This window comes from Pseudomonas sp. TWI923, assembly GCF_039673365.1.
Taxonomy (GTDB): domain Bacteria; phylum Pseudomonadota; class Gammaproteobacteria; order Pseudomonadales; family Pseudomonadaceae; genus Aquipseudomonas; species Aquipseudomonas sichuanensis.
The window spans coordinates 1-56,387 of the sequence record NZ_JBDJLM010000013.1 but is presented as its reverse complement, the minus strand read 5'-3'; the positions used below and the strand labels follow the sequence as shown (position 1 = coordinate 56,387).

At 62.4% G+C, this 56,387-nt stretch carries 50 protein-coding genes, 1 tRNA gene and 3 pseudogenes (1 of these 54 running past the window's edge); 29 read left to right on the top strand and 25 right to left on the bottom strand.

Annotated features, from left to right (window positions below):
* Both ABE459_RS08415 and mdtI read left to right on the top strand, forming a co-directional pair.
* Window positions 1–14 carry the end of an SMR family transporter gene (locus tag ABE459_RS08415; protein ID WP_323830100.1) on the top strand. Its footprint begins 346 nt before the window's first position, so 14 of the gene's 360 nt are visible here — the last part of the coding sequence; its start codon lies off the left edge, out of view; the stop codon is at window positions 12–14.
* Window positions 8–325, top strand: coding sequence for a multidrug/spermidine efflux SMR transporter subunit MdtI (gene mdtI / locus ABE459_RS08410; RefSeq protein ID WP_125462245.1), 318 nt, complete (start codon window positions 8–10; stop codon window positions 323–325). Before ABE459_RS08415 ends, mdtI begins: the two co-directional genes overlap by 7 nt.
* Before the next feature lie 234 nt (window positions 326–559).
* Here the strand turns inward: mdtI and ABE459_RS08405 are convergent, their stop codons facing one another.
* From ABE459_RS08405 to ABE459_RS08385, 5 genes are read right to left on the bottom strand one after another with little or no spacing between them, the layout of a single operon-like run.
* Window positions 560–1,795, bottom strand: coding sequence for a methyltransferase (locus ABE459_RS08405; RefSeq protein WP_323830103.1), 1,236 nt, complete (start codon window positions 1,793–1,795; stop codon window positions 560–562).
* A gap of 57 nt (window positions 1,796–1,852) precedes the next feature.
* Entirely contained in the window at window positions 1,853–2,542 is a 690-nt protein-coding gene (locus ABE459_RS08400) for an ABC transporter permease (protein WP_125462247.1), read from the bottom strand.
* Window positions 2,543–3,235: an ABC transporter permease gene (locus tag ABE459_RS08395; RefSeq protein WP_125462248.1), complete on the bottom strand. Its 693-nt coding sequence runs from the start codon at window positions 3,233–3,235 to the stop codon at window positions 2,543–2,545.
* A 56-nt stretch (window positions 3,236–3,291) separates the two neighbouring features.
* Window positions 3,292–4,047: an ABC transporter substrate-binding protein gene (locus ABE459_RS08390; protein WP_125462249.1), complete on the bottom strand. Its 756-nt coding sequence runs from the start codon at window positions 4,045–4,047 to the stop codon at window positions 3,292–3,294.
* An 11-nt stretch (window positions 4,048–4,058) separates the two neighbouring features.
* Window positions 4,059–4,832, bottom strand: coding sequence for an ABC transporter ATP-binding protein (locus ABE459_RS08385; RefSeq protein WP_046853793.1), 774 nt, complete (start codon window positions 4,830–4,832; stop codon window positions 4,059–4,061).
* A 736-nt stretch (window positions 4,833–5,568) separates the two neighbouring features.
* Here ABE459_RS08385 and gabP point away from each other — a divergent pair.
* Window positions 5,569–6,954 carry a GABA permease gene (gene gabP, locus ABE459_RS08380; protein ID WP_125462250.1) on the top strand — a complete coding sequence of 462 codons (1,386 nt, stop codon included), beginning with the start codon at window positions 5,569–5,571 and terminating at the stop codon, window positions 6,952–6,954.
* A 163-nt stretch (window positions 6,955–7,117) separates the two neighbouring features.
* Here gabP and ABE459_RS08375 read toward each other — a convergent pair whose 3' ends face one another.
* From ABE459_RS08375 to ABE459_RS08350, 6 genes are all read right to left on the bottom strand, one after another.
* A complete protein-coding gene (locus ABE459_RS08375; protein WP_125462251.1) occupies window positions 7,118–7,561 on the bottom strand; it encodes a hypothetical protein in 444 nt (147 codons plus the stop codon).
* 214 nt (window positions 7,562–7,775) lie between these two features.
* Window positions 7,776–8,786, bottom strand: a complete 1,011-nt coding sequence (ppk2, locus tag ABE459_RS08370; protein ID WP_323830109.1) for a polyphosphate kinase 2 — start codon at window positions 8,784–8,786, stop codon at window positions 7,776–7,778.
* A gap of 177 nt (window positions 8,787–8,963) precedes the next feature.
* A tRNA-Phe gene (locus ABE459_RS08365) sits at window positions 8,964–9,039 on the bottom strand.
* 90 nt (window positions 9,040–9,129) lie between these two features.
* Entirely contained in the window at window positions 9,130–9,402 is a 273-nt protein-coding gene (locus tag ABE459_RS08360; protein ID WP_110992242.1) for an oxidative damage protection protein, read from the bottom strand.
* Window positions 9,399–10,466 (bottom strand): A/G-specific adenine glycosylase, encoded by a 1,068-nt coding sequence (mutY, locus tag ABE459_RS08355; RefSeq protein WP_323830111.1) that lies wholly within the window; start codon window positions 10,464–10,466, stop codon window positions 9,399–9,401. The genes ABE459_RS08360 and mutY overlap by 4 nt, the downstream gene beginning before the upstream one ends.
* Window positions 10,463–12,712 (bottom strand): AsmA family protein, encoded by a 2,250-nt coding sequence (locus ABE459_RS08350; protein ID WP_323830113.1) that lies wholly within the window; start codon window positions 12,710–12,712, stop codon window positions 10,463–10,465. The genes mutY and ABE459_RS08350 overlap by 4 nt, the downstream gene beginning before the upstream one ends.
* A 427-nt stretch (window positions 12,713–13,139) precedes the next feature.
* On the opposite strand from ABE459_RS08350, the gene ABE459_RS08345 reads away from it, so the two are divergent.
* The 6 genes from ABE459_RS08345 to hisF all read left to right on the top strand — a co-directional run bounded on the left by ABE459_RS08345 (window position 13,140) and on the right by hisF (window position 18,091).
* The gene (locus ABE459_RS08345) at window positions 13,140–14,798 is read left to right on the top strand and encodes an OFA family MFS transporter (protein ID WP_125462255.1); all 1,659 of its coding nucleotides are present in this window, start codon (window positions 13,140–13,142) and stop codon (window positions 14,796–14,798) included.
* A gap of 254 nt (window positions 14,799–15,052) precedes the next feature.
* Window positions 15,053–15,646, top strand: coding sequence for an imidazoleglycerol-phosphate dehydratase HisB (hisB, locus tag ABE459_RS08340; protein WP_110992314.1), 594 nt, complete (start codon window positions 15,053–15,055; stop codon window positions 15,644–15,646).
* The gene (gene hisH / locus ABE459_RS08335; RefSeq protein ID WP_125462256.1) at window positions 15,647–16,285 is read left to right on the top strand and encodes an imidazole glycerol phosphate synthase subunit HisH; all 639 of its coding nucleotides are present in this window, start codon (window positions 15,647–15,649) and stop codon (window positions 16,283–16,285) included.
* Window positions 16,286–16,546: a DUF2164 domain-containing protein gene (locus tag ABE459_RS08330; RefSeq protein WP_110992247.1), complete on the top strand. Its 261-nt coding sequence runs from the start codon at window positions 16,286–16,288 to the stop codon at window positions 16,544–16,546.
* 27 nt (window positions 16,547–16,573) lie between these two features.
* Window positions 16,574–17,311: a 1-(5-phosphoribosyl)-5-[(5-phosphoribosylamino)methylideneamino]imidazole-4-carboxamide isomerase gene (gene hisA, locus ABE459_RS08325; RefSeq protein ID WP_323830115.1), complete on the top strand. Its 738-nt coding sequence runs from the start codon at window positions 16,574–16,576 to the stop codon at window positions 17,309–17,311.
* Between the two features lie 9 nt (window positions 17,312–17,320).
* Window positions 17,321–18,091 (top strand): imidazole glycerol phosphate synthase subunit HisF, encoded by a 771-nt coding sequence (gene hisF, locus ABE459_RS08320; protein ID WP_023629858.1) that lies wholly within the window; start codon window positions 17,321–17,323, stop codon window positions 18,089–18,091.
* A 46-nt stretch (window positions 18,092–18,137) separates the two neighbouring features.
* Here hisF and choV read toward each other — a convergent pair.
* From choV to ABE459_RS08305, 3 genes and pseudogenes are all read right to left on the bottom strand, one after another.
* Window positions 18,138–19,124: pseudogene (gene choV / locus ABE459_RS08315) on the bottom strand (choline ABC transporter ATP-binding protein); the annotation flags it as partial.
* Window positions 19,121–19,969 (bottom strand): choline ABC transporter permease subunit, encoded by an 849-nt coding sequence (gene choW, locus ABE459_RS08310; protein WP_178125776.1) that lies wholly within the window; start codon window positions 19,967–19,969, stop codon window positions 19,121–19,123. The gene choW and the pseudogene choV, both read right to left, overlap by 4 nt.
* Window positions 19,970–20,050: 81 nt before the next feature.
* On the bottom strand, window positions 20,051–20,998 hold the full coding sequence (locus ABE459_RS08305) for a choline ABC transporter substrate-binding protein (RefSeq protein WP_323830118.1): 948 nt from the start codon (window positions 20,996–20,998) through the stop codon (window positions 20,051–20,053).
* Window positions 20,999–21,441: 443 nt separating this feature from the next.
* Between ABE459_RS08305 and ABE459_RS08300 the strand changes: the two genes are divergently transcribed.
* Window positions 21,442–22,818 carry an L-serine ammonia-lyase gene (locus ABE459_RS08300; protein WP_125462260.1) on the top strand — a complete coding sequence of 459 codons (1,377 nt, stop codon included), beginning with the start codon at window positions 21,442–21,444 and terminating at the stop codon, window positions 22,816–22,818.
* Between the two features lie 389 nt (window positions 22,819–23,207).
* Complete coding sequence (locus ABE459_RS08295) at window positions 23,208–24,314, top strand: GlxA family transcriptional regulator (RefSeq protein WP_110992254.1); 1,107 nt, start codon at window positions 23,208–23,210, stop codon at window positions 24,312–24,314.
* A 118-nt stretch (window positions 24,315–24,432) separates the two neighbouring features.
* Here ABE459_RS08295 and ABE459_RS08290 read toward each other — a convergent pair whose 3' ends face one another.
* Window positions 24,433–24,690 carry a hypothetical protein gene (locus ABE459_RS08290; RefSeq protein ID WP_346648010.1) on the bottom strand — a complete coding sequence of 86 codons (258 nt, stop codon included), beginning with the start codon at window positions 24,688–24,690 and terminating at the stop codon, window positions 24,433–24,435.
* A 327-nt stretch (window positions 24,691–25,017) separates the two neighbouring features.
* Between ABE459_RS08290 and ABE459_RS08285 the strand changes: the two genes are divergently transcribed.
* Together ABE459_RS08285 and ABE459_RS08280 are read left to right on the top strand one after the other, a co-directional pair.
* The gene (locus tag ABE459_RS08285; protein WP_323830120.1) at window positions 25,018–26,346 is read left to right on the top strand and encodes a hypothetical protein; all 1,329 of its coding nucleotides are present in this window, start codon (window positions 25,018–25,020) and stop codon (window positions 26,344–26,346) included.
* 78 nt (window positions 26,347–26,424) lie between these two features.
* The gene (locus ABE459_RS08280; RefSeq protein ID WP_323830122.1) at window positions 26,425–27,186 is read left to right on the top strand and encodes a hypothetical protein; all 762 of its coding nucleotides are present in this window, start codon (window positions 26,425–26,427) and stop codon (window positions 27,184–27,186) included.
* Window positions 27,187–27,388: 202 nt separating this feature from the next.
* Here the strand turns inward: ABE459_RS08280 and ABE459_RS08275 are convergent, their stop codons facing one another.
* The 4 genes from ABE459_RS08275 to choX form a co-directional block, all read right to left on the bottom strand.
* A complete protein-coding gene (locus ABE459_RS08275) occupies window positions 27,389–27,862 on the bottom strand; it encodes a thioesterase family protein (protein ID WP_258705538.1) in 474 nt (157 codons plus the stop codon).
* A 10-nt stretch (window positions 27,863–27,872) separates the two neighbouring features.
* On the bottom strand, window positions 27,873–28,838 hold the full coding sequence (locus tag ABE459_RS08270) for an L-carnitine dehydrogenase (protein WP_258705539.1): 966 nt from the start codon (window positions 28,836–28,838) through the stop codon (window positions 27,873–27,875).
* A gap of 161 nt (window positions 28,839–28,999) precedes the next feature.
* On the bottom strand, window positions 29,000–29,887 hold the full coding sequence (locus ABE459_RS08265; RefSeq protein WP_323830124.1) for a 3-keto-5-aminohexanoate cleavage protein: 888 nt from the start codon (window positions 29,885–29,887) through the stop codon (window positions 29,000–29,002).
* A 168-nt stretch (window positions 29,888–30,055) separates the two neighbouring features.
* Entirely contained in the window at window positions 30,056–31,000 is a 945-nt protein-coding gene (choX, locus tag ABE459_RS08260; RefSeq protein ID WP_258705540.1) for a choline ABC transporter substrate-binding protein, read from the bottom strand.
* 146 nt (window positions 31,001–31,146) lie between these two features.
* Here choX and ABE459_RS08255 point away from each other — a divergent pair, with 146 nt between their 5' ends.
* A complete protein-coding gene (locus ABE459_RS08255; RefSeq protein ID WP_323830126.1) occupies window positions 31,147–32,112 on the top strand; it encodes a GlxA family transcriptional regulator in 966 nt (321 codons plus the stop codon).
* A 76-nt stretch (window positions 32,113–32,188) separates the two neighbouring features.
* Window positions 32,189–33,277, top strand: a complete 1,089-nt coding sequence (locus ABE459_RS08250) for a metallophosphoesterase (protein WP_323830128.1) — start codon at window positions 32,189–32,191, stop codon at window positions 33,275–33,277.
* A 91-nt stretch (window positions 33,278–33,368) separates the two neighbouring features.
* On the opposite strand, the gene ABE459_RS08245 is transcribed toward ABE459_RS08250, so the two are convergent.
* Window positions 33,369–33,770 carry a lysozyme inhibitor LprI family protein gene (locus ABE459_RS08245; RefSeq protein WP_125462268.1) on the bottom strand — a complete coding sequence of 134 codons (402 nt, stop codon included), beginning with the start codon at window positions 33,768–33,770 and terminating at the stop codon, window positions 33,369–33,371.
* A gap of 285 nt (window positions 33,771–34,055) precedes the next feature.
* Here ABE459_RS08245 and ABE459_RS08240 point away from each other — a divergent pair, with 285 nt between their 5' ends.
* The 6 genes from ABE459_RS08240 (at window position 34,056) to ABE459_RS08215 (ending at window position 41,879) form a co-directional block, all read left to right on the top strand.
* Window positions 34,056–35,033: a dipeptidase gene (locus ABE459_RS08240; protein WP_016392223.1), complete on the top strand. Its 978-nt coding sequence runs from the start codon at window positions 34,056–34,058 to the stop codon at window positions 35,031–35,033.
* Window positions 35,034–35,109: 76 nt separating this feature from the next.
* The gene (locus tag ABE459_RS08235; RefSeq protein ID WP_110992263.1) at window positions 35,110–35,640 is read left to right on the top strand and encodes a DUF5943 domain-containing protein; all 531 of its coding nucleotides are present in this window, start codon (window positions 35,110–35,112) and stop codon (window positions 35,638–35,640) included.
* Window positions 35,641–35,655: 15 nt separating this feature from the next.
* On the top strand, window positions 35,656–37,716 hold the full coding sequence (gene dgcA, locus ABE459_RS08230) for a dimethylglycine demethylation protein DgcA (RefSeq protein WP_125462269.1): 2,061 nt from the start codon (window positions 35,656–35,658) through the stop codon (window positions 37,714–37,716).
* 197 nt (window positions 37,717–37,913) lie between these two features.
* Window positions 37,914–39,866 (top strand): dimethylglycine demethylation protein DgcB, encoded by a 1,953-nt coding sequence (gene dgcB / locus ABE459_RS08225; RefSeq protein WP_125857145.1) that lies wholly within the window; start codon window positions 37,914–37,916, stop codon window positions 39,864–39,866.
* A complete protein-coding gene (locus tag ABE459_RS08220; protein ID WP_125857146.1) occupies window positions 39,866–41,098 on the top strand; it encodes an electron transfer flavoprotein subunit alpha/FixB family protein in 1,233 nt (410 codons plus the stop codon). The genes dgcB and ABE459_RS08220 overlap by 1 nt, the downstream gene beginning before the upstream one ends.
* 10 nt (window positions 41,099–41,108) lie before the next feature.
* Entirely contained in the window at window positions 41,109–41,879 is a 771-nt protein-coding gene (locus ABE459_RS08215; RefSeq protein WP_323830133.1) for an electron transfer flavoprotein subunit beta, read from the top strand.
* Window positions 41,880–42,881: 1,002 nt separating this feature from the next.
* Here ABE459_RS08215 and ABE459_RS08210 read toward each other — a convergent pair.
* Window positions 42,882–43,466 (bottom strand): annotated as a pseudogene (locus ABE459_RS08210) (SRPBCC family protein); the annotation flags it as partial.
* Between the two features lie 21 nt (window positions 43,467–43,487).
* Between ABE459_RS08210 and ABE459_RS08205 the strand changes: the two are divergent.
* The 3 genes and pseudogenes from ABE459_RS08205 to ABE459_RS08195 form a co-directional block, all read left to right on the top strand.
* Window positions 43,488–43,769, top strand: a pseudogene (locus ABE459_RS08205) (FAD-binding oxidoreductase); the annotation flags it as partial.
* A gap of 96 nt (window positions 43,770–43,865) precedes the next feature.
* Entirely contained in the window at window positions 43,866–44,639 is a 774-nt protein-coding gene (locus tag ABE459_RS08200; RefSeq protein WP_323830135.1) for an RHS repeat-associated core domain-containing protein, read from the top strand.
* Between the two features lie 134 nt (window positions 44,640–44,773).
* On the top strand, window positions 44,774–45,691 hold the full coding sequence (locus ABE459_RS08195) for an RHS repeat-associated core domain-containing protein (protein ID WP_346648009.1): 918 nt from the start codon (window positions 44,774–44,776) through the stop codon (window positions 45,689–45,691).
* Window positions 45,692–45,854: 163 nt separating this feature from the next.
* Here ABE459_RS08195 and gbcA read toward each other — a convergent pair whose 3' ends face one another.
* Window positions 45,855–47,147 carry a glycine-betaine demethylase subunit GbcA gene (gene gbcA, locus ABE459_RS08190; RefSeq protein ID WP_323830137.1) on the bottom strand — a complete coding sequence of 431 codons (1,293 nt, stop codon included), beginning with the start codon at window positions 47,145–47,147 and terminating at the stop codon, window positions 45,855–45,857.
* Between the two features lie 296 nt (window positions 47,148–47,443).
* On the opposite strand from gbcA, the gene gbcB reads away from it, so the two are divergent.
* Window positions 47,444–48,544, top strand: a complete 1,101-nt coding sequence (gbcB, locus tag ABE459_RS08185) for a glycine-betaine demethylase subunit GbcB (protein ID WP_031314933.1) — start codon at window positions 47,444–47,446, stop codon at window positions 48,542–48,544.
* Between the two features lie 201 nt (window positions 48,545–48,745).
* The gene (locus ABE459_RS08180) at window positions 48,746–49,516 is read left to right on the top strand and encodes an RHS repeat-associated core domain-containing protein (protein ID WP_323830139.1); all 771 of its coding nucleotides are present in this window, start codon (window positions 48,746–48,748) and stop codon (window positions 49,514–49,516) included.
* A 52-nt stretch (window positions 49,517–49,568) separates the two neighbouring features.
* Here ABE459_RS08180 and ABE459_RS08175 read toward each other — a convergent pair whose 3' ends face one another.
* Entirely contained in the window at window positions 49,569–51,194 is a 1,626-nt protein-coding gene (locus ABE459_RS08175) for a methyl-accepting chemotaxis protein (RefSeq protein WP_323830141.1), read from the bottom strand.
* Window positions 51,195–51,470: 276 nt separating this feature from the next.
* Between ABE459_RS08175 and ABE459_RS08170 the strand changes: the two genes are divergently transcribed.
* From ABE459_RS08170 to ABE459_RS08160, 3 genes are all read left to right on the top strand, one after another.
* Window positions 51,471–51,701 (top strand): hypothetical protein, encoded by a 231-nt coding sequence (locus tag ABE459_RS08170; RefSeq protein ID WP_110992272.1) that lies wholly within the window; start codon window positions 51,471–51,473, stop codon window positions 51,699–51,701.
* On the top strand, window positions 51,698–52,000 hold the full coding sequence (locus ABE459_RS08165) for a cell division protein ZapA (protein ID WP_110992273.1): 303 nt from the start codon (window positions 51,698–51,700) through the stop codon (window positions 51,998–52,000). Before ABE459_RS08170 ends, ABE459_RS08165 begins: the two co-directional genes overlap by 4 nt.
* 180 nt (window positions 52,001–52,180) lie before the next feature.
* Window positions 52,181–54,118, top strand: a complete 1,938-nt coding sequence (locus ABE459_RS08160; protein WP_125462276.1) for a methyl-accepting chemotaxis protein — start codon at window positions 52,181–52,183, stop codon at window positions 54,116–54,118.
* Between the two features lie 273 nt (window positions 54,119–54,391).
* Here ABE459_RS08160 and ABE459_RS08155 read toward each other — a convergent pair whose 3' ends face one another.
* Both ABE459_RS08155 and ABE459_RS08150 read right to left on the bottom strand, forming a co-directional pair.
* On the bottom strand, window positions 54,392–54,838 hold the full coding sequence (locus tag ABE459_RS08155; protein WP_323830143.1) for a hypothetical protein: 447 nt from the start codon (window positions 54,836–54,838) through the stop codon (window positions 54,392–54,394).
* A 360-nt stretch (window positions 54,839–55,198) separates the two neighbouring features.
* On the bottom strand, window positions 55,199–56,239 hold the full coding sequence (locus ABE459_RS08150; RefSeq protein WP_323830145.1) for a low specificity L-threonine aldolase: 1,041 nt from the start codon (window positions 56,237–56,239) through the stop codon (window positions 55,199–55,201).
* Window positions 56,240–56,387 lie beyond the last annotated feature (148 nt).

Genomic DNA, 56,387 nt, shown 5'->3' with positions numbered 1-56,387 from the left:
CATTGCCATGCTGATTCCCTTTGCCTGGCTGGGCCTGGCCATCGTGCTGGAAGTGCTGGCCAACCTGCTGCTCAAGTATTCCGACGGTTTTCGTCGCAAGGGCCTGGGCGTGGCCTCGATCTTCTGCGTGCTGGCGGCCTTCACCGCTTTGGCTCAGGCGGTGCAGGACATCGAGTTGTCGCTGGCCTATGCCATCTGGGGCGGCTTCGGCATCCTGGCCACTGTCGCCATGGGTTGGGCGCTGTTCGGTCAACGTCTGGCCGGCCGTGGCTGGCTGGGGTTGGCGCTGCTTCTGGTCGGCATGGGCCTGTTGAAACTGGCTTGAAATGCCCTGTTTCAGGCGGTTTCCAGCTTGCCGCCGAAATGCTTATGCACAAGCGGCATTTTTTGCTTGCGCGAAAGGCATGCCGACTGGCAGTGCCACCGGTCTTTGCGCAAAGCCCTGTTTTTGCTGGTTTTCAGCTGGTAAGCGGAATAAGCAAAGCGGCGCAAATAGCGCTTGGATCCAAGCCTTGGACATTTTCATCACAAGCTTGTGCACAGACTTATCCACAGGTTGTCAGCTGCGCTGCGGCGATCCGTCGCGTTCGGCCAGTAGCAACAGGTTGCGTGGCGTCAGCGGGTATTCGCAGAACAGTCCTACGCGCACGGCATAACCTTGCTCTTGGAGGTACAAGGCTCGGTCGAGCACCAGCCACAGTTCCAGTGGGCGGCGGAACAGGTTGCGCACCAGCTCCAGGTTGCGCACCTGAGCCAGCCGTTGCCAGCCCTGCGACTCAAGGGCGGCCCAGTCCGTCGTGCCGCTCAGTTTGACCTGGCGCAGCGCGGAAAGGTCGCGGCAGTACTGCTCGAAGGGCTTCTTCAGCCAATCGACCGGCAATGAAGGTGTTGGCAGGTAAGCATCGATACCCCGCTGTTGGCGCTGCAGCAGGTCGAAACCCAGGCGCCTGGCCATCGAGCTGTCGCGTTGGCGGCGTACCCGGGCGCTGGAGGTGACGGCCTCGCTCAGCGGCAGGCCCAGATCGCCGATCGACAACTGCAGGGCCGACGCCTGTGCGGCTGTGGATATCGCCTTGTACTGGTCGCCCTGGATGCGGTTGTAGCAGCACGGCGCCACGGCCATTTGTGGGCAGCCTTGCTGGCTGGCCAGGTGCAGCAGGCGCACATGCAGATCGCCACAGGCATGCAGGGCAATCACGCTTTTGTCGCCATCCAGCTGCTGCATGCTGTCTGCGGCCATTACATCCTGCTGCACATGGTGGGCGGGCAGTTGATGGTGATCGCTCAGCGCCTGGCCGGCGTTGACCAGCTCGGCGTCGTACTCCAGGCAGGTCAATTGCTGGCCGGCTTGCAGCAGGCGGCGGCCCAGGTGGCCCTTGCCCGAACACCAGTCCAGCCAGTGCCGGGTGGGCTGGCTGAAGCTCAGGCGGCGGCTGAAGGCCTCGATCTGCTGCCATTTGCGCCCAGGGACGTTAGCGTCAAGGCGATGGCCGGCCTGGTGTAGGCCCGCGTCGGGCAATTCACCGACGGCAGACAACTGCCGGGCCAGGCTGGCCAGTTGCGGGAAGGGGGCCGGGGCCGGGAGCTGTTCCGGGTGTTGCTGGACGGCTTCGGCTTGTTCCAGGGTGCGATTGCGCAGCCATGCGGACAGCTCTGGGTACTGGCTTTCCCAGCCCAGCTGCAGCTCGGTGAACGGCCGTGGCCGCCACAGCGGCTGGTGCTGAAGCAGAAAATGGTCAAGGGCCTGGAAGCGCTCGAGGAGCTGGCTACCTTGAAGGGGGAGTGTTGTGTTCATTCAAGCACCGCGGCGCAATTGAAAGGGGCCGCAAAGCGGCCCCGAGCGTGTTGCAGGTTAGCGCCCCTGGCAGGCGTCCACACGCAACCAGCGTTCCAGCAGCTTGAAGCCCTGCACCAGGAAGAACGAAATCACCAGGTAGAACACCCCGGCGGCGAAGAAGATCTCCACCGGCAGGTAGGTGCGGGCGATGATGGTCCGCGCCATGCCGGTCAGCTCCAGCAGCGTCACGGTGCTGGCCAGGGCGCTGGCCTTGAGCATCAGGATCACTTCGTTGCTGTAGGCCGGCAGGCCGATGCGTGTGGCACGCGGCAGCATGATGTAGAACAGCGCCTTGCCCCGCGACATGCCCAGTGCCCGGGCGGCTTCGATCTCGCCCTTGGGGATCGCCTGCAGTGCGCCGCGCAGGATCTCGGCGATGTAGGCGGCGGTGTGCAGGGTCATGGTCAGTACCGTGCACCAGAACGGATCGCGCAGGTACGGCCACAGCGCGCTGTCACGCACCGCGTCGAACTGAGCCAGGCCGTAATAGACCAGGAACAGTTGCACCAGCAGTGGCGTGCCGCGGAAGAAGAAGATGTAGCCGTAGGGCAGGGCGCGCACGTACCAGTGCCGCGAGGAACGGGCGATGCCCAGCGGGATGGCCAGGATCAGCCCGGCGATGACCGCGATGGCCACCAGCTCCAGGGTCAGGACCGCGCCTTCGGCCAGTCGTGGCAGCCACTTGATGATGACTTCCCAGTTCATTTATTCGGCCCTCATGAAGCCGCGGGCGGCGCGTTTTTCCAGGAAGTACATGCCGATCATGGCGACGATGGTCAGGCTCAGGTAGATGCAGGCGGCCACCGCGTAGAAGGTGAACGGTGCCTTGGTCACGGTCACGCCGATCTGCGCGTGGCGCATGATTTCTTCCAGGCCGATCACCGACACCAGCGCGGTGTCCTTCATCAGGATCATGAACAGGTTGCCAAGGCCCGGCAGCGCGATGCGCCACATCTGCGGCAGGATGATCCGCGACAGGATGCGGCCTTTCGACAGGCCCAGGGCCAGGCCCGCTTCACGGTGGCCCTTGGGGATGGCCAGGATCGCGCCGCGGAATACTTCCGTGGCGTAGGCACCAAAACACAGGCCCAGGGCAATGACACCGGCGGCGAATGCACTGAGTTCGAGCCCGGGCATGTTGAGCGCGTCGCCGAGGCTGTTCATCAGGCCGACGGTGCCGAAATAGATGAGCAAGACCCACAGCAGCTCGGGCACGCCGCGCACCAGGGTCGAGTAGAAGCCGCCAAGCCATTGCAATGACTTGATCGAGGAAGTCTTGGCCAGGGCGCCAAGCAGGCCCAGGGCCAGCCCCAGCAGCAAGGCGCAAAGCGCCAGTTTTACGGTCATCAGGGTGCCGGCCATCATGGCCGGACCGAATCCGTGCAGGTCGATATTCATGGGCAGCTTTGTTCAAGGGACCCGCACCGCGCAGGGCGGTACGGGTCGGGAGGGCATCACTCGATGCTGAACGGGAAGTACTTGTCGTTGATCTTCTTGTACGTGCCGTCAGCTTTGATCTCGGCCAGGGCCTTGTTCAGCTTCTCGCGCAGCGGGTCACCCTTGCGCACGGCGATGCCGATCTTGTCGCTGTCTACTACAGGTTCGCCTTTGAACTCGTAGTCTTTGCCCGCGTCGGACTTCAGCCACTCGTACTGCACGTACTTGTCGGCCAGGATGCCGTCAACGCGACCGGAGGTCAGGTCGAGGTAGGCGTTTTCCTGGGTGTCGTACAGCTGAATGGACTTCAGCACGTCCTTGTAGTTGTCTTCAAGCCAAGTGCCGGCCAGGGTGGCGCGCTGGGTGCCGATGGTCTTGCCCTTGAGGTATTCCTTGTCGGTCTTGAAGTCGACTTTCTTCGGCGCGATGAACTGCAGCTTGTTGGAGTAGTAGGGGTCGGTGAAATCCACTGCCTGCTTGCGCTCGTCGGTGATCGACAGCGACGACACCAGGAAGTCGAACTTCTTGGCGTTCAGGGCCGGGATGATGCCGTCCCAGTCGGAGGTCACGACGGTGCATTCGACTTTCATCTTGGCGCACAGGGCGTCGCCGATGTCCTTGTCGAAGCCGACGACCTGGCCGCTGGCGTCCTTGTTGTTGAACGGTGGGTAGGCTGCCTCGATACCCATGCGCAGTTTTTCTGCGGCCATGGCGTTGGCCGACATCACCAGGGTGGCAGCAGCGGCCAGGAGGAACTTCTTGTAAGTCTGCATGTATTGCTCCGTTAGCGGTGGCTGGACATGAATTGCTTGCAACGCGCCGAGGTCGGGTTTTCGAAGACCTGCTGTGGCGATCCCTGCTCTTCGACCAGGCCCTGGTGCAGGAAGACCACTTCACTGGACACCTGGCGGGCAAAGTTCATCTCGTGCGTCACCAGCAGCATGGTACGGCCTTCTTCGGCCAGGGCGCGGATGACGTTAAGCACTTCCTGGACCATTTCCGGATCGAGCGCCGAAGTCGGCTCGTCGAACAGGATGACCTTGGGCTTCATGGCCAGGGTACGGGCGATGGCGGCACGCTGTTGCTGGCCACCGGAAAGCTGGGCGGGGTAGCTGTGGCGCTTGTCGAAGATGCCGACCTTGTTCAGCAGCGCCTCGGCGTGCTCGATGGCCTCGGCCTTGCTCTGGCCAAGTACGCGGCGCGGCGCCTCGATGATGTTGTCGAGGATCGACATGTGCGGCCACAGGTTGAAGTTCTGGAAGACAAAGCCGATCTCGCTGCGCAGGCGGTTGATCTGGCGATTGTCGGCGGCGATCAGGTCGCCGTTTTTCTGCGCCTTGAGCTTGAGGGCTTCGCCGGCGACCAGGATTTCGCCCTGGTGCGGGTTCTCGAGCAGATTGATGCAGCGCAGCAGGGTGGACTTGCCGGAGCCGGACGAGCCGAGGATGGAGATCACGTCACCGTCGCGCGCGGTCAGCGAAATGCCCTTGAGAATTTCCTGCTCGCCGTAGCGTTTGTGCAGGTTACGGATTTCCAGCGCGGGCGTGGCCTGGGCCATGTGCGGTCCTCATGTGTTCGGGTGCGTTCCCAGCTGTTGGCGGCCTTCCTGGCGAGCGCCACGCTAGCATAGCGGCGCAACAGCGGCCAACCGGGTCGCAAGGGGCTTCGGTCATTGATGGGGCAGTTTGTCGCATCGTTGCAGTGGACTGTCGCGAGGATGTCCGCAATGGCGTTTTGCCCAGCACCGGAGCCTTGATGAAAAAAGGCGCGATGGTGCCAGCTTTGGCCAAAGCATGGAAGCGGTTTTGGACCTTTTGCCGCGAAAGCAGGTGCAACCGCCCATGTGACCGGCACAGGGTGGCGTGGGAGCGGGCTTGCCCCTCGATGGCTTCGGCAGGACTGAAGGTGTTGGGGCGACAATCGCTATCGCGGGGCAAGCCCGCTCCCACGCAGATCGCATCATGGCTGAAACAATGGTTGTACCTTTGGTTGCACTTTTTTGCCTTGCCCTGGTGCGTGGGTGTTACCGGGGAGCACCTTTGGTGCGTTTGTAAGTGGGTATTTCAGTAATCCGGACTTGGCATGGAGATTTGGCGGGCTTTCGGTCAAAGCCTGGCAGAAAGGCCGCAAAGCTAGAGAATTTGCGGGCGTCAGCCCTTCCGGATAAATGGCATTTAAAAATGGCGCGCTTATTGCCGGTGGGAAAAGACCGAATGCGGCGACGCCTAAATCACCCCTTGGTGCGCTTCGTATTCCCTTCATTCGGGTGGTCCACTCCTTACAAAGGTAGTTTTATGAGCGGTAACAATTCCAATGACCTCGCTCAGGGGCTCAAACAACGGCATGTGACCATGCTGTCCATCGCAGGCGTGATCGGCGCCGGCTTGTTCGTCGGCTCCGGCCATGCCATCGCCGCCGCCGGCCCTGCCGTGCTGCTGGCTTACGCCGCTGCCGGCACCCTGGTTGTACTGGTGATGCGCATGCTCGGTGAAATGGCGGTTGCCTCGCCTGACACCGGTTCTTTCTCGACCTACGCCGACCGCGCCATCGGGCGCTGGGCCGGTTTCACCATCGGCTGGCTGTACTGGTGGTTCTGGGTGCTGGTGATCCCGCTGGAAGCCAACGCCGCCGCAGCCATCCTGCATGCCTGGTTCCCGGCCGTGGACCTGTGGGCGTTCTCGCTGGTCATTACCCTGGTGCTGACCGTCACCAACCTGTTCAGCGTGAAGAACTACGGTGAGTTCGAGTTCTGGTTCGCCCTGCTCAAGGTGCTGGCGATCATCGGCTTCATCGTCGTCGGTTGCGCTGCCATGTTCGGCATGGTCCCGAGCAGCCAGATCAGCGGCGTCAGCCACCTGTTCGATACCCAAGGCTTCATGCCCAATGGCCTGGGCGCCGTGCTGGCCGCCATGCTGACCACCATGTTCTCCTTCATGGGGACCGAGATCGTCACCATCGCCGCCGCCGAGTCGAAAGACCCGGGCAAGCAGATCAGCCGTGCCACCAACTCGGTGATCTGGCGTATCTGCCTGTTCTACCTGGTATCGATCTTCCTGGTCGTGGCCATGGTGCCGTGGAACGATCCGACCTTGGCCGAGAAAGGCTCCTACCAGACCGTCCTCAGCCTGATCGGCGTGCCGAATGCCAAGCTGATCGTCGACATCGTCGTGCTGATTGCCGTGACCAGCTGCCTGAACTCGGCGCTGTACACCTCCTCGCGCATGCTCTTCTCCCTGAGCAAGCGTGGCGATGCCCCGGCAGTCGCCCAGCGCACCACCAAGGCGGGCACCCCGCACTGGGCCGTGCTGCTGTCCACCGCTGCGGCTTTCCTGTGCGTGTTCGCCAACTTCCTGGCCCCGGCCGCAGTGTTCGAGTTCCTGCTGGCCAGCTCTGGCGCAATCGCCCTGCTGGTGTACCTGGTGATCGCCGTATCGCAACTGCGCATGCGTGCCCAGCGTGAAGCCAGCGGCGAGAAGATCTCGTTCAAGATGTGGATGTTCCCGGGCCTGACCTGGGCGACCATCGCTTTCATCGTCGCCATTCTGGTGGTGATGGGGCTGCGTGAGGATCACCGCGTCGAGATCATCGCTACCGCGCTGCTGAGCATCGCAGTTGTGGCGGCAGGCTTGCTGGTGCACCGCAAGCGCGGCGCTGCAGGGCGCGTGGCGCTGGATAGCTGATTCGCAGCCGGTGAAATGAAAAGGCCGCGCCCTGTGAAGGGCGCGGCCTTTTTGTTTGCCTGGGAGGGCCTCATCGCCGGCAAGCCGGCTCCCACAAGGACTGCACGCTACGAAGTGGGAGCCCGCGTGCCGGCGATGAGGCCGGAGCCGGCGATACAGGTGTTCAGCCGAACTGCTTCTGCTGTTGCTGCCCCTTGGCCACCACCTCGGAAGCCGTGACATAGGCCGCCTGGAACTCATCGCTCTCAAGCCAGGCCATGGTCGCGTCCTCGTCGGTGCCGTCGAGCCATTTGCGGTAGGCGGTGAACACCATGACGATGTAGTCGGTGGCGTGCTCTTCCTTGTGACCCTTGAGCACCAGTGCCAGCAGTGGGTCCACCAGGAACACCGAGATCATCGGCACCAGGCCGTTTTCCTGGGCTTCCTTCATCTTGGCGAACAGGCTGTTGTAGCTGCCCGATTCCATGGCCTTGTTGAACACCTGCTCGACGCTGGCGCTTTCGCCGGTGCTGGCCTTGACCGCCTGGCCGCTGCGCACCATGCGGTTCTGCTTGGCCTTGGTGGCGGCGCGCTTGGCGCGTTTCTGTTGCTTGGTGTTGGTGGCCATGGGGCGGTCCTTGGAGGTATCTGGTAAAGGCGCGTATTGAAGCGCAGTTGCCCGGGAAACCCAAGGGGCGGGCTGGCATTTGAGATCGCTGGGGCCGCTTCGCGCCCCTTTCGCGGCACAAGGCCGCTCCTACAGGAGGGATGCCATGGCTGTAGGAGCGGCCTTGCCGGAGCGCCGGACCGGCCGGAAAGGGCTGTGCAGCAGCCCCAGGTGTTCAACTGACCAACGCCGCCGGTTCATCCTCCTCGAACCCTCGCGAAGCACGCCCAACCAATAGCGGATCCGGCGCATGCGCCACGCTGTGGTCCTTGCCCGGATAGTCCAACGAATGCAGGAAATGCCGGATGCAGTTGATCCGCGCGCGCTTCTTGTCGTCGGACTTGATCACCGTCCACGGCGCATCGGCAGTATCGGTGTGGAAGAACATGGCCTCTTTGGCGGCGGTGTAGTCCTCCCACTTGTCCAGCGACTTGATGTCGATGGGGGACAGCTTCCAGTGCTTGAGCGGGTCGTCGCGCCGCGAGATGAAACGGCGCAGTTGTTCCTCGCGGTTCACCGAGAACCAGTACTTGAACAGCAGGATGCCGCTGTTGCACAGCATCCGCTCCAGGTCCGGCGCCTGGCGCATGAACTCCAGGTATTGCAGCGGCGAGCAGAAGTCCATCACCCGCTCGACCCCGGCGCGGTTGTACCAGGAGCGGTCGAAGAACACCATTTCACCGGCGGTGGGCAGGTGCTGGATGTAGCGCTGGAAGTACCACTGGCCTTTCTCCTGTTCGGAGGGCTTCTCCAGCGCGACGATGCGAGCGCCACGCGGATTCAGGTGCTCCATGAAGCGCTTGATGGTGCCGCCCTTGCCCGCTGCGTCACGGCCCTCGAAGAGGATGACGATGCGCTGGCCGGTTTCCTTCACCCAGTTCTGTACTTTCAGTAGCTCGATCTGCAGCGCGTGCTTGGCCTTGTCGTAGTCCTGGCGGCGCATGCGCGTACGGTACGGGTAACTGGCCGGCAGGTGCGCCGAGGTGCTGTCCTCGCTGCTGCCTTTGCGCGCGTTGGCCACTACCAGGGCGGCGGGTTGCTGGCTGACCTGAGTGATGGTCTCTGGCGCGGGGGTGTTGGTGGCGGGCTTGCGCTGGCGTGGGCGGCGGGTGCGGGTAACGGGCTTGGCGCCGCTGCCGGTATCGGTCGGCGACGGCAGGAGGAGGGTGGCGGATTCTTCGCTCATGGAGGTCCTTGCGGGGTCGGTCGAATGTCCACCCTCCATGCTATGAGCCAGCAGGCGGTGACTTCTTGATATCGATCAACTGGGCATGAACCAGGAAAACGCAGACAACAAAAAACCCGCACTAGGCGGGTTTCTTGTGTCGCTTCGGGTAACTTTGCAACCACCAGAAGCTGAAGGTGGTGCCCAGAGACGGAGTCGAACCGCCGACACGAGGATTTTCAATCCTCTGCTCTACCGACTGAGCTATCTGGGCGACGAGGTGAATTAAATAGATTTCCAGACCGCTCGTCAACGACTTTTTTGAAAAAATTTAAATTAATTCCGTCGCTTACGATTTTTGGGGTCATTCCGACGGAGGAACGTAGCCTTCAGCCTTGGCGTAATCCTCGCCGGCGAAGAACTTGTCCATCTCGGCCTGGATGAACTTGCGGTCCTCGGCGTTCATCATGTTCAGGCGCTTCTCGTTGATCAGCAGGGTCTGGTGCTTCTGCCAGTCGGCCCAGGCCTTCTGCGAGACGTGTTCGAAGATGTCCTGGCCCTTGGGGCCGGGGTAGGGCGCGCGCTCCAGGCCTGGCAACTCTTCTTTGTATTTGCGGCACATCACGGTGCGAGTCATGGGTTTTCTCCTGCAATCAGTTCGTCGGCCGCGCGTTGCAGCAGCTTCTTGACCGGGGCGGCGAGGCCCAGGCGCGGCGGGGTGGCGAGGTTATACCAGAGCCAGTCGGGCTCGGCCACGTGCGCGCCGACGGGGTCGACACGCACCAGCCACGGCTCGATGGCCAACTGAAAATGGCTGAAAGTGTGGGTCAGGCCTTGCAAGGCCTGGCTGCCGGCCAGGCGCAGGCCATGCTGGTAGGCGAGGTCGTCGAGCTGCTCGAGGCTGTCCAGCTCCGGCAGGCTCCACAGGCCACCCCACAGCCCGGTGGAGGGCCGGCGGTAAAGCAGGATCGCGCCTTCCTGGTTGGCCAGCAGCGGCATCAGGGTCTTGCGCTGGGGCAAGGCTTTGCGCGGCTTGGGCTCCGGGTAGCGGGTCTCTTCACCGTGCAGATGGGCTTCACAACCACGCTGCAGCGGGCAGATCAGGCAACTGGGCTTGCTGCGGGTGCACAGCGTCGCGCCCATGTCCATCATCGCCTGGGTGAAGTGGTTGACCCGCGTCATCGGTGTGAAGCGTTCGGCGGTGGCCCACAGCTGGTTGGCCACTTTCGGCTCGCCCGGGTAACCCGCCTGGGCAGTGAAGCGGGCCAGCACGCGCTTGACGTTGCCATCGAGGATCGGCGCGCGGATGCCCATGCTGATGCTGGCGATGGCCCCGGCGGTGGAGCGGCCTATGCCGGGCAGTTCGGTGAGCTGCTCGACACTGCGCGGGAACTCGCCGCCATGTTGCGCGACGATGATCTTCGCGGCCTTTTGCAGGTTGCGTGCGCGGGTGTAGTAGCCCAGGCCCGTCCACAGGTGCAGCACTTCGTCTTCTGGTGCTTCAGCCAGCGCCTGCACGGTCGGCAGCGCCTGCATGAAACGGTCGAAGTAGTTGAGCACGGTGCTGACCTGGGTCTGCTGCAGCATGATTTCCGAGACCCACACCCGGTATGGGTTGATGCCCTGTTGCCAGGGCAGGTCGTGACGACCGTGCTGGTCGTACCATTCCAGCACGGCGCTGGAGAACTGCTGGGGGCTCATCGCTTGAACAGCCCCTTGAGCGCATCTTTGAGTTCCGGGCTCACTTTGTCTCCGAGTTTTTCTTCGAGCTTTTCATCGATCTTGTCCTTCAGGCGGTTGCCGGCCAGTTTTGCCGCCACCTTGCCCAGGCCGTCCTGGTCCAGGCGGCAGGCCTTGGCGCCCAGCTCCAGCGGGCCACGGCAGCGCAGCGGCACTTCGATACCGGCAAAGCGCTCGTTGACCTGGCAGGCCGGGTCGGGCATGGCACGCTGGTCGCCTTCGACCACCACGCCGACGTTGTAGTCCATGCCCAGCACCCGCAGGTCGAGGTCGCCATGGCCGTTGACGGTCAGGCCGGGAATGCGCGCCTTGAGGTCTGGGTTGCTGGCCACGCCATTGCGGATCACCAGGCTGCCGCGCAGCTCTTCAAACGGCGTGTCCTTGCCGCGCGGCTCGCTGCCGAGCTGTTTGCGGTTGAGGGTGGCGATGGCCTGGCACAGTTGCTGTTCCAGGTTGGCGTTGACCAGCACGCCATCGTTGATGGTGAAGCTGGCGTTGCCGTTGAGAGTGTCGACCAGCGCTTTCTGGCTGTTGCCGGTGGCGGTGAGGTCGCTGGCGAGGGTCAGCAGGCCCTTGACCGGCGGCGCCTGGTCGGGGCTTTCGCGCTTGATGAAGTGCTCCACCGGCACGCGGTTGATCTTGGTGTTGACCCCCAGTTGCGGCACGGCGGGGCGCACGTCGACCGTGCCCTTGGCTTCGAAGCTGCCGTTGTACAGGTCGCCGCGCAGGGTTTCGAGAGTGATCAGACCACCCTGGCCGTTGGCCTTGAGCCGGGCGTCGCTGATGGGCAGCTTGTCCAGGGTCAGGGCACCGAACGCCAGGTCGGCCTGCAGGTCGAGGGCGCGCAGGCGGTCCACAGGCAGCAGCTTGTCGTTGCTCCAGGCCACTTGCGTGGGGGCGTTGGGCAGTGGGGTGGTGCCGGCACCGGCAGTGGCGCTGGCCTCCTGCTGCTTCACCTCGGCCTGACGCGCCGCGGTGGTGCCCTTGGCCTCCTCGCTCTTGGCTGGCAGATAGCGGTCAGCGTCGAAGGTGTCTGCCTTGAGGTTTACCCGCAGGGCCTGCTTGGCGAAATCTTCGACGGCCACGCGGCCGGTGAAGGTGCTGTCGTCCAGCTTCACCGCCAGGTCTTCCAGGGCCAGGCTGTTCGGGGTGCCTTGCAGGCGGGTGACCAGCTCCAGCTTGTTGAAGGCGGCCGCATCGGCGGTGGCCGGCAACGGGTGGCCGATGCCGTCGAGGAAGGTGCGCAGGTTGAACTGGGCGATGGACAGCCCGCCACTCACCTGTGGCGCCTTGTCCAGGTCGCGCACATTCAGCTCGCCCAGGGCGCGCAGCTGATTGGCCGAGACTTTCAGGCTGCTCCACGAGGCGACATTGGCGGCCAGGTCGACCAGCACCTGGCCTTGCGCGGCGAAGGTCATGGTCTTGCCCGCCAGCGGCTCGCCCGAGGTTTCGCCGGACAGGCGCATGTCTTCAAGGTTGTAGCGCTTGAGCTTGCGGTCGAAGCGCAGTTCGCCGGTCAGCTCGGTGCGCGCCTTGATGTTCGGCTGGCTGGCGCTGAGGAAGGCGCTGGCCTTGAGCGGGATGTTCACGCCTTCGTGCACGGGGCCTGTGCTCAGCTGGATGCTTTCGGCACCGTAGCTTTGGCCGGCCTTCTCGTCGGTGAACTGCACCCGGGCGTTGTTGACGGTCAGGCTGTCGATGTCGAGCTTGACCGAACGCTCGCTGGTTTCGGGCTTGGACGGCTCGCTGGCCGGCGCTTCGCCTGGCGCGGTGGCCGGGGCGTTGGCAACGGCAGGGTCAGGCAGCGGCTTGCCGATGTCTTCCCAGTTGCCGTGGCCATTGGCATCGCGGGTGAGGGTGAGGTTCAGGCCCTCGACCCGCACGTCGCTCATCTGCACTTCGCGGCGCAGCAACGGCAGCACGCGCACGGACAAACCGAGCATCTGTAGGTCGGCGAACGGCACCTTGGGGTTGTTCAGCGTGGCGATGCTCGCCTCGTGCAGCTCCAGGCCCAGCCAGGGGAACAGGCTCCAGCCGATGTCGCCGTTGAGCGTCAGCTCGACATGGGCCTTGTCGCGGGCCAGTTGGCGGATTTCGTCTTTGTAGTCGTTGGGATCGAAGAGGTGCGTCAGGGCGAAGCCCAGCGCCACGATGATCAGCAACAACCCGAGAAGCGACAGCCCCAGGATTTTGCCGAACGCTTTCATGGGCGAGTCCTTGTAGTCCGATTGTGAAATTCAGCGGCGAGTATAGCGCTGTGGCACTTGGCTCTGCGTATCCGACATTTCGACAGTGGGAATGACGGCAGTTCATGGATCACCTGCTCGGCCCTCATCGCGGGGCAAGCCCGCTTCCACGCAGCCATCGTGGGAGCGGGCTTGCCTCGCGATAAGGCCAGAACAGGCGACACAACCTCACCTGAGCATGCGAAGTACCGATTCAGCTGGCAAAAAAAACGCGATATCAGATTGCTTTCATGCCACTGGCTGCTGGTAATCTTGCGCCGCTTTCGCAGCCTCCGCGACCCATTGTCGCGGGGCAATGCCGCAAACGGCCGGCGTCATCCCGGGGGAGACGCCACAGCAGAGCCGGGCCGGCAGCCCGTAAGCAGCCCACCTACAAAAGGAACGACCCATGAGCAGCAGTATCACGACGGAGATGCCGGTAAGCGTGCCCGGTTTCCTGTCGAAGGAGCGCATCATCGCCCGCCCGGGCTTCAACCGCTGGCTGGTACCACCGGCGGCCCTGGCCATCCACCTGTGCATCGGCATGGCCTACGGCTTCTCGGTGTTCTGGCTACCGTTGTCCCAGGCCCTGGGCGTCAGCGCGCCAGTGGCGTGCGCGGCAGACATGGGCTTCGTCGCCCGCCTGTTCAGCGCCGAGTGCGACTGGCCGATCTCCATGCTCAGCTGGATCTACACCCTGTTCTTCGTCTTCCTTGGTTGCTCGGCCGCAGTGCTCGGCGGCTGGCTGGAACACGCAGGTCCGCGCAAGGCCGGCCTGGTGTCGGCACTGTGCTGGTGCGGCGGCCTGCTGATCTCGGCGATCGGCGTAAAGACCCATCAGCTGTGGCTGATGTGGCTCGGTTCGGGGGTAATCGGCGGCATCGGCCTGGGCCTGGGATACATCTCGCCGGTGTCGACCCTGATCAAGTGGTTCCCGGACAAGCGCGGCATGGCCACCGGCATGGCGATCATGGGCTTTGGTGGTGGTGCCATGGTTGGCGCGCCGCTGGCGACCGCATTGATGGGCCACTTCGGCAGTGCGACTGAAGTCGGCGTTTGGCAGAGCTTCGTTGCCATGGCCGCGATCTACTTCGTGTTCATGACCGCTGGCGCCCTGGCTTACCGCGTACCGCCCACCGGCTGGAAGCCAGAGGGCTGGACCCCACCGGCGAAGAAGGCCAACGCCATGGTCACCGACCGCCACGTGCACGTGAGCGTGGCCTGGAAGACCCCACAGTTCGCCCTGGTGTGGCTGGTGCTGTGCCTGAACGTCTCGGCCGGTATCGGTATTCTCGGCATGGCCTCGCCGCTGCTGCAGGAAGTGTTCGCCGGCAAGCTGCTGGGCAACGAGCTGACCTTCAGCGAGTTGAACGCCGCGCAACTGGCGCAGATCGCCGCCATCGCCGCCGGCTTCACCGGCCTGCTCAGCCTGTTCAACATCGGCGGGCGCTTCTTCTGGGCGTCGTTCTCCGACTACATTGGCCGCAAGAACACCTACTTCGCCTTCTTCGCCCTGGGCGTGGGCCTCTACAGCCTGGTGCCGAACATGGGGCACATCGGTAACGTGGCGCTGTTCGTGGCGGCGTTCTGCATCATCCTGTCGATGTACGGTGGCGGCTTCGCCACGGTGCCGGCCTACCTGGCCGACCTGTTCGGCACGCAGATGGTCGGTGCCATCCACGGCCGCCTGCTGACCGCCTGGGCCGCCGCTGGCGTGCTTGGCCCGGTGCTGATCACCTACCTGCGTGAAGCGCAGCTGGCGGCAGGTGTGGAGCGGGCCGCGGCCTACGACATGACCCTGTACATCCTCGCCGGGCTGCTGGTGCTGGGCTTTGTCTGCAACATGCTGGTACGTCCGGTGGCCGACAAGTACTTCATGACCGAGGCCGAGCTGGCCGCGGAGCGTGCCCTGAGCCATGACAAGGGCGCCGACAGCGCGCGTTCGCTGGAGTGGCACGCCGCGCCGGGCAGCCTGCCACTGGTGCTGCTGGCCTGGGCCGTGGTGGTGATTCCGCTGGCCTGGGGGGTGTGGATTACCCTGCAGAAGACGGCGGTGCTGTTTCACTGATTGAGATTGCCGGGGGCGCTTTGCGCCCCTATCGCGGCACAAGGCCGCTCCTACAGGCGACCGCAATCCCTTGTAGGAGCGGCCTTGTGTCGCGATAGGGCTGCAAAGCAGCCCCAGTTACACGGTTGTATAGACCTGTAAGCCCGTTATCCCCCGCAATTGCTAGCCCTGCCATATGTCATCCGCGTTTCAAGCTGGCGCGTTCTGGGCCTATAATGTTGCCCTTTTCGCCCAATGATTTTGCGGAGCTGGTGATGGTCGAACGTAAGGCTTCCGTCGAGCGCAATACCCTGGAAACCCAGGTCAAGTGCTCGATCAACCTCGATGGCACTGGTAAGGCCCGATTCGATATCGGTGTGCCTTTCCTTGAACACATGCTCGACCAGATCGCCCGGCACGGGCTGATCGATCTGGACATCGAATGCAAGGGCGACCTGCATATCGATGACCATCACACCGTCGAAGACGTCGGCATCACCCTCGGCCAGGCGTTTGCCCAGGCCATCGGTGACAAGAAAGGCATCTTCCGCTACGGCCACGCCTACGTGCCGTTGGACGAAGCGCTGTCGCGTGTGGTCATCGACTTCTCCGGCCGCCCGGGCCTGCAGATGCATGTCCCCTACACCCGCGCCAGCGTCGGTGGCTTCGACGTCGACCTGTTCCAGGAGTTCTTCCAGGGCTTCGTCAACCACGCCCTGGTGACCCTGCACATCGACAACCTGCGTGGCCACAACACCCACCACCAGATCGAGACCGTGTTCAAGGCCTTCGGCCGCGCGCTGCGCATGGCCGTGGAGCAGGACGAGCGCATGGCCGGGCAGATGCCATCGACCAAAGGGTGCCTGTAAATGCAGACCGTAGCCGTAATCGACTATGGCATGGGCAACCTGCACTCGGTGGCCAAGGCCCTCGAGCACGTGGGTGCCGGCAAGGTGCTGGTCACCAGCGACGCCGCCGTCATTCGTGAAGCCGACCGCGTGGTGTTCCCCGGCGTTGGCGCGATCCGCGACTGCATGGCTGAAATCCGCCGCCTGGGCTTCGACAGCCTGGTCCGCGAAGTCAGCCAGGATCGCCCGTTCCTCGGCATCTGCGTGGGCATGCAAGCCCTGCTCGAGCACAGCGAAGAGAACGAGGGTGTCGACTGCATCGGCCTGTTCCCCGGCCAGGTGCGCTTCTTCGGCAAAGACCTCAAAGAAGACGGCGAGCACCTGAAAGTGCCGCACATGGGTTGGAACGAAGTCGGCCAGACCAACGACCATCCCCTGTGGCATGACATTCCCGACCGCGCGCGCTTTTACTTCGTGCACAGCTACTACATCAATGCCGGCAAGCCGGGCCAGGTCGTCGGCCGCGGCCACTACGGCGTCGATTTCGCCGCCGCGCTGGCCGAGGGCTCGCGCTTCGCCGTGCAGTTCCACCCGGAGAAAAGCCATACCCATGGCCTGCAACTGCTGCAGAACTTCGTCGCCTGGGACGGGCGCTGGTAAATGAGCAGGTCGCGGACCAAGGCGCCGATCCTCACGCTGGCCCCCGAGCAGGAGCGCGAAGCGCTCGACAAGCTCAAGCGCTTCCTCGAAGACCGTTTCGAGCTGGAGCTGGGGTCGTTCGAGGTGGCCGAGGTCCTCGAGTTGTTTTCCAGAGAAGTTGCTCCGTATTACTACAACAGGGCGATTGCCGATGTTCAGCTGCACCTCAAGGAGCGGTTCGAGAGCATCGAAAGCGACCTGTGGGCGCTCGAGAAGCCCTGAACTCAACGAACAAGACAGGTTTCCAAGATGCTGATTATCCCCGCTATCGATCTGAAGGACGGCGCTTGCGTGCGTCTGCGCCAAGGCCGCATGGAAGACTCCACGGTATTCTCCGACGACCCGGTGAGCATGGCCGCCAAATGGGTCGAAGGTGGCTGCCGCCGCCTGCACCTGGTCGACCTCAACGGCGCCTTCGAAGGCCAGCCGGTCAACGGTGAAGTGGTCACCGCCATCGCCAAGCGTTACCCGAACCTGCCGATCCAGATCGGCGGCGGCATCCGCTCGTTGGAAACCATCGAGCACTACGTCAAGGCCGGCGTCAGCCACGTGATCATCGGCACCAAGGCGGTCAAGCAGCCGGAGTTCGTCGCCGAGGCGTGCAAGGCCTTCCCGGGCCGGGTCATCGTCGGCCTGGACGCCAAGGACGGCTTCGTCGCCACCGACGGTTGGGCCGAAGTGAGCAGCGTGCAGGTCATCGACCTGGCCAAGCGTTTCGAGGCCGATGGCGTCTCGGCGATCGTCTACACCGACATCGCCAAGGACGGCATGATGCAGGGCTGCAACGTGCCCTTCACCAAGGCCCTGGCCGAAGCCACCTCGATTCCGGTGATCGCCTCGGGCGGCATCCACAACCTGGGTGACATCAAGGCCCTGCTGGATGCAAAAGCGCCGGGCATCATCGGCGCCATCACCGGCCGTGCCATCTACGAAGGCACCCTCGACGTCGCCGAGGCCCAGGCCTTCTGCGACAACTACCAAGGCTGAGGAACGACCATGGCACTGGCCAAGCGCATCATCCCTTGCCTGGACGTGGACAACGGCCGGGTGGTCAAGGGCGTCAAGTTCGAGAACATCCGCGATGCCGGTGACCCGGTGGAAATCGCCCGTCGCTACGACGAGCAGGGTGCTGACGAGATCACCTTCCTCGACATCACCGCCAGCGTCGATGGCCGTGACACCACCCTGCATACCGTCGAGCGCATGGCCAGCCAGGTATTCATCCCGCTGACCGTGGGCGGTGGCGTGCGCACCGTGCAGGACATCCGCAACCTGCTCAACGCCGGTGCCGACAAGGTTTCGATCAACACCGCCGCGGTGTTCAACCCGGAGTTCGTGGGTGAGGCGGCCGACCGTTTCGGTTCGCAGTGCATCGTCGTCGCCATCGACGCCAAGAAGGTCTCCGGCCCGGGCGAAACGCCGCGCTGGGAGATCTTCACCCACGGCGGGCGCAAGCCTACCGGGCTGGATGCGGTGGAGTGGGCGAAGAAGATGGAAGGCCTGGGTGCCGGTGAAATCCTGCTGACCAGCATGGACCAGGACGGCATGAAGAACGGCTTCGACCTGGGCGTGACCCGCGCCATCAGCGATGCGCTGGGGATCCCGGTGATCGCCTCTGGTGGTGTGGGCAACCTGCAGCACCTGGCCGACGGGATTCTGGAAGGGCATGCCAGCGCGGTGCTGGCGGCAAGCATCTTCCACTTCGGCGAGTACACGGTGCCGGAGGCCAAGGCTTACATGGCTTCGCGCGGGATCGTCGTTCGCTGATATTCAGGCGATAGATACAACTGTGGGAGCGGGCTTGCCCCGGTACCCAGTTCTGCATGTCCAGCCCGTTCTGGCCCTGGCGTGCGCGTTTGATCGAGTTGCCTTCGCCCAGGTCCAGCCACGAGTCGCCGCCCGGGTCCAGGCACACCGAGCCATTGACCCGTTTGCACTTGTCCAGGGTGCGCATCAGGCTGCGGCCGCACAGCACGTTCAACGGGTTGGTGTGGGCGACGAAGGTCCGCACGTACTCGTCGGCCGGGTTCAGCACGATCTCCTCGGGCTTGCTGTACTGGATGATCCGACCGTCCTTCATGATGGCGATGCGGCTGCCCAGCTTCAGGGCTTCGTCCAGGTCGTGGCTGACGAACACGATGGTCTTGCTGAGTTTGCTTTGCAGGGCCAGCAGCTCATCCTGCAAACCTTGGCGGATCAGCGGGTCGAGGGCCGAGAACGGTTCGTCCATCAGCAGGATGTCGGCGTCCATCGCCAGCGCCCGGGCCAGGCCCACGCGCTGCTGCATGCCGCCGGAGAGCTCGTCGGGCTTCTTGTTGCGCCATTGGGTCAGGCCCACCAGCTCCAGCTTCTCGTCCACCAGCTTGCGCCGCTCCTTCTCCGGGCGGCCCTGCATTTCCAGGCCGAAGCTGATGTTCTCGCGCACCGTCAGCCAGGGCATCAGGGCGAATTTCTGGAACACCATGGCGATGCGCTTGGTGCGCATCATCTTCAGCTCCGCAGGGGTGCAGTGGGCGATGTCGATGTGCTTGCCTTCGTGCTCGACGAACAGCTTGCCGCGGCTGACGGTGTTCAGGCCGTTGATGCAGCGCAGCAGGCTCGACTTGCCCGAGCCGGACAGGCCCATGAGCACGCAGATCTCGCCCTTGTTGATGTCCAGGTTGGCCTTCTCGACACCGACCACCAGGCCGGTCTGTTTGAGGATCTGTTCGCGGGTCTTGCCTTCGTCCAGCAGCGACAGCGCCTCGCGCGGCTTGTTGGAGAAGATGACGTCGACGTCTTCGAAACGAATGATGCTCATGCCTCACCCCTTACCGGCAGTTCCGGTTGCTTGCAGATACGGTCCAGCATGATCGCCAGCAGCACGATCGCCAGGCCCGCTTCGAAGCCGAGCGAGATATCGGCGGTGTTCAGTGCGTTGACCACAGGTTTGCCCAGGCCGTCGGCGCCCACCAGGGCGGCGATCACCACCATCGACAGCGACAGCATGATGCATTGCGTCACGCCGGCGGCGATGCTCGGCATGGCGTGGGGCAGTTCGATGCGGGTCAGCAGCTGGCGGCGCGAGCAGCCGAAGGCCTTGCCGGCGTCGAGCAGCTCCTGCGGCACGTCGCAGATGCCCAGGTAGGTGAGGCGGATGGGGGCGGCGATGGCGAACACCACCGTCGAGATCAGCCCCGGCACCACGCCCAGGCCGAACAGGGTCAGTGTGGGGATCAGGTACACGAAGGTGGGTACGGTCTGCATCAGGTCCAGCACCGGGCGCATGCCGGTGTAGAACATCGGCTTGTGTGCGGCGACGATGCCCAGCGGCACGCCGATGGCCACGCATACCACGGTGGCGAAGCTCACTTGTGCCAGGGTTTCCATGGTTTCCTGCCAGTACCCCAGGTTGAGGATCAGCAGGAACGACAGGGCGACGAATACGGTAAGGGCCCATTTGCGCTGGATCAGGTGCGCGAGGGCGGCGAACAGGGCGATGAGCACGAACGGGTTGAACCAGGTCAGGGCGCCGGTGACCCCATGGATCATGAATTCCAGGCCCTTGGCGATGGCGTCGAAGTAATCGGCGCCATTCTGGGTCAACCATTCGACGAATGAGGCGATGTACTGCCCCAGAGGTATTTTCTGATCGATAAGCATGATAGCGAGCTTCCACCTGCAAAGATTGAAATCAGTTCGGGGTGGGCACGGTCCCACCCCGCGGTGTTGCCAAAGCGTCTTGCGTTATTGCGTCAGTTTGGCCTTGGCCGCCTCAAGGCCGGGTTTGCCATCCACGGTCGTCACCCCTGCGAGCCAGGTGTCGAGCACTTGCGGGTTGTTCTTCAGCCACGCCTTGGCGGCTGCGTCGGCTTTCATCTTGTCGTCCAGGACCTTGCCCATCAGCTCGCTTTCCATGTCGAGGGTGAACGACAGATTCTTCAACAGCTGGCCCACGTTGCTGCATTCCTGCGCATAGCCTTTGCGGGTGTTGGTCAGCACGGTGGCCTTGCCGAAATCGGGGCCGAAGAACTCATCGCCGCCGGTGAGGTACTTCATGGCGAAGCGCTTGTTCATCGGGTGCGGTTCCCAGCCCAGGAACACCACCGCCTCACCCCGTTTCTGCGCCCGGTCGACCTGCGACAGCATGCCCGCCTCGCTGGACTGCACCAGCTTGAAACCGGCTGTCTTGAGGCCGAAGGCGTCCTTGTCGATCATGCTCTGGATGGTGCGGTTGCCGTCGTTGCCCGGCTCGATGCCGTAGATCTTGCCGTCGAGTTCCTTCTTGAACTTGGGGATGTCGCTGAAGTCCTTAAGGCCCTTGTCGTACAGCGCCTGGGGCACCGCCAGGGTGTACTTGGCGTTCTCCAGGTTGGCGCGCACGGTTTCGACGGTACCGGCATCGCGGTACTGCTTGATGTCGTTTTCCATGGTCGGCATCCAGTTGCCGAGGAACACGTCGAGGTCCTTGCCCCCGGCCAGCGACTTGTAGGTCACCGGTACCGAGATCATGTTGGTGTGGGTCTTGTACCCCAGGGCCTCGAGCACCACGCTGGTCATCGCGGTGGTCACGGTGATGTCGGTCCAGCCGACGTCGGAGAACCGTACCGTCTGGCACTGTTCGGGTTCTGCAGCCTGGGCCAGCAATGGAGCGGACAACATCGCAACCAGCAACAGCGAGGGTGAAGCTTTCATAGGTGGACTCCTGTGATTTTATCTTCGGGTTCGCGGGGGCCGTCGGCGCTTTCTAGGGTGCCGATCAGCCAGGCCTGCAGAGGGCAGGATGCGAGGCCGTGCAAAACGAGTCGCTTTCGATAATCCTCCAGCGTTCGGCAATCGCCTACTGGTGGCGTCGTATCCAGTACAGGACGGGTCGCATCCAGTACTGGCAATGTCGCAACTGGATTTTTCCACCCCCGTGCCCGGGTTTTTACGCCGTCCGAGCGCTGCAAAACGGCGCGAACCGGACCGGATCAGTGCGGCGCAGGCGGACAAAAGTACGTCGGTTGCAGACGGCGAGGGGGTGGGCAAAAGCCCGATGATGCGAGCATTCCAAGGCGGCTCGACGCTTCAGCCTAGCAGTTGTGCAAGGCGGCGTTTGGCGCTACCAGGCAAGCCCATCAAGAGGTGAAGCGACAATGGCCATCAGCGTGTTCGACCTGTTCAAGATCGGTGTTGGGCCTTCCAGCTCCCACACCGTCGGCCCCATGCGCGCCGGCGCCCTGTTCGTCCAGGGCCTGCGCCAGCGCGGCGAGCTGGATCAGGTGCGGCGCATCGAAGTACGGCTGTATGGCTCGCTGTCGGCCACCGGTGTCGGGCACGGCACCGACAGCGCCACTATCATGGGCCTGATGGGCGAATGGCCCGACGCCATCGACCCGACCCAGATCACCCCACGCATCGCCGACCTGCGCGAAACCAACGTGCTCAAGCTCGACAACCGCCTGCCCATCGAATTCGTCTGGGCCCGCGACATGCTGCTGCTGGACGAGAACCTGCCGTACCACCCCAACGCCATGACCCTGGTGGCCGAAGGCGAGGGCGGCGAACTGCACCGTGACACCTATTACTCGGTGGGCGGCGGTTTCGTGGTCGACGCCGCCCAGGCCGCCAGCGGCGTGCTGGACGCCGACCAGACCGTGCTGCCCTACGATTTCAACAGCGCCGCCGAGCTGCTGCGCCTGTGCAAGCAAAACGACCTTCGCGTGTCGCAATTGATGCTGGCCAACGAAAAGGTCTGGCGCAGCGAAGAGGAGATTCGCGCCGGCCTGCTCAAGCTCTGGAGCGCCATGCAGGAATGCGTGAGCAATGGCCTCAAGCACGAGGGAACCTTGCCCGGCGGGCTCAATGTGCGCCGCCGCGCCGCCAAGCTGCACCGCAGCTTGCAGGAGATCGGCAAACCCAACGTCATCGGTTCGACCATGAGCGCCATGGAGTGGGTCAACCTGTTCGCCCTGGCGGTCAACGAAGAGAACGCCGCCGGCGGGCGCATGGTGACCGCGCCCACCAACGGCGCGGCGGGGATCATCCCGGCCGTGCTGCACTACTACATGCGTTTCTCCGACGTGGTGGACGAGTCCAACGTTGTCGACTTCTTCCTCGGTGCGGCGGCCGTCGGCATCCTGTGCAAGAAGAACGCGTCGATTTCCGGCGCCGAAGTCGGCTGCCAGGGCGAGGTCGGCTCAGCTTGCGCCATGGCCGCCGCGGGCCTGGCCGAGGTGCTCGGCGCCACCCCGGCGCAGTTGGAGAACGCCGCCGAGATTGCCCTGGAACACAACCTCGGGTTGACCTGCGACCCGGTCGGTGGCCTGGTCCAGGTGCCCTGCATCGAGCGCAACGCCATCGCTGCGGTAAAGGCGATCAACGCCGTGCAGATGGCCCTGCGCGGCGACGGCGAACACTTCATCTCCCTCGATCAGGTGATCCGCACCATGCGTGACACCGGCGCCGACATGCACGACAAGTACAAGGAAACCTCGCGCGGGGGCCTCGCGGTCAGCGCCATCGAATGCTGATGCGCCGTTTCTGCCCGCGTCTGAGCGCTGCGCCACATTTTGGCGCAGCGCTTGTCATCTACCAGTTGTCGGCTGTCGTTACCGGTAGCGTCGTTGTCGGTGACACTTAAGTTTGTCGCATCTGGGCAACCTTCCCAGCAGTGCTACCGAACTGCTCAGTCGTTACACCCGAAGGCGCTGGCTCGCCGCTTTGCGATTAGGTCTACGCTCGGTCCAGAGCCCGCTGCACGTCGCCTGCCGACGTCGTTTTTGGGTTTTATTGGATGCGTGTTCAATTTCAGGCATGCCATTTGCGTTGAGATTGGCAAAGCCCCTGCATACGAAACGGGGCCATTACAAGAACAGTGCTCGCCTGAGGCACACCCTGCATTGTGTGAGGAGAAATCGCGATGACGTCGTACACCTCCGGGACCCCAACCCAGAACCGCACAGCACCCCAGTCCATTGGTTTTCTCCTGTTGGACAACTTCACCCTCATTTCCCTGGCGTCGGCAGTCGAACCCCTGCGCATGGCCAACCAGCTGTCCGGCCGTGAGCTGTACCGCTGGCACACCCTGACCGCGGACGGCGGCCAGGTGTGGGCCAGCGATGGCCTGCAGATCACCCCCGACGCCGCCATGCACAGCGCCCCGCCGATCGACACCGTGATCGTCTGCGGCGGCGTGGGCATCCAGCGTACCGTCACCCGTGAGCACGTCACCTGGCTGCAGGCCCAGGCCCGCCAGTCGCGGCGCCTCGGTGCGGTGTGCACCGGCAGCTGGGCGCTGGCCTGTGCCGGCCTGCTCGACGGCTTCGATTGCAGCGTGCACTGGGAATGCCTGGCCGCGATGCAGGAGGCCTACCCGCGGGTGAACATGAGCACCCGCCTGTTCACCCTCGACCGCAACCGCTTCACCAGCTCCGGCGGAACCGCGCCGCTGGACATGATGCTGCACCTGATCAGCCGCGATCACGGCCGCGAACTGTCGGCGGCGATCTCCGAAATGTTCGTCTACGAGCGCATCCGCAACGAACAGGACCACCAGCGCGTGCCGCTCAAGCACATGCTCGGCACCAACCAGCCGAAGCTGCAGGAAATCGTCGCGCTGATGGAGGCCAACCTGGAAGAGCCGATCGACCTCGACGAACTGGCGGTGTACGTAGCGGTGTCGCGACGCCAGCTCGAGCGCCTGTTCCAGAAGTACCTGCACTGCTCGCCGTCGCGCTACTACCTCAAGCTGCGCCTGATTCGCGCACGGCAACTGCTCAAGCAGACGCCCATGTCGATCATCGAGGTGGCCTCGGTGTGCGGCTTCGTTTCCACCCCGCACTTCTCCAAGTGCTACCGCGAGTACTTCGGCATTCCGCCGCGTGACGAGCGCGTGGGCTCCAACACCACCCAGCAGGTGGCGATGATGCCGATCCCGCAGGCCATGGCCCTGTCGCCGCACAGCGGCCCGCTGGCCGCCCTGAGCCAGGCGCGCAACGAGTCGACCTTCGCCAGCGTCAGGCTCTGACACCGCGTCGCTTTTTTCGCGGGTGAACCCGCTCCCACAGGTACTGCACCCTCTTCAAGAGCGATGCAGCACCTGTGGGAGCGGGTTTACCCGCGAAAAGGCCAATGAAAATTGGACGTCAGGCGCGCTTGCTGTACTGCGCCAATGCCGGCAGCAACTGCTTGTCGATGGCCTGGCGCACCGCCGGGAGAATGGTCGCGCTGCCGGTGTACATCTGCTCCACCATGCCCTTGAGGGCATGGGCATTGGGCTCGGTCAGCCCCCTTACCACTACCTCGCAGGCCTGCTCGGCGCTGGCGCCGGCCGGAATGTCGAAGCCCCGCGAGCGCAGCTGGCCCAGCAGGTCGTCCTGGTCGATCAAGTCCGCATGCATCATGACTAAGGTCCTTCGCCGCTGTTGTTTGCCATCGATTCTGTGTCCGACGCGCCAGGGCGGCAAGGGCGGATTGTCGCGATGGCCGCTTTGACTAAGAACAGGTCGTTTACGGCTAAATCGGCGGGGAGGGAAGGCCCCACACTGAAGCCATTCACGGCACCGAGGGTTTGGTCACCCTCACTGCATGCGCAGTGGATGTTGCTCGCTCTTGACCCCGGAGGCTCACGGCTTTCCGGGGTTATTTTTTGGGTGACCTGTTAATTCTGCCAGTTGATGGCCGCCGTGCTTGTATCTCTAATGAGGTCATTCGACTAGAGGAGCAGCGGCATGGCCTCGCTATTGAAAATGGCTTTAACAATGGCGTTAGCCATTGTATTTCTTTCAGCTTGTTCCTCGATCCAGCAGGCATCAACGCCGACGGCCAGTGCGACGCCAGCGCTATTCGAGCTTGGGCCCAAAATGGACCGCCAAGGCTGGCTTGAAATGCAGCGCAAAAGAAACCTTGCACCTTATCTAAACGACTTGCTTGATGACCCCGCGAATCAAGAGATCCGCTTGGTGACCGTCTCCCCGGTACTTGTCGGGCCTGGAACTCGACTGATTTCGGTGCTACTGCCGGGTGAAAAGCAGGTGCAATATCAGCTTCGCTGGTTCGGTGGTGACAATCCGGGTAAGTCCTATTGGTATGGCGACAGGCCGTCTGATCGTAAACAACGCTTCTCGTCTTCTGCGGAGGTGGACGTCGATCCATTAAGTTGGGTGTCGCTGGTTCGCTACGGCGATAAAATATTTGGAGAGATACGCGTAGACGGACAACTTTACCGGCTCGATTATGTGGGGGCAGGGCAGCAGGTACTGATAAGAGTGGACGCTTCTAAATCCGTGCAGGTCCAGACTTGTGTGCGGGTAGAAGACCCTGACCCGAGCCCCTCCGCTCATACTTTTGTACGACAGCAGAGAGCGCAATCGACGGCAGTCAGTACTGTCCGGGTAATGATGATGAGTACTGTCGAAGCCCGTGCGGGTTTTTCCCGGAGGCCCGTAGACTATCCCAGCTTGTCAGACATCATGGAAGATCATCTGATTTTTGCAAATCGCCAGTTGCAGGACAGTGGTGTTGAAATAAAGTATGAATTTGCCGGGTATGTTGAAAGTATCGCCAGCGAAAAAGGCCTGACACCCAGTGCGGTCTTGAACCTGATCCGTATGAGTGGCAGCGATGTGTATACTCAGATGCAGGCTGCGCGTGAGCGCTTGCGCGCCGATCTGGTGCTCACCGCCATTGTCGACCCAACGGTGTTCGGAAGGTATTACATAGCGAATCGTAAAGAGACTGGATTCACTACCTGGAACGTAGTGGGTGATTACCTGGACATGGGCCATGTTCTTGGTCACAACATCGGTGGTGAGCATTACTGGAAACCAGGCGATCCAGATTTTTTTGACCCACCCTATCAGCACGGCTATCTACTCCCTGGCGGCAATGCCAGAACCATAATGACGGATTATGAGGACTGCCGGGGCTGTACGAGGCTCAACTACTACTCAAATCCGCGCAAACAGTGGCAGGGTATACCGTTAGGCACGGCAGAGCGCCATGACGTGGTGCGTCGACTTAATGAGCGGCGGACGGCTGTAGAAGATTTTTATCCTTGATAGCTTATTTCTAAGGCCAATAGAGAGCTAGTAATAGGCTTTTCAGTGTTTCAGGAGAATACTGTGATGGAGTTACTTATGAAGATCGGGCGTGTCTGCATGATTTTTCTTTACTCGGCAGGGCTTTATGCTGTTGAGCCGGTAACTCCGCAGGTGAATCCGATAGATTATAAATTATTTGTTGTTGCCACAGATAGTAAGTGTGAGGGTGCTATCAGGGCGTTCGGCGTGAGCCCAGCATGTAGGCTTCCAAATGGAGCGACACCGAATCGGCTGGACTTTACGTTTACGCGTCATGACTATATAAGTCTCTGTGGTCTGGATCGAGAGGGCTTCAGAGTTTTCTGTATCACAGGGTCAGGCGGCTTAGAAAGTAAAGATACCGTCTATCTTCCTAATGGCAGTTTCTATGGAGTGCCGAGTGGATGGGGGTTTGTGCAATACAGTCCATACCCCTATGATATTGCGGAGCTTGAGTATGGGCCGGGCTTTGCGTGGGTCGAGTTATATCCGCAGACCGGATTGGCGGGAGGAAGGTTATGTGTTATGGCGTTGGGGCTTGAGTCCTCCCAGTTGGCGTGTAATGGTGTCGGACGCCAAGCCAGGTCTGCGAAAATAATTGGCGTGCACAGTCCTGATTCTAGTCAACGCTATTGGGTATGTTTCAGAACACCGAGGGACGAGGCAAATCGCTGTTATTCCAGTCCGTACTCCAATGGTTCTTCAGGGGTTTTGAAGATTATGGATATTGATAGTGAGAGTCGCCCGCAATATGGAGCAATCAAGGTGAAAGAGGGAAAAGTCGCTGGGGCACTGTACTCTGTCGACTATTTGCAGTGATATATATCTGTGGCATGGCCCTCGCTAGGCTTTGTACGAAAAGTGCCTGCGCGACGATCTTGCTGCGTTGAAAACAGGCTCGGAATGCTCATTTGCAACCAGCAAACTCCGCTTCCTCGCCTGTTTTCGCCTTGCCTGATCGCCGCTCGGCGACTTTTCGTACAAACCCTAGTAAGTGAGGGCCTTTTTTACGAACGGGTGGTCAACGAGGGACAAGTGAGATGGACCGGCCGGTGAAGTCAGGGGGAAGACCGGAATCCTGAGTTGCAATCAATTTTTCCAGTTTGTCCTTGCAGTCATCACCAAACGGCGCCGACTTCGGCCCCGCCAGATCCACATGCAGCAGCATCTGTTCACTGGCCGCCAACGCCTCGTCAAACCCCTCCCGGTGCAGGCTGTGGTACAGATGCAGGCGCTTCCTGTCGAAGCCGATGATCTGTGTCCGCACCCGCACCTCGGTATCGAGCTTCACCTCGTGCAGGTAGTTGATGTGCGCCTCCAGGGTAAACAGCGAATGCCCGCTCTGCCCACGGGCATCGGCGTCCAGGCCGATGCGCTCCATCAGCGCATCGGTGGCGTAGCTGAAGATCAGCAGGTAGTAGGCATCGCGCAAGTGGCCGTTGTAGTCGACCCATTCCGGCAACACCTGGGTACGGTAGGTGATCAAGGCGGGCATCGTTTTCTCCTCAGTCGCCGAAGGCCATGCCGTGGCTGGCTTTGCTGGATCTGACCGCCTCCAGTACCGCCAGCAGGGTGTCATCACGATAGCGCTCCAGCGCGGCGATGCTGCGCTCGCCCAGCTGTTCCGAGGTGCCCTCCACTACATCGTCGATCAGCTTGTCGGTCAGCTCCGGTGCTGGCAGGTAAGTCCAGGGCAGCTTCAGCGCGGGGCCGAACTGGGCCATGAAGTGGCGCATGCCGGCGTCGCCACCGGCCAGGGTGTAGGTAAGGAAGGTGCCCATGAACGACCAGCGCAGGCCTGCGCCGAAGCGGATCGCGTCGTCGATCTCGCCGGTGCTGGCGACACCGTCGTTGACCAGGTGCAAGGCCTCGCGCCAGAGCGCTTCGAGCAGGCGGTCGGCGATAAAGCCGGGGACTTCCTTGCGCACGTGCAGCGGGCGCATGCCCAGCGCGGTGTAGATGGTCTTGGCCGCCTCGATGGCCTCGGGGCTGGTGTTGCGCCCGCCAACGATCTCCACCAACGGCAGCAGGTACACCGGGTTGAACGGGTGGCCCACCACGCAGCGTTCGGGATGGGTGGCCGACTCGTAGAACTCGCTGGGCAACAGGCCCGAGGTGCTGGAGCCGATGATCGCGTTCGGCTTGGCGGCCGCACTGACCTTTGCATGCAGGTCGAGCTTGAGGTCCAGGCGCTCGGGAGCGCTTTCCTGGATGAAGTCGGCGTCGCGCACGCATTCTTCGATGGTGCTCACGAACTTCAGGCGGCCCTGTGCGGCGCCGGGGGCCAGGCCTTGTTTCTCCAGCGCCGGCCAGGCGTTGGCGATGCGTTTGCGCAGGGCGGCTTCGGCACCGGGCGCCGGGTCCCAGGCGACCACGTCCAGGCCGTGGGCCAGGGCACGGGCGACCCAACCGCTGCCGATGACGCCGCTACCCAGGGCGGCGAAGGTCTTGATGTCGGTGATAAAAGGCATATCTGACTCTCACTGAAAATTTCATGGCTGGGCGCAGGCCCTGTGGGAGCGGGTTTACCGGGGTGCCGGACCACCGCGAACACCGGCGCAGACGGTGCCATCCACCGCGCCGCCTGCTTCGCGGGTAAACCCGCTCCCACAGGGATTGATGCGGGCTGGTTTTATCCGCGACGCTTGAGGTTCATTTTTTCGCGGCCTTCGGCCGGGGTCAGCACGCGGCCACCGAGGCGCGAGATGATCTCCACCGCGCGCTCCACCAACTGGCCGTTGCTGGCCAGCACACCGCGGTCCAGGTACAGGTTGTCCTCCAACCCCACCCGCACGTTGCCGCCCAGCAACACCGCCTGGGCGGCCATGGGCATCTGCATGCGACCGATACCGAAGCCGGCCCAGGTCACGTCGGCGGGCAGGTTGTCGACCATGGCTTTCATCGTCGTGGTGTCGGCCGGTGCGCCCCACGGAATGCCCAGGCACAGCTGGAACAGCGGGTCGTGCAGCAGGCCTTCCTTGATCATCTGCTTGGCGAACCACAGGTGGCCGGTGTCGAAGATCTCAAGCTCCGCTTTCACGCCCAGCTCGGTGATGCGTCTGGCGCCGGCGCGCAGTTGCGCCGGGGTGGACACGTAGATGGCGTTGCCGTCGCCAAAGTTGAGGGTGCCGCAGTCCAGGGTGCAGATTTCCGGCAGCAGCGCCTCGACGTGGGCCAGGCGTTCCAGCGGGCCAATCAGGTCGGTGCCGGCGCCGAACTCCATGGGGGTTTCGCCCGGGCCGATCTCCAGGTCGCCACCCATGCCGGCGGTGAGGTTGACGATGATGTCCACGTCGGCTTCGCGGATGCGCTCCATCACTTCGCGGTACAGCGCCACGTCGCGGCTGAAGCGGCCGGTTTGTGGGTCGCGGACGTGGCAGTGGACCACGGTGGCGCCGGCCTTGGCGGCTTCCACGGCGGCTTCGGCGATCTGTTTCGGGGTGACCGGGACCAGGTGGCTCTTGGCGACCGTGTCGCCAGCGCCGGTGAGGGCGCAGGTGATGATGACGTCGTGGTTCATGGTTGTGATCCTTGTAATGTCTGTGGTGGCCCGATCGCTTGTAGGAGCGGCCTTGTGTCGCGAAAGGGCCGCGAAGCGGCCCCAGCTTTCAGCAGCGCGCACAAATCCCGGGGCTGCTGCGCAGCCCTTTCGCGACACAAGGCCGCTCCTACAGGCGATGAGGCCCTGTCAGTTGGCAGTGAGCTTGAGGTTGTCGGCGGCCGGCTTGCCGTCGAAGGTGGTCACGCCTTGCAGCCAGCGAGCCTTGTCCTCGGGGTGGTCCTTGAGCCACTGGCGGGCCGATTCCAGCGCATCCTTGTGGTCGAGCAGCGGCTGCATCATGCGGCTCTCGTCCTCGGCGCTGAAACTGAGGTTGGTCAGCAGGCGATGGGCGTTGGGGCAACGTTCGGCGTAGTCCGGCGCGGTCACCGTCCACACCGTGGCGCGGCCTTCGTCCGGGCCGAGGGCGTCCTGGCTGTCGCCCAGGTAGACCATGTCGATGTTCACGTTCATCGGGTGCGGCGCCCAGCCGAAGAACACCACCGCTTCGTTGCGCCGCACGGCGCGGTCGACCGCGGCGAGCATGCCGGCTTCGCTGGACTCGACCAGCTGGAACTTGCCCAGGTCGAACTGGTTCTTGGCGATCATCGCCTTGATCTGGGTGTTGGCGCCGGAGCCCGGCTCGATGCCGTAGATCTTGCCGCCCAGCTCATTCTGGAACTTGTGGATGTCAGCGAACGTCTTCAAACCCTTGTCGGCGAGGTATTTCGGTACCGCCAGGGTGGCGCGGGCATCCTCCAGGCTTGGTTTGTCGAGCACCTTGACCTGGCTGGCCGCCACGAACGGGGTGATGGTCTGGGTCATGATCGGGTTCCAGTAACCCAGGAACATGTCCAGGCGCTTGTCGCGGATGCCGGCGAAGATGATCTGCTGCGAGGCGCTGGTCTGCTTGGTCTGGTAGCCCAGGCCATCGAGCAGCACTTGAGCCATGGCGCTGGTGGCGATCACGTCGGTCCAGTTGACCACGCCCAGGCGCACGTCCTTGCAGGCGGCGGGTTCGGCGGCGAAGAGCGGGGATACCACGGTGGAACTGAGGGCGAGGGACAACAGGCTGCGGCGGATAAAGCGTTGCATGGTGGCTCTCCATCGGCAGTGCATATTGTTATGGGTTCCGGCCTCTGCGGGCCGTGAGAACACGCTACGCTGGTGACGGGGTGGGAAATCGCACCCTGGCGACCAACACTTGCACGCAGGCGACCACTTTTTGTGGGGAGCATGGGATGTCGGAAACGCTGCATTTCCTCTTGTTGCCGGGCTTCTCGGCCATGGGCTTCATCAGCGCCATCGAGCCGCTGCGGGTGGCCAACCGCTTTCGTGGCGCGCTGTACCAGTGGCGCGTGCTCAGCCTCGATGGCGGGGCGGTGCAGGCCAGCAACGGCATGTCGGTGAACGCCGATGGCGCGCTGGGTGAAGGCGAACAGGTACGCCTGCTGCTGGTGGTGGCAGGCTTCGAGCCGCTGGCCTGCTATGGGCCGGCACTGCAGCAGGCGCTGCGCCGTCTTGACCATGAAGGCGTGGTGCTGGGCGGCATCGACACGGGCGCCATGGTGCTGGCCGAGGCCGGCCTGCTCGATGGCTATCGCGCCACCCTGCACTGGGAGGCACTGGAGGCTTTCAAGGAGCGTTATCCGCGCCTGCAGGCGACCCAGGAGCTTTTCGAACTCGATCGCCGGCGCATCACCTGTGCCGGCGGCACCGCGTCCATCGACCTGATGCTCGACCTGATCGCCCAGGCCCATGGCAGCGAGCTGGCGGTGCAGGTGTCCGAGCAGTTCGTGCTCGGCCGCATCCGCCCGCGCCAGGATCACCAGCGTATGCAGATCGCCAGCCGCTATGGGTTGCGCAACAAGAAGCTGGTGAAGGTGATCGGCGAAATGGAGCGCAATACCGAGCTACCGCTCAACACCCAGGTACTGGCCGAGGCGATACAGGTCACCCGGCGCCAGTTGGAGCGGCTGTTCCGTCTGCACCTGGACGACACACCCAGTGGTTTCTACCTGCGCTTGCGCCTGGACAAGGCCCGGCAGCTGTTGCGCCAGACCGACATGAGTGTGCTGGAGGTGGCGGTTGCCTGCGGCTTCGAGTCGCCGTCGTACTTTACCCGCTGCTACCGGGCACGCTTCGAGCGGTGCCCGCGACAGGACCGCCAGGTGACGGGCGCCGATTACCGCCCGGTGACCGCATAGGGCGCACTTCCCGATTATTGTCGGACCGATAGTTCACTAGCGTAGGCAATCCATAAAAGAACCAAGGATTGTCACGATGTCTCCTACGCATGGATTCAGCAAATACCTGTTCAGCTCGCTGGCGATCGCCTCGATGCTGGCGCCCTGGCAGGCCCATGCCGCTGTGCCGGGTTGTGAAAGTACCAGCACCGATCTGTATCAGGACTACTACCAGCCCGGCTGGAACCAGCTGGCCGACTACCCCGATGGTCGGCAGAAGATGATCATCGCCTCCGACTCCCAGGCGTTCCGCTACATGAGCCAACGTTTCGATGAGTACGTCGAGGAGATCGATGCGGACGGCTGGCACAAGACCGCGCCGGTCTATGAGGCAATCGCCCGCGAGCGTGACGTTCCCTACCACGTGCCGGTGGTAGTCAACGGCGACATCACCGAATACGGCCATGGCAACGAACGCTCGGCGATGCAGGCGATGTTCCGCAAAATGGCCAACGGTGTTGGCGGCCCGCTGCTGCTGCCGGGGCTGGGCAACCACGACTATGAAAACAACGTGGACGACTGCGCCAACAATGGCTGTGCCCGTGATGCCGTCTGCGACCACATCGCCTGGGTCCAGGCCATGCAACCGGTCAATGCCTTCGACTACCGCTATGAAAACGACACCCATGAAGGCTCGCTGTCCTACTCGGTGACCGTGGGTCGTGTGCGGATCATCCAGTTGAACAATGAACCGACCTATGAGCGCCAGTGGAGCACCGGCGGCGGATGGAGCATGAAACCCAAGCGTCATTTCAACATCACCCGCTCGCTGGAGTGGTTGAAAGGCCAGCTTGAGGACGCCACCGCCCGGGGCGAGGTGGTCATCGTCAACATGCATATTTCGGAATACTGGGTGGACGAGGAGCAACGTTACTGGGAAGTGCCGAAACTGCTGGAAGCCCATAACGTGGCCGCAGTGTTTTCCGGTCACCTGCACTCGAACGTAGGCAAGTACCACGCCGGCTTCGGCAAGGTGCCGCACTTCAAGTCCGGCGCCTTGAACGCGGGTACCTACCTGCGGCTGACCTTCGACTGGAACAGGCAGCAGTTGCAGGTCGATGTGGTGAGCATGGATGGGGCCTTCGACGAAAGCACGGTGATTGACCTGAACCGTCGCGGCGCCTGATCAAGCCTTCGCGGGGCAAGCCCGCTCCTACAGCGGACGTGCAAGTTCATTGTGTGGGAGCTGGCTCCCACAGAGGCGTTGGCTGCCTGAATTATTGCTGACCGATGGTCTGCAGATATTCCGACCGCTCATCGCTACGCTGCGCCACGCAGGTGTTCCAGGAGGCTTCGAAGGCCTTGCTGCCGGGCTTTTCGGCATAGGTCTCGACCTTGCAGTCGGCATCGCGCAACTGTGTCCACAGTTTTTCGGCGGCCTCCATCTTCGCGCTCAGCGCCGCGGCCTTGTCGCTTTCATCCGCGTACTGGTCGCGGATGCGCTGGATCAGGTCGTCATAGGCGGCCTTCAGCTCGCGTTCGGCGGTCTGCTTGTTGTAGGCCGCGCAGGCATAGCCCTGCTGGTCGGTCTCGACGTTGTCGCAGGGCGTGCTTTCTTCCTCGGCGGCCTGGGCGCCGCACGCGACGGCCAGCAGGACCAGCCATGCCATTGATTTCATCCGTTTTCTCCTGAGCAGGCTGACGAATCGCAGGGATTCTCGCTCAGCCTCGAGCGCGGCGATAGCTCCCTGACGAAATGTTCATCAAAGCCCTACAAAAGCCGTTGTCGAGACTGGCTCTCATCTGCGAGGCGCAGGCCAGAGCGTGCCGTTTGGGGCTTTGACGCTTTCGGCAAACCCCCTGTCGTTTTTGCATCGGGGCGCCTCGGGCGGCAGGCATATGCTGGCCCCAAAGCGCCGACACAAGGTTTGGCGCCAGCAAACTCAATAAAAGGGGACAGCCTGATGAGCCCAGCCGAACTTCACGCCGACAGCATCGTCATCGACGGTTTGATCATTGCCAAGTGGAACCGCGAGCTGTTCGAAGACATGCGCAAGGGCGGGCTGACCGCGGCCAACTGCACCGTCTCGGTGTGGGAGGGCTTCAAGGCCACCGTCGACAACATCGCCGCCAGCCAGAAGCTGATTCGCGACAACAGCGACCTGGTAATGCCGGTGCGCACTACCGCCGACATCCGCAAGGCCAAGGAACTGGGCAAGACCGGCATCCTCTTCGGCTTCCAGAACGCCCATGCGTTCGAAGACCAGATCGCCTATGTAGACGTGTTCAAGCAGCTGGGCGTGGGCATCGTGCAGATGTGCTACAACACCCAGAACCTGGTCGGCACCGGCTGCTACGAGCGTGACGGCGGCCTGTCGGGCTTCGGTCGCGAGATCGTCGCCGAAATGAACCGCGTCGGCATCATGTGCGACCTGTCCCACGTCGGCTCCAAGACTTCCGAAGAAGTCATCCTCGAATCGAAAAAACCGGTGTGCTACTCGCACTGCCTGCCGTCGGGGCTCAAGGAGCACCCGCGCAACAAGTCCGATGCAGAGCTCAAGTTCATCGCCGACCACGGCGGTTTCGTCGGCGTGACCATGTTCGCGCCGTTCCTGGCCAAGGGCATCGACTCGACCATCGACGATTACGCCGAAGCCATCGAGTACACCATGAACATCGTCGGTGAAGACGCCATCGGTATCGGCACCGACTTCACCCAGGGCCACGGCCAGGACTTCTTCGAGTACCTGACCCACGACAAGGGCTACGCCCGTCGCCTGACCAACTTCGGCAAGATCATCAACCCGCTGGGCATTCGTACTGTCGGCGAGTTCCCCAACCTCACCGAAACCCTGCTCAAGCGCGGCCATTCCGAGCGCGTGGTACGCAAGATCATGGGCGAGAACTGGGTCAATGTCCTCAAGGATGTGTGGGGCGAGTAAGCCGCACTCCAAGCCTGAAAACCCCGGCCAGCAACGCCGGGGCCTCCCAACAAAAATTTTCTGGAGTTGAGTTTCCATGGCCAAGATCGCCCCGCAATTGCCAATCGAAGTCGACAGCGAGACCGGTGTCTGGACCAGCGACGCCCTGCCGATGCTCTACGTGCCACGGCATTTCTTCGTCAACAACCACATGGGCATCGAGGAGGTGCTGGGCGCCGACGCCTATGCCGAGATCCTCTACAAGGCCGGCTACAAGTCCGCCTGGCACTGGTGCGAAAAAGAAGCCGAGTGCCATGGCCTGGAAGGCGTGGCGGTGTTCGAGCACTACATGAAGCGCCTGAGCCAGCGTGGCTGGGGCCTGTTCAAGATCCAGGACATCGACCTGGATAAAGGTACCTGCAGCGTCAAGCTCGAGCACTCGGCGTTCGTCTATGTCTACGGCAAGGTTGGCCGCAAGGTCGACTACATGTTCACCGGTTGGTTTGCCGGCGCCATGGACCAGATTCTCGCTGCCCGCGGCAGCTCGATCCGCACCGTGGCCGAACAGGTCTATGGCGGGTCGGAAGAAGGCCACGAAGATGGCCTGTTCGTTACAAAGCCGTTGTAAGCCGGAGATAGCGTCATGGCCTTCGAAGCAATGTTCCAGCCGATCCAGATCGGCAAACTGACCATCCGCAACCGTGTGCTCAGCACCGCGCACGCCGAGGTGTATGCCACCGACGGCGGGATGACCACCGACCGCTATGTGAAGTACTACGAAGAGAAGGCCAAGGGCGGCATCGGCCTGGCGATCTGCGGCGGCTCGTCCGTGGTGGCCATCGACAGCCCGCAGGAGTGGTGGTCGTCGGTCAACCTGTCGACCGACCGCATTATTCCGCACTTCCAGAACCTGGCTGACGCCATGCACAAGCATGGCGCCAAGATCATGATCCAGATTACCCACATGGGCCGTCGCTCGCGCTGGGACGGTTTCAACTGGCCGACCCTGATGTCGCCGTCGGGCATCCGTGAACCGGTGCACCGCGCCACCTGCAAAACCATCGAAGTGGAAGAGATCTGGCGCGTCATCGGCAACTACGCGCAAGCTGCGCGCCGCGCCAAGGAAGGTGGCCTGGACGGCGTCGAGCTGTCGGCGGTGCACCAGCACATGATCGACCAGTTCTGGAGCCCACGGGTCAACAAGCGTACCGACGAGTGGGGCGGCACCTTCGAAGGCCGCATGAAGTTCGGCCTGGAAGTGCTCAAGGCCGTGCGCAAGGAAGTCGGTGACGACTTCTGCGTGGGCATGCGTATCTGCGGCGACGAATTCCACCCCGATGGCCTCAGCCACGAGGACATGAAGCAGATCGCCGCCTACTACGACGCCACCGGCATGCTCGATTTCATCGGCGTGGTCGGCTCGGGCTGCGACACCCACAACACCCTGGCCAACGTCATCCCCAACATGAGCTACCCGCCGGAGCCATTTCTGCACCTGGCGGCCGGCATCAAGGAAGTGGTCAAGGTCCCGGTGCTGCACGCGCAGAACATCAAGGACCCGAACCAGGCCACGCGTATCCTGGAAGGCGGCTACGTGGACATGGTGGGCATGACCCGTGCCCACATCGCCGACCCGCACCTGATCGCCAAGATCAAGATGGGCCAGGTGGACCAGATCAAGCAGTGCGTCGGCGCCAACTACTGCATCGACCGCCAGTACCAGGGCCTGGACGTGCTGTGCATCCAGAACGCCGCCACCTCCCGTGAATACATGGGCGTGCCGCACATCATCGAGAAGACCACCGGCGCCAAGCGCAAGGTGGTGATCGTCGGCGCAGGCCCTGCCGGCATGGAGGCCGCCCGCGTGGCCGCCGAGCGTGGCCACGACGTCACCGTGTTCGAGAAGAAAGAGCAGATCGGCGGGCAGATCACCATCGCCGCCAAGGCTCCGCAGCGCGACCAGATCGCCGGCATCACCCGCTGGTACCAGCTGGAGTTCGCCCGCCTGAAGATCGACCTGCGCCTGGGCACCGCCGCTGACGTGGCGACCATCCAGGACCTGCGCCCGGACATCATCGTGCTGGCGGTGGGCGGCCATCCGTTCGTCGAGCAGAACGAGCACTGGGGCGCTGCCGAAGGGCTGGTGGTGAGCAGCTGGGACGTGCTCGACGGCAAGGTCGCACCGGGCAAGAACGTGCTGGTGTACGACACCATCTGCGAGTTCACCGGCATGTCGACGGCGGACTTCATCGCCGACAAGGGCAGCCAGGTCGAGATCGTCACCGACGACATCAAGCCGGGCGTGGCCATGGGCGGTACCAGCTTCCCCACCTACTACCGCAGCATGTACCCCAAAGAAGTGATCATGACCGGCGACATGATGCTGGAGAAGGTCTACCGCGAGGGCGACAAGCTGGTGGCGGTGCTCGAGAACGAGTACACCGGCGCCAAGGAAGAGCGGGTGGTGGACCAGGTAGTGGTGGAAAACGGCGTGCGTCCTGACGAGCAGCTGTACTACGCGCTCAAGGACGGTTCGCGCAACAAGGGCCAGATCGACGTCGAGGCGCTGTTCGCCATCAAGCCGCAGCCGATCCTCAGCCAGCCGGGCGAGGGCTACCTGCTGTACCGCATCGGCGACTGCGTGGCCCAGCGCAACGTGCATGCGGCGATCTACGACGCCTTGCGCCTGTGCAAGGATTTCTGAAGCAGCGGCAAGCTTCAAGCTGCAAGCTGCAAGAAAAAGCGATCAGTACCGCTTTCGCTTGCAGCTTAGGTCTTGAGAGTTGCTTGGGAATGATTCTGTAAAGCAGCGGTGAGCTGCAAGGTTCAAGCAAGGAGCGGGGCTAAGTGGCTTCTTCTTGCAGCTTGTAGCTTGCAGCTTGCAGCTCAAAGGTGCCTGCCATGTTGAACACCCTTCTACCCATCCTGCTGTTCACCGCGCTGGCCCTGGCGGTGCTCGGCGCCCTGCGCCGGGTGCGCATGTGGCGGCGCGGGCGGCCGAGCCAGGTCGACCTGATCAAAGGCCTGCTGGCCATGCCACGGCGCTACCTGGTGGACTTGCACCACGTGGTCGAGCGCGACAAGTACATGTCCAAGACCCACGTGGCCACTGCCGGCGGCTTCGTGCTCTCGGCCGTGCTGGCGATCCTGGTGCACGGCTTCGGCCTGCAGAGCAAGATACTCGGCTATGCCCTGCTGGTGGCCACGGTGATCATGTTCACCGGTGCCCTGTTCGTCTTCAAACGCCGCCTCAACCCGCCTTCGCGCCTGTCCAAGGGCCCGTGGATGCGCCTGCCCAAGAGCCTGCTGATGTTCGCGGCGAGCTTCTTCATCGCCACGCTGCCGGTGGCCGGCATCCTGCCGCAAGGCACCGGTGGCTGGGTGCTGGTGGCGGTGCTGGGCGTCGGTGTGCTGTGGGGCGTGTCCGAGCTGTTCTTCGGCATGACCTGGGGCGGGCCGATGAAGCACGCCTTCGCCGGCGCCCTGCACCTGGCCTGGCACCGCCGCGCCGAGCGCTTCGGCGGCGGCCGTTCCACCGGCCTCAAGCCGCTGGACCTGGAAGACCCGAACGCGCCGCTGGGCGTGGAAAAACCGGTCGATTTCACCTGGAACCAGCTGCTCGGTTTCGACGCCTGCGTGCAATGCGGCAAGTGCGAAGCCATGTGCCCGGCGTTCGCCGCCGGCCAGCCGCTGAACCCGAAAAAGCTCATTCAGGACATGGTCATCGGCCTGGCCGGTGGCACCGACGCCACCTTCGCCGGCAGCCCCTATCCGGGCAAGCCGATCGGTGAGCATGGTGGCCATCCGCACCAGCCGATCGTCAACGGCCTGGTGGATGCCGAAACCCTGTGGTCGTGCACGACCTGCCGCGCTTGCGTGGAGGAGTGCCCGATGATGATCGAGCACGTCGATGCCATCGTCGACATGCGCCGCCACCTCACCCTGGAAAAGGGCGCCACCCCGAACAAGGGCGCCGAGGTGCTGGACAACCTGATCGCCACCGACAACCCCGGCGGTTTCGCCCCGGGCGGGCGGATGAACTGGGCGGCCGACCTCAACCTGCAACTGCTCAGTGATGTGAAGCGCACCGAAGTGCTGTTCTGGGTGGGCGATGGCGCCTTCGACATGCGCAACCAGCGCACGCTGCGCGCCTTCGTCAAAGTACTCAAGGCCTCCGGCGTGGACTTCGCCGTGCTTGGCCTGGAAGAGCGCGACAGCGGTGACGTGGCCCGTCGCCTGGGCGATGAAGCGACCTTCCAGCACCTGGCCAAACGCAATATCCAGACCCTGGCCAAGTACCAGTTCCAGCGCATCGTCACTTGCGACCCGCACAGCTTCCATGTGCTGAAGAACGAATACGGTGCCCTTGGCGGCGACTACCAGGTGCAGCACCACAGCACCTACATCGCCGAACTGATCGCCGCCGGCAAGCTCAACCTTGGCCAGCACAAGGGTGGCAGCGTCACCTACCACGACCCGTGCTACCTGGGCCGTTACAACGGCGAGTACGAGGCCCCGCGCGACGTGCTCAAGGCCCTGGGTATCGAAGTGCGCGAGATGCAGCGCTCGGGCTTCCGTTCCCGTTGCTGCGGCGGTGGCGGCGGTGCGCCGATCACCGATATCCCGGGCAAGCAGCGTATCCCCGACATGCGCATGGACGATATCCGCGAGACCGAGGCGGAGCTGGTGGCCGTGGGTTGCCCACAGTGCACGGCGATGCTCGAAGGCGTGGTCGAACCGCGCCCACAGATCAAGGACCTCGCCGAGCTGGTCGCCGATGTGCTGATCGAAGACGAAGCCCCGGCGAGCGCCAAGTCGCCAGCCAGCAAACGTGAACCTGCGGAGGTGCACTGATGAGCGACATCATCCGCCGCGACCCTCGTGCCGAGTGGATCGCCCGTAACCGCCTGCACCCGCTGCATGCAGCGATGCAGACGCAACAAACCAGCTGGATGGGCCCCAACGGCCTGATGCGCAAGAACCCCCATGCGATCGCTGCCGGCTTCATCGGCCCCAGCGGCCTCAAGCGCATCGACCGCAGCGGCGCCCAGCAGGGCACCGGTGTCGGCGGGCGGCGCACGGCCGCCGCCGAGGTGCAACTGCCGCTGCATCAGGTGGCCGAGCCTGGGTTCTACATCGCCGTGGTGCCGGACATGGTTGGCGGTCGCCTCGGCAGCCACGACCGCGACCTGCTCGGCCTGGCCCACAGCCTGGCGGGCAGTGACGGCGCGGTGCTGGCCGTGGTGTTCGGCGAGCACAAGGAAAGCAACTTTTCCACAGCCGGCGTTGATCGCCTGCTGGTTATCGAGGGCGAGGCCTTCGAAGGTTATGCACCGGAGCAACTGGTCCAGGGCCTGCGGGCTGTGGATAACCAGTTCGCGCCGCGCCACTGGCTGTTACCCGATAGCCGCACCGGTGGCGGGGAACTCGGCCGGCGCTTCGGCGCGGCCCTGGGCGAACGCCCGGCGACGCGGGTATGGCAGGTCAAGGACGGCCAGTGCATCGGCCGTGCCGGCGCCGGCCAGCAGGATATCCAGCGCGACGTGCCACGCTTGATCCTGGCCGCTGCCGAATGCGCAGAGCCCGTGAGCGAAACCCGCCACGAAGCCCTGCCCGTGGAGTTGTCCACAGGCGTGGCGCGCAGCCTGTCGCGCATCGAGGACCTCGGCTCGGTGGCCGTGGACCCGGCCGCCATCGCCATGGCCGAGGCCGAGTTCATCGTCTCTGGCGGCAACGGCGTCAAGGACTGGGACCTTTACCACCAGGCCACCAAGGCCCTCGGTGCCACCGAAGGCGCCTCGCGGGTGGCGGTGGACGACGGCTTCATGCCGCGCAACCGCCAGGTGGGGGCCACCGGCACCTGGGTTACGGCGCGGGTCTACGTGGCTGTGGGTATCTCCGGCGCGATCCAGCACCTGCAGGGCATCGGCGCCTGCGACAAGGTGGTGGCGATCAACATGGACCCGGGCTGCGACATGATCAAACGGGCCGACCTGTCGGTGATTGGCGACAGCTCGGCGATTCTCAAGGCACTGATCGAGGCTGTGGATAACTACCGCAGCGGCGGCCAGCGCGACGCGGCATAAGGGCACGAGCATGAGTACGAAAGTGATCAGCCTGGTCTCCATAGGTGCCCACCCAAGCTCGGGCCGCGCCCGCCGCGCCGAGCAGGATGCGCGTGCCGTGGAACTGGGCTTGCAGTTGGCTGGGGATAACTTGCAGGTGGTGCATGCCGGTGATCCCCACGAAGAGGCCTTGCGTGCCTACCTGGGCATGGGGCTTGAACACCTGGACGTATTGGAGCAGCCCGCTGGCGCCGATGTGCTGGGCGTGCTGGGCGACTACCTGCGCGATGCCGGCGCCCAGTTGGTGCTGACTGGCAGCCAGGCGGAAACCGGGGAAGGCTCGGGCATGTTGCCGTTCCTGTTGGCCGAGAAGCTCGGTTGGCCGCTGGTGGTCGGGCTGGCCGAGGTGGAATCGATCGACAACGGTACCGCCCAGGTGCTGCAAGCCCTGCCACGGGGCCAGCGGCGCCGCTTGAAGGTGCGCCTGCCCTTGTTGGCAACTGTGGATAACGCCGCGCCCAAACCCCGCCAGAGCGCCTTCGGCCCGGCGCGGCGCGGGGTGCTGGCGCCCTTTGATGTGGCGGTGGTGGACGACCCGGTACTGGGTGATGGCGCCCTGCAGCCAGCGCGGCCACGGCCCAAGCGGCTCAAGGTGATCAAGGCCAAGAGCGGCGCCGACCGCATGAAGGCCGCCACGGCCAAGGCCAGTGGCGGCGGGGGCAAGGTGCTGAAGGATGTGTCGCCCCAGGAAGGCGCCGAGGCGATCCTCAAGTTGTTGGTGGAGGAGGGGGTTCTGCGCTGAAACCACTGGCACCCTCGCGGGGCAAGCCCGCTCCCACAATGCCGCCCATTGATACAAGGACGGACACTGTGGGAGCGGGCTTGCCCCGCGATGCTTTTGTCCACAGCACTTTTGCCCACGGAATCTGTTCGCCAAGCTGTGGACAAAGTGTTTGCGTAATGCTGTAGCCCTTTGAAATCAATGGGTTCAAGGGTTTGATCAATTTGTGATCAGTCGTTGATTTCATTTTCGAGACCCGAGCCCGCAAAATTGCCCACAATCGCTGTTGGCCGGTGTGTGGATAACGTGTTCGCCCATTACTGCAGGCCTTGAGTTTACTGGCGTACAAAGAATTGATCGTTTTTTGATCTATTGCCGATAAAGTCAGGTAACCCCGCTGATTATCTAGGCTTTCCGGACTTTCCCACAGCCAGTTTCAGCCCAGCCCGGTTTTCCCACATTCTTTGTTGGTGGCTCTGTGGACAATGTGTTTGCAGAGGGCTGTGAGCCTTTGTACATGAGGGCTGTAGAGATTTGATCAAAAAACAGCCAATTCATCAGGGGTGTGACGACGCTGACCTGTCAGCCGTTGTGTACAGCGTGAGCCTGCTTGTCTGTGGATAACCAATTCCACGTACCTGTCCTTTTTCCCAGTATCCACTCGCGTTCCAGGCGATTGGCCGTGACAAGCGCAATGCAGAACACGCTAAGTGCCGCTGGAAACGACTCTGCTTGGGCGGCCTGTCGGCGTCAAATGCTGGAGTGATGCGCACACCCACGGCATATCGCATGCACCTGTACTTGGGAAAGGGGGGTTTGAGGTCACAGGTCTGGGCCTGGCCTGCGTGCTGCTGGCAGGGGGATCAACTCCGGCGTCTGCAGCGTCGGTAGCTGGCTTGTCTCCTGGCGAATGCCAGCAAAAACTCAGGCCAGTGATCCTGAAAGCGTCGGTTCGGGTATTCGTAAGGTTCTTGAGGTTGTGCCCCGCGCCTTGGCAGGCGATGCCAAAGCGCGGGGAAGCAGTTACTGCGCTTTGACTTCCTTCAGATAAGGCGCCGGCTCCGCCCCCAGGTTCTCCAGCACGCGCTGGCTGTACCAGTCGATGAAGTTCACCACACCAAACTCGTAAGTCTTCGAGTACGGCCCCGGCTGATAAGCGGTGGAGTTGATCCCCCGCTGGTTCTCCTCCGCCAGCCGCCGATCCTGGTCGTTGGTCGCATCCCACACCTTGCGCATTTCTTCAGGGTTGTAATCCACCCCCTCCACCCCCTCCACCGCATCCTTGTGCACCAGCCACTTGGTGGTGACCATGGTCTCCTGCGCGCTGATCGGCCACACGGTGAACACGATCATGTGGTCGCCCATGCAGTGGTTCCACGAGTGCGGCAGGTGCAGGATGCGCATCGAGCCCAGGTCGGGGTTCTGGATGCGGCCCATCAGCTTCTTGCAGGCCACCTTGCCGTCCATGGTCATCGACACGGTGCCCTTGAGCAGCGGCATGCGCACGATGCGGTTACGCAGGCCATGGCTCTTGTGCAGGTAAGGGATCTTCTCGGCTTCCCAGGCGGCGGCCGAGGCGGCCACGTGGTCCTTGAATTCCTGGCCGGCAGTCAGCTGCTGGAGATGAACATGTCCGATACCTTCCTCAATCCGCTCACCACCCAGAGCTGGGCCAATGGCCGCCACATCGTGCGCTGCGTCAGGGTTATTCAGGAAACCTAGGAAACCTGGGATGTGCGCACGTTCTGCTTCATGGCCGACCAGCCGATGATGTTCTTCTTCAAGCCCGGGCAGTTCGTCACCCTGGAGCTGGAAATCGAAGGCAAGCCGGTGATGCATTCGTACACCATCTCCAGTTCGCCGTCGGTGCCCTACAGTTTCTCGATCACCATCAAGCGCGTGCCGGGCGGGTTGGTCTGATCACCTCACACCTGTTATTTCTGCCAGTTGCAAGATGTGCGAGTGGGGTTCAGATTTTTGTAACTATCAGCCATTCGCGGAGACTCCATGAAAGGAGTAAGTATCTCGCCATCTATAGCGACACTACTGGCTGCGGATAGGCAAGGTTCTGTACTGCTGCGCCAGAATAGGGGGACAAGGAGTTTCATCGCCTATGACGCTTTCGGGTTCAATCTTGGTGGTGAGCGCCAGTTACCAGAACTGCGTTCCAGCGGGCAATTACGAGAGACGACAGGCTTCTACATGCTAGGTAACGGAAACCGTGCGTACAATTCGGCGCTGAGAATTTTCCATTCGTCAGATAGCCTGAGCCCCTTTGAGAGGGGAGGGCTGAACACGTACGCCTACTGTGGTTTGGATCCGGTGAACTGGCGGGATAACTCTGGGCGTTCCCGTGACAGAGTCATCAAAAAGCCTAGGTTGGAGACAATATATGAAGATGCAACTCACCAGTATGCTCCTGTGGGTATAGATGCTGCGGCAGCAGTAATTTCAAAGCTGCCGCTGGAGGCACTTCCGGAGCGGATACAAGCTTCATACAAGGCACTCGAGTCCCTGAAGGCCCAAAAAAAACATATGGATAAATACATAATAAATATGTTGGATGAAGTTGGCAGGTCTGTTGCCCGAGGCGTGCCAAACGATCACCTTCAGGCACTAAAGCAAATAGTTTTATCGATAATGTACAGCCAATGGCAACGCGAGCTTGAAATTAAGCTTAAACAGCAGTCTCTTACAAGATGGACGGCTGAATTGACTGTAGATAAGTTGCAGGCTATGCAGCATCTTGCGCAAGAGTTAAGGGCGCCACAGTATGTCTAGATATATCAAAGTGACGCAGGTGCGTGCTGGTTGGCAGGTTTTAGGCTCTGTCTGAAAAAGTAGAAGGGCCGCTTTAGTAGAGTAGTTTGATGTTGTCTTAAAAGTGGTTTTGATGGATTCATGAGGGTTTGGTTATGGAGGCTCTAAAGTTGCTCGCTACCGACCGCTTGGCAAGCCCCATTGTCGCAGTTGGAATGTCGGGTGTAATTCCTATTTCTTATATGCTCCATGGCAGCCGAGCCGCACCCCAGGGGGCACCACTCACTGGCTTTACCGGACAGCCTAGTGAGCCAATTCCGGCGTGGTATTTTCTAGGGCGTGGACGTCGAATTTATAATACAGCGCTTGGCGTGTTCCATTCTCCTGATCAAGGCGGCAGCCCATTTGGGCACGGGGGCATTCACAGTTATGGCTACTGCGGTGGGGATCCCGTGAATCGTCACGATCGCAGTGGGAGGATGGGAGAGAATTTGGTGGGTTATTTGTCAAATAGCATGTTGCCGTCCCCAAAGGGTGTCATAAATATTTTGGGTTATGGAGTTAATGTGTTGGGGGTGATTTCTCCAGTTGTAAGTGCGGTGTCACTAATAAGAAGTGGGACTACTCCTTCCAAGCTAACTGTTATATCCATGCTGGCCTCGTTTGCTGGTGGGGTATCTGGCATTGGATTTGACATTGCGGCGGAAATGCCAGGAGGCGAAACTAACCTGGCCTTACAGTGGGGAAAGACACTTGCTCCTGCCTTCACTTTTATTTCGGGAGCTGCCGCCACGTATTCGACGATTCGTGACATGAAAAGTGCGGATTCGAGATCCCGTGGAGGTGTGGGTGATGTTGTGCCTGTTACCCCAGATTTAAATTGGACGGTTAATATGGCGTATGAGGAAGTTGGACTGGTAGATCGCGGCAATCAAGAACGTGGTATTGTCAGAAAAAGAAGTCAAGAATCTGCTTTGGCTGGCAGAGCTCTCGATGGCAGGAGTGGTGTTGCTATTAACATGCCCAATAGCCCAAGTGCGCCTATATCAGCAAGGACTAGAAGGTTACGCTGAGCGGTGTAAGCCATTTTGTTGATGCTTCTCGTGTTGGAAACACGCGAGGTCTTGCCGTGAAGGTGGCGAGAGTTCTCGAGGTTTTGCACCGATAGTTTTCTTGATGCAGATACTCAAAAGAGTGCCCCATGTCCAGACTGCAATCCTGGACATGGGGAATATATCACTGCGCCATAACTTCCTTCAAATAAGGCGCCGGCTCCGCCCCTAGGTTCTCCAGCATGCGCTGGCTATACCAGTCAATGAAGTTCACCACACCAAACTCGTAAGTCTTCGAGTAAGGCCCCGGCTGATAAGCGGTGGAGTTGATCCCCCGCTGGTTCTCCTCCGCCAGCCGCCGATCCTGGTCGTTGGTGGCATCCCACACCTTGCGCATTTCCTCAGGGTTGTAATCCACCCCCTCCACCGCATCTTTGTGTACCAGCCATTTGGTGGTGACCATGGTCTCCTGCGCACTGATCGGCCACACGGTGAACACGATCATGTGGTCGCCCATGCAGTGGTTCCACGAGTGCGGCAGGTGCAGGATGCGCATCGAGCCCAGGTCGGGGTTCTTGATGCGGCCCATCAGCTTCTTGCAGGCCACCTTGCCGTCCATGGTCATCGACACGGTGCCCTTGAGCAGCGGCATGCGCACGATGCGGTTACGCAGGCCGTGGCTCTTGTGCAGGTAAGGGATCTTCTCGGCTTCCCAGGCGGCGGCCGAGGCGGCCACGTGGTCCTTGAATTCCTGGCTGGCGCGCGGGTCGTTGGTGTCGTCCCACTCCAGCAGCGTCTTCAGCAGCTCCGGGTGCGAACCGCTGCAGTGGTAGCACTCGCGGTTGTTCTCCAGCACCAGCTTCCAGTTGGCCTTCTCCATCAAGGTGGTCTGCACCGCCACCTTGGTGTTCTCCATGTCGTACGGTTCCATGTAGTGGTCGAGGGTGGCCAGGAACTCGTCGATGGCCGGCGGGTTCTCGGCCAGGCTGATGAAGATGTAGCCACCGGCCACCTTCACGTTCACAGGCTTGAGGCCGTACTGGTTCATGTCGAAGTCGGCGCCCATCTCGGTGCCGGCGAACAGCAGGCGGCCATCGAGTTCGTAGGTCCACTGGTGGTAATGGCAGACCAGCTTGGCCACCTTACCTTTGTCGCTGACGCACAGGCGCGAACCGCGGTGGCGGCAGACGTTGTGGAAGGCATGCACCTTACCTTCGGCACCGCGAATCACGATGATCGGGTTCTTGCCGATCTGCAGGGTGATGTAGTTGCCCTTGGTCGGGATCTCGCAAACCATGCCGGCGATCAGCCATTCCTTGTGGAAGATCTCCTGCATGTCGATCTGGAACAGGCGCTCGTCGCTGTAGAAAGGTTGCGGCAGCGAGTAGGTGCGCTCGCGGGTCTGCAGCATCTCGGCGGTGGCCTTGCGTGCGGGTTCCAGTGGGTCGCCCAGGCTCAGGGTAGCGGTGACGTCCATCGTGTGGTCCTCGGGGCCGCGTGCGGCCGACAGAAGTGGCTAATCGTTGTTGTTTGCCGCAGGGCTGCTGCTTTGGATAAACAGCGTGTTGTTTTGCCGAGGAGTGTGCGTTCGAAGGCGTCGGGAACCATATCCATGGGCGACATGGCCGCATCGAATTCCGACGCGCCAACCCTTGTAGCGTGGGGCTGGTCGCGATAAGCACGCCGATGTCGCGGATGGGAATGTACGCAGCCCTCGCGTTGCGCATTATCGGAGCCATAAGAAAGGCCGACAGTCGGCTGCTGGAGATGAACATGTCCGATACCTTCCTCAACCCGGTCACCACCCAGACCTGGGCCAATGGCCGCCACATCGTGCGCTGCGTCAAGGTCATCCAGGAAACCTGGGATGTGCGCACGTTCTGCTTCATGGCCGACCAGCCGATCATGTTCTTCTTCAAGCCCGGGCAGTTCGTCACCCTGGAGCTGGAAATCGAAGGCAAGCCGGTGATGCGTTCGTACACCATCTCCAGTTCGCCGTCGGTGCCCTACAGCTTCTCGATCACCGTCAAGCGCGTGCCGGGCGGGTTGGTCTCGAACTTCCTCCACGACACCATGCACGAAGGCGCCGAGCTGCCGGTGCACGGGCCGGTGGGGCTGTTCAACGCCATCGACTTCCCGGCGGGCAAGACGCTGTACCTGTCCGGTGGTGTCGGTATCACCCCGGTGATGTCCATGGCCCGCTGGTTCTACGACACCAACGCCAATGTCGACATGGTGTTCGTGCACAGCGCCCGTTCACCGAAGGACATCATCTACCACCGCGAGCTGGAGCAGATGGCCTCGCGCATCCCCAACTTCAGCCTGCACATCATTTGCGAGAAGCACGGCCTGGGCGAGCCGTGGGCCGGCTATCGCGGCTACCTCAACCAGCGCCTGATGGAGCTGATCGCCCCGGACTACCTGGAGCGCACCATCTTCTGCTGCGGCCCGACGCCCTACATGAGCGCGGTCAAGCGCATGCTCGAGGCGGTCGGCTTCGACATGAAGAACTATCACGAGGAGTCGTTCGGCGCGACGCCGCCCGAGGCCAAGGCCGATGCGGTGGAGCACGCGGAAGCTGCGGCCGATGCGCCGGAAGTGGACGCGGCCGATCTCAACCTGGTGGAGTTCGTCGGCAGCGACAAGAGCATTCGCGTGGCCCCGGGCGAGACCGTGCATGCGGCGGCGGCCAAGGTCGGGCTGATGATCCCCAAGGCCTGCGGCATGGGCATCTGCGGCACCTGCAAGGTGCTCAAGCTGGGCGGCGAGGTGGAGATGGAGCACAACGGCGGGATCACCGAAGAGGACGAGGCCGAGGGCTACATCCTGTCGTGCTGCAGTGTGCCGAAGGGGGATGTGCGGATCGAGTATTGATCAGATACTCGAGTACCAGGGGCTGCTGCGCAGCCCTTTCGCCGGCAAGCCGGCTCCCTCAGGTACGGCGCGAACCTCTGTGGGAGCCAGGCTTGCTGGCAATGGGGCCACAAGGCTGGGCACCTGATACTTTTGCCAGTTTCACTGCCACTGCGTCGCTGCCAAGCTCCGGAGGGGAACCTCAGCAAAGGAGTTTGGATAGTGCCTACCTACTTGCTTGCCTGTGACAGACAACGCAGCCCTATCGGCGCTACCGAGCTCCCAGGCCGTAGCTTCACGGCCTATGGCGCGCTGCCGTCGCCGCCTGGCCTGAAGACCGGCTTTTGTGGCCAGCTTCGTGAGTCCCGGGTGGACGGCTATCTGCTGGGCAATGGGCACCGTCATTACAATCCAACATTGATGCGTTTTTACCAGCCCGACGCGCTCAGCCCGTTCGCTGAAGGAGGGATCCACGCCTACCTGTACTGTTCCGGCGACCCGGTGAATCGCCATGATCCGAGCGCAGGTTCTTCCGTCTTGATCTCGCAGATCATCCAGCGTTCGGGGACCATCGCCTTGCACACGGCGTCGCCGCTCGCACTTATGCTCGGCCCCGAGCCAAAGGGGGCGCTGGCAGTGAACGCTTCGCGGGTCGCCTTGCTGGGCTCCGCCACGAGCGTGGCGGCAGCTGGCATGGGACTGGCCGGTGTAGGGGCGGCCAACTACGTTGCCAATGCTGGTACGGCACTGCTGGCGGCGGGGGCTGGGACTCGGATTGCCAAAGCCGTCTGGGACAACTGGGAGGGACTCTGGCGATACATGAAGAGAAGCGTCACGACCAATGCCAGGGCCATTCTGGGCATGCGCCCTGCCGATGAGGCAGCGCGCCCCGCGGCCGTGCAGGTAATGGTGGAGATGTCCAACCCGACGTTCACCACCGTTAATGAGCGCGTGCAGCCCGGGCAGAGCAACCAGTCGATCAGGCAGGCCTGATCGACTGGTTACTTTCGCAGAGAGGCGCGCAGGCGCCCGGCGTTCACCAGGATCAGGTGCGGAACCGCGCCACCAACCCGTTCAGGTCCACCGCCAGGCGTGACAACTCGGCACTCGCCGCGCTGGTCTGATGGGCGCCGGTGGCGCTCTGCACCGACAGGTCGTTGATGTTCACCAGGTTGCGGTCCACCTCGCGGGCCACCTGGGCCTGCTCCTCGGCGGCGCTGGCGATCACCAGGTTGCGCTCGTTGATCTGCCCCACCGCCGAGGCGATGGTGTCCAACGCCAGGCCTGCGCCCTTGGCGATGTTCAGGGTCGACTCGGCGCGCTCGGTGCTGGTGCGCATCGAGTCCACGGCCTGCACGGTGCCGCCCTGGATGCTGCCGATCATCCGCTCGATCTCGCTGGTGGACTGCTGGGTGCGGTGTGCAAGCGCCCGGACTTCGTCGGCCACCACGGCAAAGCCACGGCCCGCCTCGCCGGCACGCGCCGCCTCGATGGCGGCGTTGAGCGCCAGCAGGTTGGTCTGGTCGGCCAGGCCGCGGATCACGTCCAGCACCTTGCCAATGTCTCGGGACTGCTCGGCCAGGTGGGTGATCAGCTTGGCGGTGGCCTGCACGTCGCCGCTCATGCGCTCGATGGCGCCCACGGTCTCCATGACCAGGTCGCGGCCATCGCCGGCCGAACGGCTGGCTTCGCTGGAGGCTTCCGAGGTGCTCACCGCGTTGCGTGCCACTTCCTCGACCGCGCTGGTCATTTCGGTGACGGCGGTGGCGGCCTGCTCGATTTCGTTGTTCTGCTGCTGCAAGCCACGGGCGCTTTCGTCGGTGACGCTGTTCAGTTCTTCGGCGGCCGAGGCCAGCTGGGTGGCGGAGCCGGCAATCAGCTGCAGGGTGTCGCGCAGCTTGTCCTGCATCTTGGCCATGGCCTGCAGCAGGCGCGCGGCCTCGTCGGTGCCTTCGGGGCGGATGCTGTGGGTGAGGTCGCCCTCGGCGATCTGCTCGGCGGCCTTGAGCGCTTCGTCGATGGGTTTGACGATGCTGCGGGTGAGCAGGAAGGCGAACAGCAGGGTCAACGCGGTGGCCGCCACCAGCAGGCCGACCACCAGGGTGAAGGTGCTGGCGTACTGGCTGGCGGCCTTGGCGTTGGTGTCGGCGGTCTGGTCGGTGTTGATCTTCACCAGTTGGTCCATGACCTTGTTGATCTGCTCGGAATTGCTCAGCAGTTCGCTGTTGAGCAGGTCGCGCAGCTCATCCACCTTGCCGGCCTGGCTCAGGCTGCGCATGCGCGACTCAAGCTGGCGGTATTGGCCGAGCAACAGGCCGTACTGCTCGAAGGCGGCCTTTTCATCAGCGGCGGCGATCAGCGGCTCGTAGGTGCGACGGGCCTTGTCGATCTGCGCGTTGCGCTCGTCGAGCAGGCGCAGGGTGTCCTGCTGGGTGGCCGGCTCGCGGTTGAGCAGCAGGCGGTAGGACAGCGTGCGCAGGCGCAGGTTGAGCGCGGTCAGCTCGTCGAGGGTCTTGATGCTGGGCACGCTGACTTGCTCGATGGTCACGCCGGCCTGGCGGATGTTGCCCATCTGGATCAGCGAGAAGACACCCAGGCCAAGCATCAGCAGGCCGATCACGGAGAAGCCCAGCAGCGCACGCGGGGCGATGTTCATGTTGCGTAAGGACATGGAGGCGGTATCCAGGGCAGAAAGGGGGCCGCAGTCCATGCGACGAAATAAGACCTGCCGGCGTATCGGTCGTGACCGGGCAGTCTTGATAGTGGCACGGTGGATTTGTGAGGCAGCTAACGAAATTCCTGACAGGCGGTTGACCCAGGCCGGAACAAGGGCGGCCGACACCGGTCAACCTGAGCAGGTAAAAACCTTTTGAATCCGATATTTAATGGCGAGGGCGCAGGTTTTTCCTTATCGTGTGCGCCCTTTGCAACAACCCGAGATAGACGCATGTTGGAAACTTCCCTGAATCAACTCGAGCAACTGGTCAGCGACCTGATGCACAAGAACGCTCAACTCACCGAGCAGAACACCGCCCTCGGCCAGGAACTGGCCCAGGCCAAGGAAGAGAACGAGACCCTGCAGCTGTCGCTGATGGAGCAGGAAGAGAAGCACGGCGCCACCGCTGCCCGCATCCAGGCCCTGGTCGACCGCGCCAGCGCGGGTGTCGTGAACGCATGAGGCTGCACGCGCAGCCGGTCAATGTCGTATCGATCCTCGGCAACGACTATTCGCTCAAGGCGCCGGAAGGCCAGGAAGAAACCCTGGCCCAGGCCGTGCGCATGCTCAACGTCGCCCTGGCCGAGACCAAGCGCAGCTACCCGACCCTGATCGGTGACAAATTGCTGGTGCTGGCGGCCCTGAACCTGTGCTCGAAACAGATCGAGTTGCAGCGCGAACACGCCAAGACCCTGGAGCGCACCCAGGCGCAGATCGACGCCACCGTCGATGCCATCAGCCGGACCATCGGCGACCAGTAAAGCGCTCAAGCATCCCCTGTGGGAGCGGGTTTACCCGCGAAGACGATGGTGGTTTCACCGACGTTTTCGCGGGTAAACCCGCTCCCACAGTCTTTTTGTGCTGTCTCAGATCTCTGGAATAACTGGATACTTGAGTGTATACACTTCTCGCAAAACAATAATTAGCGGGAGTAGCAGGGCATGCGTATCTGGCGGCGGAGCATCCAGTGGCAATTGATCGCGAGCATGGGGGCGGCCCTGCTGGCGAGCATCCTGGTGGTGGTGGCGATCTACACCGTGGCGGTCAACCGCCTCACCGAGCGGTATCTGGTGGACACGGCGCTGCCGGCCAGCATCGAGGCGATCCGCAACGACATCGAACGCATGCTTGGCCGACCGCTGGTGGCAGCGGCGGACATCGCCGGCAATACCCTGCTGCGCGACTGGCTGGCCGCCGGTGAAGATCCTGCGCAAGCACCGCGTTTCATCGAATACCTGGAGGGCGCCAGGCAGCGCAACAAGGCCTTCACCACGATGTTCGCCGCCACTGCGAGCAACCACTACTACAACGAGAAAGGCCTGGATCGCACCCTCAGCCGCGCCAACCCCAAGGACAGCTGGTTCTACGGCTATATCGACAGCGGCGCCGAGCGCCTGGTCAATATCGATATCGACGGGGCCACCGGTGAGTTGGCGCTGTTCATCGACTATCGGGTGGAAAAGGATGGCCAGTTGGTGGGCGTGGCGGGCATGGGCCTGCGCATGAGCGAACTGTCCAAGCTGATCCACGACTTCAGCTTCGGTGAGCACGGCAAGGTGTTCCTGGTGCGCAACGACGGCCTGATTCAGGTGCACCCCGACCAGCAGTTCAGCGGCAAGCGCCAGCTCGCCGAGCAGCTTGATGCCGATGCCGCCAAGGCGGTGATGAGCGGCGACCAGGGCCTGCGCAGCAGCCGTTTCAGCCGCGACGGTGAAACCTACCTGGCCCTGGGCCTGCCCCTGCGGGACCTGAACTGGACCCTGGTGGCCGAAGTGCCGGAGGCCGAGATCTACGCGCAGATGCGTCAGGCCGTATGGCTGACAAGCCTGATTGGTGGTGGCGTGGCCCTGATTTCGCTGTTGCTGGTGGTGCTGCTGGCGCGCGGGCTGGTACGGCCGATCCGCCAGGTCACCGCGGCATTGGTGCAGATTGGTAGTGGTGCCGGTGACCTCAGCCACCGCCTCGACGATTCGCGCCAGGACGAGCTGGGCGACCTGGCCCGGGGCTTCAACCGCTTTCTCGACAGCCAGCGCGGCTTGATCGGTGAAGTGTTGCGCACCACCGAACGCCTGCACCGCTCGGTTGAGCAGGTAACGCAAGTGGTGGACAACACCGCCGAACGCTCCGGGCGCCAGCAGGAAATGACCGAGATGGTCGCCACCGCCGTGCACGAGATGGGTTTGACCGTACAGGACATTGCCCAGAATGCCGGCTCCGCCGCCGTGGCTTCGCAGTCGGCACGCGACGAGGCACTGCAGGCGCGCGAAGTGGTGCGTCGGTCCATTCACAACATCGAAGGCATGTCTGGCGAGATTGGCAAGGCGGCCGATGCGGTCAGCCAATTGGCCGACGAAGTCGCCTCCATCGATGAAGTGTTGGCAGTGATCCGCAGTATTTCCGAACAGACCAACCTGCTGGCACTGAACGCCGCCATCGAAGCGGCGCGGGCCGGTGAGATGGGCCGTGGCTTTGCCGTGGTGGCCGACGAGGTGCGTACCTTGGCCCGACGCACCCAGGTGTCCACCGATGAAGTGCAGCAAATGATCCAGCGCCTCAAGCAGGGCGCAGGCACGGCAGTGTCATCGATGCAGGCGGGGCAGCAGGCGACCGGCAATGGGGTCGAGTCCAGCCAGCGCACGGGTACGTCGCTGGGGGCGATCACCGATCAGGTGGAGCAGATCAGCGACATGAACCACCAGGTGGCCACGGCGACCGAGGAGCAGTCGGCAGTGACCGAGGAAATCAACCGCACGGTGCAGGGGATTTCCGATTTGGCGCGGCAGACGGCGGCCGAGGTGCAAGGGTGCCGGGAGGAATGCCAGGCGCTGCGCGGGTTGGCCGATGACCTGGCGCGGCAAATGGGTGGATTCAGGCTTTAGGCTCTGTACGAAAAGTTTTGTGGGAGCGGGCTTGCCCCGCGATGGAGTGCGAAGCGCATCTGTGCCCGATATCAAATACGCCGCAAATTCGGGCTTTGCTGCCGCGTTGCGGCAGATCGCGGGGCAAGTCGCATCGGCGCACCGCCGCTCCCACACAGATGGATGACCATACTTTTCGTACAAAACCTAGTAAGTCGCGAAGGCAATTGGATCGCCACACTTCTGTCATTGATGCAAACGTGAGTGTGGCGATCCGATCGTGTCATAAAGAGTTCAAACGCTGTTGAAATTTCTATACGTGACCCCTATATCGACATATCCAGGAAATTCCGGGCTGGGTTCGAAATATTCGTATTTTTTCTCAATGATCTCAATCCAGGTGCCGTTATATTTTATGATACTCCCTACGGCTAAATTTGATATGAAATTTTTGAGTTTCTCCGGAACTGGGTAATTCCCGCCGCCATCCCTTTCGCCGAAGTACACAGATACTGTGTCCTCGGGGTGTTGACGAGAGTTGGTAGGCAAGGATGAGTTGCCAATCCTGCTAGGATCCCTAGGAATTATATCCAGCCTTGGCTCTTCGGGTGGCCTATATGTCAGCGACACTTCAGGTTGCCCGAACATATATGTATCACCTTCGCGATACGACATTAGAAATCTTTTGAACTCAGCATTTCGGACTGGGGCTCCAAACCACCACACATCTAAATCTTCCATCGCTGCATCCTCGTTGTAGTATTAGAACGAGGTTTGAGATTGCTGCAGTCTTTCAGCGCGAGCAACTGATAGATTTACCAGTTGACAGTGATAAGAATTAGTATGGTGCGAGTGGATTGTGCGGGGGTTTGTAACGCTTGGAATTGCCCTTTTTTAATTTGTCTTGGGTAGCCCCCGCGCTTCTTGAGTAATCCACGAACTCATTAACCGCGCACCGCCGCTTCAAGGAAGGTATAGAAACTTCAGCTTTCGTATGGCTAGCAGCATTCATCGCGGGTAAACCCGCTTCCACAAGCTGATCACTGTCCTTGAAGACGGTGCCGTACCTGTGGGAGCGGGTTTACCCGCGAATGCGGTGGATCAGGCGCCGACGATGCTGCGGATATCCGCCGCCAACTCGCGCACCCGCGCCTCTTGGGTATCCCACGAACACATGAACCGCGCCCCACCGCTGCCAATGAAGGTATAGAAGCGCCAGCCTTTATTGCGCAGCGCTTCGATGGCAGGCTCCGGCATCTGCAGGAACACCCCGTTGGCCTCCACCGGGAACATCAGCTCCACGCCCGGCAAGTCGCTGACCAGCGATGCCAGCAGTTGCGCACACTGGTTGGCGTGGCGGCCATGGCGCATCCAGGCGCCGTCTTCCAGCAGCCCGACCCACGGCGCCGACAAGAAGCGCATCTTCGAGGCCAGTTGCCCGGCCTGCTTGCAGCGGTAGTCGAAGTCTTCGGCCAGGGCGCGGTTGAAGAACAGGATCGCCTCGCCCACTGCCATGCCGTTCTTGGTGCCGCCAAAGCACAGCACATCGACGCCGGCCTTCCAGGTCAGCTCCGCCGGGGTACAGCCGAGGAAGGCGCAAGCGTTGGTGAAGCGCGCGCCGTCCATGTGCAGGTTCAGGCCCAGCTCTTTACAGGTGGCGCTGATCGCCTTGAGCTCGTCGGGGCGGTACACCGTGCCCACTTCGGTGGCCTGGGTGAGGGTCACCACGCGGGGCTTGGGGTAGTGGATGTCCTGGCGCTTGAGCGCCACTTCACGGATCGACTCGGGGGTGAGCTTGCCGTTGACGCTGGGCGCGGTCAGCAGCTTGGAGCCGTTGGAGAAGAACTCCGGCGCGCCGCATTCGTCGGTCTCGACGTGGGCGGTCTCGGAGCAGATCACGCTGTGGTAGCTCTGGCACAGCGAGGCCAGGGCCAGGGAGTTGGCGGCGGTGCCGTTGAAGGCGAAGAACACTTCGCAGTCGGTTTCGAACAAGTTGCGAAAGTACTCCGAGGCGCGCTCGGTCCACTGGTCGTCGCCATAGGCGCGTTCGTGGCCGTGGTTGGCCTTTGCCATCGCGGCCCAGGCTTCTGGGCAGATGCCGGAATAGTTGTCGCTGGCGAATTGTTGGTTGTTATCGGTCATGACGCCTGTCCTTTTTTACGACGCAGGCACGCACTCTAAACCATCGATTTGGCGGTTGCCTATACAAGCCCAGGCCTGCGTCGCCTGTACCGGCCTCTTCGCGGGTAAACCCGCTCCCACAGGCACAGCGGCGCACCCTGTGGGAGCG

Coding starts and splice junctions, on each gene's coding strand:
- mdtI (WP_125462245.1), top strand. CDS start 8: ATGCTGATTCCCTTTGCCTGGCTGGGCCTGGCCATCGTGCTGGAAGTG.
- ABE459_RS08405 (WP_323830103.1), bottom strand. CDS start 1,795: ATGAACACAACACTCCCCCTTCAAGGTAGCCAGCTCCTCGAGCGCTTC.
- ABE459_RS08400 (WP_125462247.1), bottom strand. CDS start 2,542: ATGAACTGGGAAGTCATCATCAAGTGGCTGCCACGACTGGCCGAAGGC.
- ABE459_RS08395 (WP_125462248.1), bottom strand. CDS start 3,235: ATGAATATCGACCTGCACGGATTCGGTCCGGCCATGATGGCCGGCACC.
- ABE459_RS08390 (WP_125462249.1), bottom strand. CDS start 4,047: ATGCAGACTTACAAGAAGTTCCTCCTGGCCGCTGCTGCCACCCTGGTG.
- ABE459_RS08385 (WP_046853793.1), bottom strand. CDS start 4,832: ATGGCCCAGGCCACGCCCGCGCTGGAAATCCGTAACCTGCACAAACGC.
- gabP (WP_125462250.1), top strand. CDS start 5,569: ATGAGCGGTAACAATTCCAATGACCTCGCTCAGGGGCTCAAACAACGG.
- ABE459_RS08375 (WP_125462251.1), bottom strand. CDS start 7,561: ATGGCCACCAACACCAAGCAACAGAAACGCGCCAAGCGCGCCGCCACC.
- ppk2 (WP_323830109.1), bottom strand. CDS start 8,786: ATGAGCGAAGAATCCGCCACCCTCCTCCTGCCGTCGCCGACCGATACC.
- ABE459_RS08360 (WP_110992242.1), bottom strand. CDS start 9,402: ATGACTCGCACCGTGATGTGCCGCAAATACAAAGAAGAGTTGCCAGGC.
- mutY (WP_323830111.1), bottom strand. CDS start 10,466: ATGAGCCCCCAGCAGTTCTCCAGCGCCGTGCTGGAATGGTACGACCAG.
- ABE459_RS08350 (WP_323830113.1), bottom strand. CDS start 12,712: ATGAAAGCGTTCGGCAAAATCCTGGGGCTGTCGCTTCTCGGGTTGTTG.
- ABE459_RS08345 (WP_125462255.1), top strand. CDS start 13,140: ATGAGCAGCAGTATCACGACGGAGATGCCGGTAAGCGTGCCCGGTTTC.
- hisB (WP_110992314.1), top strand. CDS start 15,053: ATGGTCGAACGTAAGGCTTCCGTCGAGCGCAATACCCTGGAAACCCAG.
- hisH (WP_125462256.1), top strand. CDS start 15,647: ATGCAGACCGTAGCCGTAATCGACTATGGCATGGGCAACCTGCACTCG.
- ABE459_RS08330 (WP_110992247.1), top strand. CDS start 16,286: ATGAGCAGGTCGCGGACCAAGGCGCCGATCCTCACGCTGGCCCCCGAG.
- hisA (WP_323830115.1), top strand. CDS start 16,574: ATGCTGATTATCCCCGCTATCGATCTGAAGGACGGCGCTTGCGTGCGT.
- hisF (WP_023629858.1), top strand. CDS start 17,321: ATGGCACTGGCCAAGCGCATCATCCCTTGCCTGGACGTGGACAACGGC.
- ABE459_RS08305 (WP_323830118.1), bottom strand. CDS start 20,998: ATGAAAGCTTCACCCTCGCTGTTGCTGGTTGCGATGTTGTCCGCTCCA.
- ABE459_RS08300 (WP_125462260.1), top strand. CDS start 21,442: ATGGCCATCAGCGTGTTCGACCTGTTCAAGATCGGTGTTGGGCCTTCC.
- ABE459_RS08295 (WP_110992254.1), top strand. CDS start 23,208: ATGACGTCGTACACCTCCGGGACCCCAACCCAGAACCGCACAGCACCC.
- ABE459_RS08290 (WP_346648010.1), bottom strand. CDS start 24,690: ATGATGCATGCGGACTTGATCGACCAGGACGACCTGCTGGGCCAGCTG.
- ABE459_RS08285 (WP_323830120.1), top strand. CDS start 25,018: ATGGCCTCGCTATTGAAAATGGCTTTAACAATGGCGTTAGCCATTGTA.
- ABE459_RS08280 (WP_323830122.1), top strand. CDS start 26,425: ATGAAGATCGGGCGTGTCTGCATGATTTTTCTTTACTCGGCAGGGCTT.
- ABE459_RS08275 (WP_258705538.1), bottom strand. CDS start 27,862: ATGCCCGCCTTGATCACCTACCGTACCCAGGTGTTGCCGGAATGGGTC.
- ABE459_RS08270 (WP_258705539.1), bottom strand. CDS start 28,838: ATGCCTTTTATCACCGACATCAAGACCTTCGCCGCCCTGGGTAGCGGC.
- ABE459_RS08265 (WP_323830124.1), bottom strand. CDS start 29,887: ATGAACCACGACGTCATCATCACCTGCGCCCTCACCGGCGCTGGCGAC.
- choX (WP_258705540.1), bottom strand. CDS start 31,000: ATGCAACGCTTTATCCGCCGCAGCCTGTTGTCCCTCGCCCTCAGTTCC.
- ABE459_RS08255 (WP_323830126.1), top strand. CDS start 31,147: ATGTCGGAAACGCTGCATTTCCTCTTGTTGCCGGGCTTCTCGGCCATG.
- ABE459_RS08250 (WP_323830128.1), top strand. CDS start 32,189: ATGTCTCCTACGCATGGATTCAGCAAATACCTGTTCAGCTCGCTGGCG.
- ABE459_RS08245 (WP_125462268.1), bottom strand. CDS start 33,770: ATGAAATCAATGGCATGGCTGGTCCTGCTGGCCGTCGCGTGCGGCGCC.
- ABE459_RS08240 (WP_016392223.1), top strand. CDS start 34,056: ATGAGCCCAGCCGAACTTCACGCCGACAGCATCGTCATCGACGGTTTG.
- ABE459_RS08235 (WP_110992263.1), top strand. CDS start 35,110: ATGGCCAAGATCGCCCCGCAATTGCCAATCGAAGTCGACAGCGAGACC.
- dgcA (WP_125462269.1), top strand. CDS start 35,656: ATGGCCTTCGAAGCAATGTTCCAGCCGATCCAGATCGGCAAACTGACC.
- dgcB (WP_125857145.1), top strand. CDS start 37,914: ATGTTGAACACCCTTCTACCCATCCTGCTGTTCACCGCGCTGGCCCTG.
- ABE459_RS08220 (WP_125857146.1), top strand. CDS start 39,866: ATGAGCGACATCATCCGCCGCGACCCTCGTGCCGAGTGGATCGCCCGT.
- ABE459_RS08215 (WP_323830133.1), top strand. CDS start 41,109: ATGAGTACGAAAGTGATCAGCCTGGTCTCCATAGGTGCCCACCCAAGC.
- ABE459_RS08200 (WP_323830135.1), top strand. CDS start 43,866: ATGAAAGGAGTAAGTATCTCGCCATCTATAGCGACACTACTGGCTGCG.
- ABE459_RS08195 (WP_346648009.1), top strand. CDS start 44,774: ATGGAGGCTCTAAAGTTGCTCGCTACCGACCGCTTGGCAAGCCCCATT.
- gbcA (WP_323830137.1), bottom strand. CDS start 47,147: ATGGACGTCACCGCTACCCTGAGCCTGGGCGACCCACTGGAACCCGCA.
- gbcB (WP_031314933.1), top strand. CDS start 47,444: ATGTCCGATACCTTCCTCAACCCGGTCACCACCCAGACCTGGGCCAAT.
- ABE459_RS08175 (WP_323830141.1), bottom strand. CDS start 51,194: ATGTCCTTACGCAACATGAACATCGCCCCGCGTGCGCTGCTGGGCTTC.
- ABE459_RS08170 (WP_110992272.1), top strand. CDS start 51,471: ATGTTGGAAACTTCCCTGAATCAACTCGAGCAACTGGTCAGCGACCTG.
- ABE459_RS08165 (WP_110992273.1), top strand. CDS start 51,698: ATGAGGCTGCACGCGCAGCCGGTCAATGTCGTATCGATCCTCGGCAAC.
- ABE459_RS08160 (WP_125462276.1), top strand. CDS start 52,181: ATGCGTATCTGGCGGCGGAGCATCCAGTGGCAATTGATCGCGAGCATG.
- ABE459_RS08155 (WP_323830143.1), bottom strand. CDS start 54,838: ATGGAAGATTTAGATGTGTGGTGGTTTGGAGCCCCAGTCCGAAATGCT.
- ABE459_RS08150 (WP_323830145.1), bottom strand. CDS start 56,239: ATGACCGATAACAACCAACAATTCGCCAGCGACAACTATTCCGGCATC.